Below are 57,671 nucleotides of genomic sequence, written 5' to 3'. Positions count from 1 at the left end.
AACATCTACACGCGGATCGGCAACCCCACCACCGGTGTGGTCGAGCAGCGCATCGCGGCCCTCGAAGGCGGGGTGGCCGCGCTGTTCCTGTCGTCGGGTCAGGCCGCGGAGACCTTCGCGATCCTGAACCTGGCCGGCGCCGGCGATCACATCGTGTCCAGCCCGCGCCTGTATGGCGGCACCTATAACCTGTTCCACTATTCGCTGGCCAAGCTCGGCATCGAGGTCAGCTTCGTCGAGGATCCCGACGATCTGGACTCCTGGCAGGCAGCCGTCCGGCCCAACACCAAGGCCTTTTTCGCCGAGACCATCTCCAACCCGCAGATCGACATCCTGGACACCCCGGGGGTCGCCGAGGTTGCGCACCGCAACGGCGTACCGCTGATCGTCGACAACACCATCGCCACGCCCTACCTCATCCAGCCGTTCACCCAGGGCGCCGACATCGTGGTGCACTCGGCCACCAAGTACCTGGGCGGACACGGGGCCGCGATCGCGGGTGTGATCGTCGACGGCGGCACCTTCGACTGGACGCAGGGCCGCTTCCCCGGATTCACCACCCCCGATCCCAGTTACCACGGCGTGGTGTTTGCCGAACTGGGTCCACCGGCGTTCGCGCTCAAGGCTCGCGTGCAGCTGCTGCGCGATCTGGGTTCGGCGGCCTCGCCGTTCAACGCCTTCCTGGTGGCGCAGGGTCTGGAGACGCTGAGCCTGCGGATCGAGCGGCACGTCGCCAACGCTCAACGCGTAGCCCAGTTCCTGGAAGCCCGCGACGAGGTGCTGTCGGTCAACTACGCGGGGCTGCCCAGTTCACCGTGGTACGAGCGGGCAAAGAAGCTGGCGCCCAAGGGCACCGGCGCTGTCCTGTCCTTCGAGCTGGCCGGTGGTATCGAGGCCGGCAAGGCGTTCGTCAACGCGCTGAAACTGCACAGCCACGTCGCCAACATCGGTGACGTGCGCTCGCTGGTGATCCACCCGGCATCCACCACCCATGCTCAGCTGAGCCCGGCCGAGCAGCTGGCCACCGGCGTCAGCCCAGGGTTGGTGCGGTTGGCCGTCGGGATCGAGGGCATTGACGACATCCTCGCCGACCTCGAGCTCGGCTTTGCCGCGGCCCGAAGATTCAGCGAGTTCAGCGGCCAGTCGCACACCGTGGCAGCCTTCTGAGGGGCTCTGACGTGACGATCTCCGACGTGCCCACCCAGACGCTGCCCGCCGAAGGTGAGATCGGTCTGGTCGACATCGGCCCGCTGCGCCTGGAAAGCGGTGCGGTGATCCACGACGTCTGCATCGCCGTACAGCGTTGGGGCACGTTGTCGCCCAACCGCGACAACGTTGTGGTGGTGCTGCACGCCCTCACCGGTGATTCACACATCACCGGACCCGCCGGGCCGGGGCACCCCACCCCCGGTTGGTGGGACGGGGTGGCCGGGCCGGGCGCGCCGATCGACACCGACCGCTGGTGCGCGGTGGCCACCAATGTGCTGGGCGGTTGCCGCGGCTCCACCGGGCCCAGTTCGCTTGCGCGCGACGGGAAACCCTGGGGCTCAAGGTTTCCGACGATCACGGTACGCGACCAGGTGGAGGCCGATATGGCCGCGCTGGCCGCGTTGGGCATCACCCAGGTGGCCGCGGTGGTCGGTGGATCCATGGGCGGGGCTCGTGCGCTGGAATGGATTGTCGGCCACCCCGACCGGGTGCGCTCGGCGCTGCTGCTGGCCGTCGGCGCGCGCGCCACCGCGGACCAGATCGGCACGCAGACAACCCAGATCGAGGCCATCAAGGCCGACCCGAATTGGCAGGGCGGCGACTACCACGACACGGGCCGCAAGCCCGAGGCGGGGCTGAAGATCGCCCGGCGCTTTGCCCACCTGACCTACCGCGGCGAGACCGAACTCGACAACCGGTTTGCCAACCGCGGTCAAGACGGCGAAGACCCCGCCGACGGCGGACGCTACGCGGTGCAGAGCTACCTGGAACACCAGGGGGACAAGCTGTTGTCCCGATTCGACGCCGGTAGCTATGTGGTGTTGACCGAGACCCTCAACAGTCACGACGTCGGTCGTGGACGCGGCGGGGTCGCCGCGGCACTGCGCGGGTGTCCGGTGCCCGTCGTGGTCGGTGGTATCACCTCCGACCGCCTCTATCCGCTGCGCTTGCAACAAGAACTGGCCGAGTTGCTGCCCGGCTGCGCCGGGCTGCGCGTTGTCGAGTCCGTCTGCGGGCACGACGGCTTCCTGATCGAAATGGAGGCTGTCGGCGAATTGATCCGTCAGACACTGTATTTGGCTGATCATCAAGCCGACTATCGGGGCGTGCGTCCATGGTGACCCGGTCCAGCCAGGACCCATCGCTGTCATTCGGTTCGGCAGCAGCCGCTTACGAACGGGGCCGCCCCTCTTATCCACCGGAAGCCATCGACTGGCTGCTGCCGACCGGTGCCCGCAAAGTCCTTGACCTGGGTGCCGGTACCGGCAAACTGACCACCCGGCTGGTCGAGCGCGGTCTGGACGTGGTGGCCGTAGACCCGATTCCCGAGATGCTCGAGGTGCTGCGTGCCTCGCTGCCGGAAACGCTGGCGCTGCTGGGCACGGCGGAAGAGATTCCGTTGGACGACAACAGCGTCGACGCCGTGCTGGTGGCTCAGGCCTGGCATTGGGTGGATCCCGCGCGCGCCATCCCCGAGGTCGCGCGGGTGCTGCGGCCGGGCGGCCGGTTGGGTTTGGTGTGGAACACCCGCGACGAGCGGCTGGGCTGGGTCCGCGAGCTGGGCGACATCGTCGGGCGGGACGGCGACCCGGCGCGTGACAAGGCGACGTTGCCCGAACCGTTCACCGACGTGGAACGTTTTCAGGTCGAGTGGACCAATTACCTTACGCCGCAAGCACTGATCGATTTGGTGGCGTCTCGCACCTACTGCATCACCTCACCGGCGAAAGTCCGCACCAAGACACTCGGCCAGGTGCGTCAGTTGCTGGCCACTCATCCGGCCCTGGCGAATTCGGCCGGTTTGGCGCTGCCGTACGTTACGGTGTGTGTACGGGCAACGCTGTCCTGAGGATCGGGTGGCGTTGCGGCGCTTGTGAATAGCAACGCCGGGAGCGGCAAAGCTAGCGCGACGGCTGGTGAGCCGAGCCAACCTCACGCGAAAGCGTAAGACTAGCAATCGATCTCGGCATTCAGATCGAATTCGGCCAAGGTGTGCGACACCAGCTCCCGCAGCTCATCTGTGGTATTCGAGCGACCGACAATATACGCAGAGACTCCGATACGCATCTTCCCGCGGCTGCGCCCCGAACTCAGCAGCATTCGTCCGCCCGTGCCCTCGAGTTCGTTTCTGGTGATATTGGGCTCGATCTGTCGCATGTACGACGAGTCGGCATCGGTGCCGTCGGGACGGTTGGCGGCCGGGGGCAGGTCACCGACATTGGAGCACGTGACGGGAAGGCCGGGACCACCCGCCGCCATCCCGAGGAGCCTCCTGGCCACCCACGTCGGTGTCACCGCTGCCAGCGGGAGCGGTGCCAGTAACTCGTTGTCGGAATCCTCCATCGCTTCGAGGACGGCTCGGGTGATCTTGGCGTGCATTTCCCCGAGGTTCCTCGCCGCGTGCTCCGGGTCGACGGCCACGTCGACAGCGGTCAGCGCATTGCCGCGGGTATCGCCTTCGGTCCGAAGCGACACCACGAATCGTAGGGTGACCGTTCCGTCGTCCTGAACCCGTCCGGCCCGCACCGCGAGCCTGCAGGCAACCCCGCCTACAAGCGAGTTACTGTTCGCGCCAAGCCTTTTCGCACAAGCATCCCATTCCGCCAGATCGATGCATGCGGTCACGGCGGGAACCTCCACCGTCTGGTCGCCGCCGGGCGTCCTCCGGGAAGGCGGTGCCGCTTTGATTGATGACCGGAACTCCTCGCGATCCCGCCGAAGCCTTCGCACCACGCCACCCACAGCGTGCACTACGTCGGGCAGTTCCTCGACGGTTTGCCGGAGATCCGCTCGCAACGCCCGCCTGAGGGTGCGCGATCCCGCGGGCAGATAACCCAGATCTCGCGTCCTGCCCTCGGCCGCGTCGACTATCGCCTGGCCGAAAGCGATCGCGTCGACCACCGCATGCGAGGCCACCAGACTTATCGCCGTCCCGCCGTCCTCGAGCGGTAACACGCCGAGATGCCAGGCCGGCCCCCACTCCGGATCGATGGGTAGGCGCGCCCGCTCGTCGACCCACGCGCCCAGATCGGCGCGCCGCCGCGGCGTCGCGGCGAAGTCAATCTCCGCCGGCGCCGGCGCCAACACCCAGTGATCACGGGCGAACGGCACCGGCGATCGTTCGATCCTGCGGCCCAACAGCCCGCGTCCGAGATTGCGGTGAAAACGCCGCAACCCGTCAACGTCGACGGCGCGGTCGTAGATCCATGTCACCTGCAGCAGCGACACGTGTCCCGCCCGCAGCCCGAGGAACGCCGCTTGATCCAGGTAGGCGAGCCGATTGTCCACCGTCTCGGCGCCACCCGCGGCGACCTCCGCCGCCGGACCCGCGGGCGCAGCGGTGACGCTGAGCAAACCGGCGAGGTGGGCGGCGAGCATCGCGGGGCTGGGGTGGTCGAAGGTGACGGTGGCCGGCAAGGCTACTCCGGTTTGGGCCGACAGGGTGTTGCGCAGTTCGAGCGCACTGAGCGAGTCGATGCCGAGGTCCTTGAAGGGCTGTTCGGGATCCATTGCTGCCGGGTCCGGGTGGGCCAGCACGGCCGCGGTGGCGGTGATGACCAGGTTGGCCAGCATGTCGTGCTGTCGCTCGGGGGCCAGCCCGGCCAGCCGCGCAGCCAGCGCGCGGGAGTCGGCCGCGGCGGCCTGAGGCCGGGCGGTGATCAGCGCGGCCAGGATCGGAGGCAGGCTGTTTTCCCGGGCCAACGCCGCCAGCGCCCGGGTGCTGAGCGGGGCCGGGATCAGATTGGGGTGCTGCTGGGCAAGGGCGGCATCGAACAGGGCCAAACCCTGGCCGGCGGTGATCGGGACCATCCCGCTGCGGGTCAGACGGGTGAGATCACGCGACTCGAGGTTGCCGGTCATCCCGGAGGAGGGCTGCCAATACCCCCACGCCAGACTGGTAGCCGCCGGGCGGTCGAGGGCCAGGGCGTCGAGGACGGCGTTGGCGGCCGCGTAGTTGGCTTGCCCCGGGGCGCCCAGGACAGCGGCGGCCGAGGAGAACAACACGAACGCGGCCAGCTCGGTGTTGGCGGTGAGTTGGTGCAGGTACCAGGCACTGTCGGCTTTGGCGGCCAGCACGTTGTCGAGCTGTTGTGGGGTGAGCTGGCTGGTCACCGCATCATCGAGCACTCCGGCGGCGTGGATGACCGCGGTCAATGGGTGCTCGGCGGGAATCGAGCCGATCAGGGCGGCCAGCTCGGTCGGGTTGGCACAGTCGCAGGCGCTGATCGTGACATCGGCACCTAAATTCTGAAGGCGCTCGGCAAGCTCGACCGCTTCGGGCGTTCTGGCGCCGCGCCGCGAGGTCAACAACAGCCGTCGCACACCGTAGCCGGTGATCAGGTGTTCGGCGAACAGCCCGCCGAGCATGCCGGTGCCCCCGGTGATCAGCACCGTGCCCTGCGGATCGAGCACCGCGGGCGGGGTGAGCACGATTTTGCCGGTGTGGCGGGCCTGGCTCATGTCGCGGAATGCCTGGGGGGCGCGCAGCAGCCCGTAGCGCGTCACCGGCAGGGGCGCGATCACCCCGGTGCTGATCAACTCGCGCACCCCGGCCCAGGCGCGTTGCAGCTGTTCGGGGGTGGCGGCGCTGAGGTCGTAGACGTGATAGCTCAGGTCCGGATGAGTCTGTGCGACGTCGGTGGCTGCCCGGATGTCGGTCTTGCCGATCTCGACAAAGCGCCCGCCCGGGGCCACCAGGCGCAGCGACGCGTCCACGAATTCGCCGCGAAGACTGTTCAACACCACGTCCATGCCGCGCCCCCCACCGGCTGCGGCGAAGGTGTCACCGAAGTCCAGGGTGCGCGAGGAGGCGATGTGATCCTCGGGTATGCCCAGCCCGCGCAGGATGTGGTGCTTGGCGGGATGAGCGGTGGCGAACACCTCGGCACCCAGGTGCGCTGCGATGCGGATGGCGGCCTGGCCGACCCCGCCGGCAGCGGAGTGGATGAGCACCCGCTGTCGGGCCGACAGCTGCGCGATGTCGATCAAAACGCTGTACGCGGTGATATACGCGGCCGGAACCGAAGCCGCTTGCGGGTAGGACCATCCCGGCGGGACGGCCACGACGCTGCGGTGATCGGTGGTGGCGGCGGGGGCGAACGCGTTGTTGGGGAACAGCCCCATCACCGCATCCCCCGGCGCGAAATCCGTGACGTCGGCCGCCGTGTCGATGACCACACCGGCCGCTTCCGCGCCAAGGCCTTCATCGCTGATCGCCGCCAGGGCGACCACCACGTCATGGAAATTCAGGCCGGCGGCGCGGATCTGCACCCGGATCTGACCCGGGCCCAACGCCGTCGGCGCCGGGGTGGGAACCAGGGTCAGGTTCGCCAAATCCCCGCGACCGGTGGTGATCAGCTGCCAGTGCGGTGTCGGCGGCGGGGTCAACGCCCGCGCCGGGGTCAGCCGGGGAATATGAGCGATACCGTCACGCAACGCCAGTTGCGGCTCACCGCTGGTGCCGGCGAAGGTGGCCAGCAGGTGCAGCGCGGTGTCGGCACTGGTGGCGGCGTGGTCGGTATCGACCAGCCGGATCCGGCCCGGATACTCGTTTTGGGCGCTGTGCAGCAGCGCCCACACCGCGGCCTGCGCCAGATCCGGCGCCCGGTCATGGGGGCTGATCGCCACCGCGCGAGCCGTCAGAACCACCAACACCGTGCCGGACGTGTCCGGGCGGGCCAGCCACGCCTGCACGCCGGCCAGCACCCGTCGGGTCAGCACATGAATGCTCGATACGGCATCACCGTCATGGCCGGGACGTTCCGGCAGCGCCAACGACCACAACACCACCGGCGGGCATGGCCGCACAGCATCCAAATCGGGGCGTACCGGGCCGTTGCGCAGGCTGGTCGACAGCGCATCGAGATCTTCGGCGACCACCACCCACTGCGGCAGCTCGGCCGCTGCGGCAGCATCGGTGGACAGGGGCGGCCAGGCCAGCTCCCACAAACCCTGAACGGACGGCGCCGCCGTCGTGGCTGGTGTAAGAGTCGCCGTGTCGGGCAGGACCCGCACCACGACCGTGTCGATGCTGATTACCGGCGCGCCGGCGGGATCGCTGGCCTGCAGGGTGAAGGTGTCGACGCCGGTGCGGCTCAGCCACACCTGAAGCCGGGTGGCCGCGGTTGCATACAGGGTGACCCCGCTGAACACGAACGGCAGGCGCACCGCCGCCGGCTCGGCGTCCGCCCCGACGCCCAGGGCGGCGGCTATGGGCTGCAGCGCGGCATCCAGCAAAGCCGGGTGGATCCCGTAACCGGTGATATCGGTCCCGGCAGGCAGGGCCACCTCCGCGTAGATGTGGTCGGGGTCGGCCGGCTCGTGGCCGATCCCGCGTACCGAGCAGAACGGCGGATCGTAGTGCAGGCCGCATTCGGCCAGTTGCTGATAGAAACCGTCAACATCGATAGCCGTCATCGGTAATGCCGGGATGGGTGGTTCACCGGCAGCGGTTTGCTCGGAGCCGAGGATTCCGCTGGCGTGCAACACCCAGCCCGCCTCGGCCCGATGGTCGCTGCCGGTGCGGGAATGGACGGTGAACGAGCGTCGCCCGCCCCCGTCGGGGCCGGCCACGCTGATCTGGATATCGGTCGGGGTGTGTTCGGCGAGCACGAGAGGGGTGTGCAATATCAACTCGTCAATGACTGGACACCCCACGTAATCCCCGACCCCCAACAAGACGTCGACAAACCCGGTCCCGGGCAACACCACCACGTCACCCACCCGATGGGCAGCAAGCCAGCCCTGCGAACCGACAGCCAACCGACCGGTGGCCACAACCTCGTCCCGATCGGCCAATGTGGTGATCGCCCCGAGTAACGGATGCTGCGGTTGATCCAGCCCCAGGCCGGCAGCATCGGTGCTGGATCGTGGGGTCAGCCAATACCGATGGTGTTGGAAGGGATACGTCGGCAGCTCCACCGTGCGGGCGTGGGGATACACCACCGACCAGTCCGGGCTACGACCATGAACCTGCAGCCGGGCCAGCGTGGTGGTCAAGGCGTCCAGGTCGGGGCGCTCGCGATGCAGGGTGGGAAGGACCGCCGAGCCAGAACGCCCGGCAGTGCCGGCCAGGGTGTCGGCGATCGCCGGGGCCAGCACCGGGTGCGGTGATACTTCTACAAACACCTGCTCAGCAGCGGCCAGCAGATGTCGGATGCTGTCGTAAAACCGGACCGGTTGACGCAAATTGGCATACCAATAGTCGGCGGTCATGGTGGTGGTGTCCAGCGGCTGGTCCGACATGACGCCGTGCACGGTGGAATACAGGGCGATCCGCCCGGGTTTCGGGGTCAGCCCAGCCAGCTCCTCAAGTAGGCGCTCGCGCAACGGTTCGACCTGACCGCAGTGTGAGGCGTAATCGACTGGGATGGAACGGATCTGGACGTTGTCTCCCTCGCAAGCCGCGACGAACCGCGCCATCGCGGCGGGACCACCGCTGATGATGGTCTGGGTGGGTCCGTTGACCGCAACGACCGCCAATGCATCACCGTAAGGCCCCAGCCGCGCAGCCACGTCGTCAGCGGCCAGCAACACCGATGCCATCGCACCAGCCCCGGCCAGATCCGCGAGGGCCGAGCTGCGCAGCGCCACGATTTTGGCGGCCTGCTCAAGGGTGAACACCCCGGCGACATGGGCGGCCGCAATCTCGCCTTGAGAGTGTCCGATCACCGCGTCCGGTTCGATCCCGTAGCTGATCAAAGTGCGGGCCAACGACACCATGACCGCGAACAACACCGGCTGGACCACATCGACGCGATCCAGGGAGGGGGCGCCTGGCTCACCACGAAGCACCGCACGCACCGACCAGCCCGTGCAGGCACCCAGGGCCTGATCACACTCGTCGAGCGCGGCGGAAAACGCGTGGTGCCGGCCGTAGAGCTCGGCGGCCATACCGGGGTACTGGCCGCCCTGGCCGGGGAACACGAACACGGTTTTGGCCGCCGACGTCGCGCGTTGGTGGTGTTGGATCAGGTGGGGATGTGGTTGATCGGCGGCTAACGCTTCGAGTGCCGCCAGCAGCTCGGTCCGGGGATCGGGGCTGTCGGCCGGCACCGTCAGGACGGCCCGGTGCGGGTGGTGGCTGCGGGTGCTGGCCAGGCTGTAGGCCACGTCGGCGAGGTCCAGGTCGGGACGGCGGACCAGCAGTTGGTGTAGCCGGTCGGCCTGCGCGCACAACGCGACGCGGGTGCGCGCCGAAACCGGCCACATTGGCAATACGGGCAGCCCGAACTCAACGCCGTCATCGGTGCGCCCGGCTGAGGGTCGGGTGTCAGCCGGGATGGGGGCTTGCCGCAGGATGAGATGCGCGTTGGTGCCGCTGATCCCGAACGAGGACACGGCCGCGGTGCGGGGATGATCGGTGACCGGCCAGGGCACCGGTCGGGTGAGTAGCCGGACGGTGCCGGCCGACCAGTCGATGTGCGGGCTGGGGCGATCGACGTTGCGGGTCGGCGGCAGGCTGTCGTGGTTGAGGGCGGCGATCATCTTGATCATTCCGGCGACACCGGCGGCGGCCTGGGTGTGACCGATGTTGGATTTGATCGATCCCAACCACAGCGGGTGCTCCGGCCCACGCGCGGCACCGTAGGTGGCGATCAGGGCGCCGGCCTCGATCGGGTCGCCCAGTGTGGTGCCGGTTCCGTGGGCCTCGACGACGTCGACCTCGTCGAGCCCGATACCGGCATTGGCGACGGCTTGGGTGATGACGCGCTGCTGAGCGGGCCCGTTGGGGGCGGTCAACCCGTTGGAGGCACCGTCTTGGTTGATCGCCGATCCCGCGACGACCGCCAGCACCGGGTGGTTGTTGCGATGTGCGTCGCTGAGCCGTTCCAGCACCAGTACCGCGGCCCCTTCGCCCCAGCCGGTACCGTCGGCAGCGGCCGCAAATGCTTTACAACGCCCGTCGGCAGCTAACCCGCGTTGCCGGGAGAACTCGGTGAACACTGCCGGCGTGGTCATCACGGTGACGCCACCGGCCAGGGCCAAACTGCATTCCCCGTTCCGCAGCGACTGAGCCGCCAGATGCGCGGCCACCAGCGACGACGAACAAGCCGTGTCAACGGTGATAGCCGGGCCCTGTAAACCCAACGCATAAGCGACCCGCCCGGAGGCCACACTGGTGGACGTCCCAGTCATGGCGTATCCCTCCGCGCCATCAGAACCGTTCCCGCCATACTGCTGGGACCAGGCTCCGACGAACACCCCGGTCTCCGAACCGACCAACGCGGCCGGGTCAATTCGGCTGGTTTCCAACGCTTCCCAGCACACTTCCAGCAGCAGCCGCTGCTGGGGATCCATGGTCTGGGCTTCCCGCGCCGAGATCCCGAAAAACTCGGCGTCAAACCCGCTCGCATCGGCCAGAAACGCCCCGGCACGCGTGTAGGTCTTGCCCACCGCATCAGGGTCGGGGTCAAACAAGTCCGCCAGGTCCCAGCCGCGGTCGGTCGGAAACTCCCCCACGGCCTCGGCGCCGCCGGCCACCAGATCCCACAGTGCCGCCGCCGAATCCGCGCCCCCGGGGAACCGGCAGGCCATCCCCACGACTGCTACCGGTTCGTTCGTCGCCACCTGTGGCTGCACCGGCGCAGCCACCACAACCGACCCGCTCAGAAGCTGGCCCAGGTGGGTAGCCAACTCGGCCGGGGTGGGGTAGTCGAAGGCCAGGGTGGGTGGCAATGCCAGCCCGGTGACCGTCTTGAGGCGGTCAAGCAATTCGGTGGCTTTCACCGAGTCAAACCCCAGGTCCTGAAATGTGCACTCGGGGTCGATGTCCTCTGGGCTGGGATAGCCCAGCACCGTTGCCGCCTGCTCGCACACCATCCCGAACAGCAGGTCGTGTTGCTGCTGGCGCAGCGTACGTAGGCGTTGTGCCAACGTCACGTCGGCCCCGGCGCTGGCAGCGGTGTCAGCAATATCTGGGTCCACGCGCTTTTCTCGCCGACGGCTCTGCCCGTCCAGCCGGGTGAACTCATCGCGCAGGTACAGCTGTAGGCAGTCCCGTCGCCGGACCTTGCCGCTTGTGGTCAGCGGAATCGAATGAGGTGGAACCAGAACGAGATCCGCCACACTCAGGCCCTGCGACTTCGAAATCTTGGAGGTGATTTCCCGCCTGACGACACTCATCAGCCGCATCGCCTCGTCGGAGTCGCCGCGCGTCTTGAATTCGACTATCGTGACCAGCTTTTCGACGCCGTCGTCGTCGGGAACCGCGATCGCCACACAGCGGCCTCCGGTGATCTCCTGGATCGTCGCCTCGATGTCGTCGGGAGAGTGGTTGCGGCCGTACACGATCAGCAGATCCTTGATACGGCCGATGATGAACAACTCGCCTTCGGAGACGACGCCCAGATCACCGGTCCTCAGCCAAGGCCCTGCGGGCGTTCCGGCCGACGGTGCGACCAGGGTTGCACCGAAGGTCCGTTCCGTCTCTTGCGGTTTCTGCCAATAGCCCGTCGAGACGTTGTCACCATGTACCCAGATCTCACCGACGGCGCCCTCCGGACACTCGATACCGGTCTCTGAGTCGACGATGCGCACCATCGGCGAGCGCGGCATGCCGTAGCTGACCAGCGGTGTGCCGTCTCCGCCGGCGCACCGCTGCGCGCGGCCGGCGGTCAGTTCCTCGGTTTTGAAATTGACAGCCAGCGGTGGTTGATCGCTTTCGCGGGTCGCCACGTACACCGTGGCTTCCGCCAGCCCATACGAGGGCCGCAACACCTTGGGGTCGAGGTTGAACGCGGCGAATCGTTTGGCGAAGCGCCGCAGCGTCGCGGGTTGTACGCGTTCGGCACCACTGACAATGTTGCGCACGTCCCCGAGGTCGAGCCCGGCCATGTCGTCATCTGATGTTTTTGCCGCCGCCAATTCGAATGCAATGTTGGGCCCGCCGGTGAATACGGAGCTGTTACTTGCCGTCAATTGCATCCACCGCGCCGGTCGTTGCAAAAACGACCCCGGGCTGGTCAGCACTCCCGCAAAGCCGCCCAGAATCGGGATCGCAATTCCCAGGACCAAACCCATGTCGTGAAAGAACGGCAGCCACGACACGACGGTGGTGTCCGGCGGAGCGACCTCGCCGCGGTCCCGATACAAGCTGGACAGAATTTGCTCGACGTTGACGTGAATGTTCTTGTGCGAGATCTCAACTCCCGCCGGCGTACGGGTAGACCCCGAGGTGTACTGCAAATAGGCGATGTCTGGTCTAGGCGAGGCTTCGTCAGCGGGTCCGCTCGGGGAGTCCAAGTCCAGCAGATCAACCTCGATCAGCGACGGCGCGCCGCGGTCGCGGGCTTCGGACCTGACGCATTCGGCGATGGTGCCGGCGACAGCCGACGTCGTCAGAATCGTCGACGGCGACGCGTCGCCCAGGACGGCACTGACCCGCTCATCGCTGGCGCCACCCAGCGGCATCGACAACGGAACCGCGATCTGACCGGCCTGCAGTGCGCCCAGAAACGCCAGGACATACTCCAGTCCTTGCGGTGCCAGTATCACCGCGCGGTCACCGGTTGACCCGCGGGCGCGGAGCTGTTGTGCAACGTTGCGCGTCCGCCGGTACAGCTGCGACCACGTCAGACTTTGCGCAACGCCCGCCCGGTCCTGCTCGTAGTCGACAAACGTGAACGCTGTCTCGTCAGGCCGCAGACTGGCACGTTCCTGCAGCACGGCGGGAATCGAGTTCTCACGCACAGCTAAACGATAGGGGACGAGTAGACAGGCCGTCCGGAGAACCGACGCAGCCCAGAACAAGCCACTTTCGGACGTAATCGGGTGCCGCGCCGTCGCCGAACGCGCCGCGGCCTGGATCGCCGGGGTGCTCGACAACAGTGTCCACGCGTTGGGCCGGCGCGGTGTCCACGCACTGCAGTCGGGCAGCGTTTGGGCCGAAGTGTCGCGCCGGCGCGGTGTCGGGTTCCAGGGCGCTGGCGTGACCGCGGCCAGTTGACGGCACCTGTTGTGTCCGATGTCGCCGGAATGCCAAGACCGAAGCCGGAAAATCGGCACGCAGCTGACCAGCCAAGCGGGTCACAGTGGCCACACCAGCATCACCGAGGTGTTCTGTATATGAGCCACCACCTGCGCGTGCGTCTGGTGTGCAGGCGCCCACCCCCGACCCTGGCCGCGACCACCAACGTAACCCCGGTCGGGCTGAAGTCACAGTGACACGGCCGATTTGACGAATGACAGTTAGAAGCTGAGACCGGAGTACATCAATCGGTTCGGGTCGTATCGCTGCCGGATCTCGGTGAGCCGCGACAGGTTCGACCCGAAGTATCGCGACGGCGTGGTGTTGGGTTCCAGGTAGTTGACGTACGCTCCGACCGAAAACTGTTGCACCGCTTGATGTGCGGCGCTTAGCCACTTGTTGGCGACGGCGGCTTGCCCGCTGTTGGGCGTCTCGACGTACCATTGCGCGACGGCGGATTGCCGGCGCCACGGAAATGCCGAGCCACTCGGATCGATATCGCCGACCGCGCCGCTGAGCGTGTCCACGATCACCGACGCACGTCCCGAGGCCGGCGGCCACTTGCCCAGCGCTGCGACAATGGACTGTGCCGCAGCCGAATTCACCGTGCCGATGACGTCGGACCCGGCCACGAAGGCCCGCGGTGAACTCGTCGAGCTGCCGCCGGCCAGATACATCACCAGGTCCATATGACTCAGCGTCTTGTGCTCGACCCCGGTGGGCTGGACACCGACCGCGGAGGTGATCGCGTTGGCCACCGCGGGGCCGGATCCCGCCGGGCACGTTGCCAGCACATGGCAATTGGCCTGCGACGCGCTGACCGACATGTCGACCAGGCCCCAGGTGTTGCGGTCGGCTGCCGCCAGCCAGGTCTGCCAGCCGGTCAGCACCTGGGCCGCCGACGACGGGGCGAAGTCGACGCGCACCACGTCGGCATCCGCGGTGGGGAAGGTCGCAAACGTCATCGACGTCGTCACCCCGAAGTTGCCGCCCCCGCCGCCCCGCAACGCCCAGAACAGGTCGGGATGATCGTCGGCGGATGCGGTGACCGTTTCCCCGCTGGGCAACACCACCGTCGCTGACCTGAGCGCATCACAGGTCAGGCCGGCGTGGCGGGAATCGGCGCCCATTCCACCGCCGAGTGTCAGCCCGCCCACGCCGACGGTCGGGCAGCTGCCGGTGGGAATCGCGCGGCCGGCGCCGGCCAGCGCCTGCTGCACCGCATACAGATCGGTCGCGGCCGGCATCGTGACGTTTCCGGTGGCACTGTCGAAATTCACGCCGCCGGTCAGGCCGCGCAGATCGATCACCATGGCGCCGGCCGCGGCCGAGGCGCCGATGTAGGAATGCCCGCCGCCGCGCGGGGCGATCTTGAGCTTGTTGGCGGCCGCGAACGCGACCGCCTTCTCGACGTCGGCCTGCGAGGTGACCGTGACCACTGCCGCCGGGTTCGAGCCGTTGTAGAGCGCGTTGAAAACCTGCTTGCCCGACGTGAACGAGCCCCCGCTGTCCGGCAGCAGCACCCGGCCACCGATCGAGGAGGCCAGACCGGTCCAACCGCTGGACGGATCCGCAGCCGCCCGCACGTGCCCGAATACCGCCGATGTCGCCAACGCTCCCACCGCGCCGCGAAGGAACGCTTGCCGAGAAATCATGGGCCGCATTGTCAATCAGCGCGGCGGCGAAACCGGTGAGGTGCGACGTGTCGTGGCACAGTGTGACGCGATCGTGTCGTTGAGCCCGTGCTGACAGTAGAAGGCAAACCTTTACGCGGTCGTGTTCGAAACGTGACGGCCGTGCACCAAGGTTCGTAGGGAAACCTGAGTGTGCCCGAACGGCCTGGTGCGCTCCGATACGAATGGGGAGCAGACATGAAAACATGGCGCCATCAGCCACTCACGACTCGCCTGCTGGCGGGGTCCGCGGTGCTTCTCACCGCGGCCGCGGCATTGGCGGCACCGGCTGAGGCCGGCACGATCGACGACGCCTTCATCAACGCGCTCAACCAGGCCGGCGTCAACTACGGCGACCCGGCAAGTGCCGTGGATTTGGGCCATTCCGTGTGCTCGACACTGGCCCGACCGGGCGGGACGTTCAACTCGGCGGCAGCGACCGTCGTCGCCACGGGCACCGGCATGCCCAAGCCGATGGCACAAATTTTCACCAGCATCGCCATCTCGACGTATTGCCCGCAGGCGATGACCGACGTGGCGACCGGCAACCTGCCGGGTTTGCCGCAGATACCGGGGATTCCCGGGTTGTAGGTTTCAGCCGGTGCCCAGCGGGTCGATCGTTGACGCGATATAGACCATCGCGGCCCCCACCAGCGCCATGGTGATGAAGTCTGTTCCCTTGCTGCGCACCGCCAGCAGGCCGGCCAGCTCGTCGGACAACACCAGCCGCAGTGCGGCCGCCACGCCCACACCGATCCCGATCAGCAGCGCACCACGGCGCCAAAAGTTCGCCCCCACCAGCACGAACGCCACCACGAAAATCAGCCCTACGAGCAGGATCGGCCACTGCGCGCGAAACGTGTGCGCCAGGACGGCCCGCGCCGTCATCGTTGCTCGGCCAGCTCGACGACGTTGGTCAGCAGGAACGCCCGGGTCAGCGGCCCCACGCCACCCGGGTTCGGCGACACGTGACCGGCGACCTCCCAGACATCGGGGTGTACATCGCCGACCAGTCCGTCGTCGGTGCGGCTGACTCCGACGTCGACGACCGCGGCGCCGGGGCGCACCATGTCCGCGGTCAGCAGGTGCGGCACCCCGACGGCCGCGACGATGATGTCGGCCTGCCTGGTCAACGCCGACAGGTCGCGGGTTCCGGTGTGGCACAACGTCACCGTCGCGTTCTCGGAGCGGCGGGTGAGCAGCAGGCCCAGCGGGCGGCCGACCGTCACGCCGCGGCCGATGACCACCACGTGCGCCCCGGCCAGCTCGACGTCGTAGCGCCGCAGCAGGTGCACGATGCCGCGCGGGGTGCAGGGCAGCGCCGCCGGGGTGTTGAGCACCAGCCGGCCGAGGTTGGTGGGATGCAGCCCGTCGGCGTCCTTGCCCGGGTCGACGCGCTCCAGCGCCGCGTTCTCGTCCAGATGTTTGGGCAGCGGCAGCTGCACGATGTAGCCGGTGCAGCCGGGGTTGGCGTTCAGTTCGTCGATGGTCTCGTTGAGCGTGGCGGTGCTGATGTCGGCGGGCAGGTCGCGGCGAATCGAGGTGATACCGACCTTGGCGCAGTCGGCGTGCTTACCCCGCACGTAGGCCTGCGAGCCGGGGTCGTCACCGACCAGGATGGTGCCCAAACCGGGCGGGCGGCCCGACGCGGACCCGGACGAAGTCAGAACCGCCACCCGCCGCTTCAAGTCCACAAAGATCTCGTCGCGGGTGGCTTTGCCGTCCAGCGTGATTGCGCCCACGGCAGACAGTGTGGCACGTCCGCCGCGTACGCTCCTGACATGGCCGATGCCCCCGACGTGTTCAGCCCGGCCAAGCTGGGCCCACTGACGCTGCGCAACCGCGTCATCAAGGCCGCGACCTTCGAGGCGCGCACGCCCGATGCGTTGGTGACCGACGATCTGATCGAGTACCACCGGCTGCCGGCGGCGGGCGGGGTCGGTATGACGACGGTCGCGTATTGCGCGGTCTCCCCCGGCGGCCGCACCAGTGGCGACGGGATGTGGATGCGCCCGGAGGTGGTGCCGGGGCTGCGCCGGCTCGCCGAGGCCGTGCACGCCGAGGGCGCGGCGGTCAGTGCCCAGATCGGCCACGCCGGGCCGGTGGCCGACGCACGGTCCAACAAGGCGACCGCGCTGGCGCCCGTGCGGTTCTTCAACCCGATCGCCATGCGGTTCGCCAAGAAGGCGACCCGCGACGACATCGACGACGTGCTGGCCGCGCACGCCAACGCAGCTCGCCTGGCCGTCGACGCCGGCTTCGACGCCGTCGAAATCCATTTAGGCCACAACTATCTGGCGAGCTCGTTTCTGTCGCCACTGATCAACCGGCGCGACGACGAGTTCGGCGGGTCACTGGAGAACCGGGCCAAGGTCGCACGCGGATTGGTACTGGCCGTTCGCCGCGCCGTCGGACAACAGATCGCGGTGACCGCCAAGCTGAACATGGCCGACGGCATCCGCGGCGGCATCACGACCGAGGAAGCGCTGACCACGGCGAAGTGGCTGCAGGACGACGGCGGGCTGGACGCGCTGGAACTCACCGCCGGCAGTTCGCTGGTCAACCCCATGTACCTGTTCCGCGGCGACGCGCCCGTCAAGGAATTCGCCGGCGCCTTCAAGCCGCCGCTGCGCTGGGGCATCCGAATGACCGGCCATAAGTTTCTTCGCGAGTACCCCTACCGCGACGCCTATCTGTTGCGCGATGCGCGGCTGTTTCGCGCCGAGTTGTCGATGCCGCTGATCTTGCTGGGCGGAATCACCAACCGGGAGACCATGGACCTGGCGATGGCCGAGGGATTCGACTTCGTTGCCATGGCCCGGGCGCTGCTGGCCGAGCCCGACTTGGTCAATCGGATCGCCACCGACGGGCAGCGGGCCCGTTCGGCGTGCACGCATTGCAATCTGTGCATGCCCACCATCTACAGCCGCACCCGATGTGTCGTGACCGGCGCGCCCGACCGCTGACGATGCACCCGTGTCGAAAACACCGCTGCCCCGCGCCGAGGTTGCCTCGGCTTTAGGCCGGACCCAAGGCGCCGACTTCGATGGACGGCAACCGGTCATCCGCGGCCGCGACCGCGAACAGGGTGGCGGCGCTGTAAAAGGCTTCTTCGCTCATCAGGCCGCGACGGGCCAGTTCGATGCGGTCCACCTCGGTCCCCCATCGCTTGGCGAAAAGGACCTTGAGCTGCTTCGGATCGGGTCTGTGCACGTTCAAACGCGGCTTGGAGCGGGCAAGTTCATCGCGCCGGGCCAACGCTTGGGCCGCGACGCTGCGCCAGTGCGGCAGGCGCGGGTCCGCGCGTAACAGGTCGAGAAAGTGCTCGATGGCAGGAAGCGACCGGGTGACAAACAGGGTGCGGGTAACGAGCAACGCTGAGACGGCGATCGGGTCGGCGCACAGCGTGTCGTTTTCTTCGTCGGTCAGCCACTGCGATCGAACCGACGCCGGAAAGCCGGACTCGTCGGCAAGTCCGATGGCTACGGCGTAGCGGTGGGCGACGATCTCCAACGCGCGTTGCTGGGTGTCGGCAGTGACCTGCGAGACGGCGCGGGATGCATGCTGGCGAACGTCGCCGTGATCACCCGGGTGGGTGATGATCCAGTACCAGGAGGCGACTTGCTCGAGAGCGGGAAGGTGGGCCCAGCGGTCGGTGGCGCAGATGCTCAGCAGGGATAGGACATCGGTGTCGCGGACCTCGATGGTGGTGCCCGTGCCGGTGTCGGAAGTGGTGGTGACCGGCGCGGGGGGCGCCCAGCGTTGTTTCCAGCGAACGGACCATACCGTTGGCGGTGGGCCCGGGCGGGTGGCCACGCCGCCCTGGCCGTCGGCGATGTTGCGGAGCGCCACCAAAGCGTCGGCGTGTTTGATATCGACCCGTGATGCCGTCAATTTCTTTGCTAGGCAATGTATTTCGGGATGATCCACGGCGTCCAGCAGCCGGTTCCAGGTGCGCATGGTGAACGATGTGCGGCGGGCCTTTTCGACCAGATCAGTCGCCAATTGTGCTGACAGCAAACCGGTCTCGACGCCGCGTGCCAGCGTTTGGCGGATGTTGACCAACGCGTCGACGAAGACAGGATAGCCATCTTCGGGCTCGCCGTGGACCATGGCGACCTCGTCGTCGGCTTCCAAATATCCGTTGCGATAGTTGTCGAATACCCAGCCGTAGCCTTCCATTCCGAAGGGATGCAGTTCGGCGGCGCGCAGCGCGCCCATGCTGGACGAGCCGACGACACGAACGCCGTCCTGGATCAAGGTCAACAGTTCTTTGTGCCGCACCGGGGGGTGCTGGAAGAACAACCCGTCGACAATCAACAGCGTGTCGCCGGGCTGCAGCCCGTACCGCAGGGCGTCGCCGAACGAAATCGGCGCTACCACCTCGGCATTGGGCAGCACCGCATGGATATCGGCGGCACCGATGGTGGGCCCCGCGGTCACCACGATCCGGCCGGCGGCCCTCATGCCAACTCCTGCAAGGGGGTGCGCATCGGAGAACCGTGTGCGGCCGTCAGGCCGGGCGCGATGACCTTCACCACCGGAACACAGCTGCCGGCAAGATCGCACACGACCGCCAGCGGCTCGGTGCCCGACCGGGCCGCCACCGCCGTTGCGGCCGAAGCCAACAGGTCACTCAGCGAATCGGCGTCGGGGACGTGCCATGATGTGGGTTCGGCGGTAGGCAGGTGCCGCATGGTTGGCCGCAACGGGCCGTAGGCATGCACTCGGGCGAATCGGTGGTACAACGCCGGCGACAGATCTTCACGTGCTCCGCTGATAGCCGTCAGCCGCGATTGCGCGGCTTCGGTGATCGCCCGGGACAACGCCACGTTGGGATCGTGGTGCAACCCGAAGCCGCTGAACGGCACCCCCAGCATGGGCGAACAGATCTCGGCGGTAAAGCACGGGAAACCGTCCCACGTGTCGGTCCGCGCTACCTTCAGTTCGCTCCCGGCCCGGTAAATCATGTCGACCAATTCGGCGCAGCCGGAGCCGGCAACATCGTCGACAGGCACCTCGAACAGGGTGCTTCCGGGTTCGCCGGCGGCCATGGCGTGGCGCTCCATGACCTCGTAGAGGCCATGCAGGCTGGCCTCCCAGTAGCTGTTGCCCGACGCCAACCCCGTGGTGTCCATCGAGAACATCGGCGGATCCCAGCGGTTGTCGACCGCCGCGCTCACCAGAACCGCCTCCCACGGCACCCAGGTTTGGCGGCCGGTCAACAGCGTCGTCGCGGTCATCCAGTCGAGCTTGGCACCGGGATGGTAGATGCTTCGGGCCGACAGGAGCAGGTGGGCGGGATCGTAGGTCAGTGCCGCCGCGATGTCCGTGGTGCTCATGGAAAACAGGTCGGGCGTGACGTTTTCAGCGTGCCAGGTTTCCAGCGATTCCATGACCGCAGAAACCTGGGCGGCGCGGTAGGTCGCGGCCTTGCCCTGACTGACCGACAGTGTGACTGAGGCGGGCCGCACTGCCTGAACGGTGGGAATGCCGAGATCATCGAGCCAGGTGAGGTCGGCGACCCGGGTGATGCCCGCCAATTCCAGCATCGGTTGCACGGCCCGCCAGGTCTGTTCGGGAGAAATGATGCGGTAGGTCCCGTCCCGATGGGCGATGGCGGTGGCAGCGCCATGGCCCAGCACCCGGGTCGGCCACTGCGACCAATCCGGGCCCACGGACACGGCGGTGGCCGCAGCGCATGATTCACACATGGACTCGCGTCCTCCGGTTGCGGGGATTGCACAGATGTGCGGTTGCTGTCGGCGGCTGATGCAGCCCTACCTGACGCGGGAAAACAGTGGAGACCGCTGGTGGGGGTTCATTGCCTGACAAACCCCCGCCAGCGCCGCCTCCACAGTTCTCTTCAGTTCGCTTCAGTTCTCTTCAGTCGATGCTCTCCGCGTTGAACCAGTAGCAAACGTAGTGGAGCCGGTACGTTGCTTCGTCTTCGACAAACAAGAGTTCATGGGCCATGTGATCACCTCCTTCCGTGCGGACCAGCGGTTGCCAGCCGCGTGTCGCGTTAGGGCTTCACTCGACTGGGCCGTTACTTAACATGCGCAATTGTAACGATAGACAATAGTAGCTGATAGCTATCGATGCGGGCCCCCCTGGCGAGCAGACGCATAAGCCGCCGCGCCCTCGGCGTGTCGGGGGCTTATGTGTCTGCTCGCCGCGCGGGACGCGGTGGCTCGCGCACGTACGCCGGCAGCCGGGCTGCACTGCCGCGCGTGCACCTCGCCACGCGAGTGCTGCGCCGTGGAGCAGCATCAACCTTGGCCTTAGATACAGTTGGATCGATGCACCAACCTGCTCCGCCAGCGCTGACCGTTCGCTACGACGGGTCGGAACGCACGTTCGCCGCCGGCCATGACGTGGTCATCGGACGCGACTTGCGCGCCGACATGCGCATCACGCATCCGCTGATTTCGCGCGCCCATCTGTTGCTGCGGTTCGATCAGGGCCACTGGCTGGCTATCGACAACAATTCGCTGAACGGGACCTTCTGCAACGGCCGACGGGTACCGATGGTCGACATCCACGACGGCCAGAGCGTCAACATCGGAAATCCCGACGGGCCATTGCTGACCTTTGAGGTCGGCCGGCACCTGGGGATGGCCGGGCGGCCGCCGCAAACCGAGTCGATGCGACTGGGCGCGCAGTCGTCGCCGTGGCCGCCGCCGGCGACGCAGGCTGCTGGTCACCCGGGACCGCCGCCGTCGGCACGCCAGTCGAACTGGACCGCCCCGCCGTCGGCGCGACCGCATCCCGGCCCGCCGCCGCCGAAATCGGGACAACCGATGTACCCCAGCAGCTCGGCGTCCCGGCAGTCCGGGATTGCACCCGGGCCGCCGCCGCGACAGCCTTCGAATTATGCACCGGCCGGGCCGCACCTGGTGCCGTCCACGCAGATGCAGCCCAGTGCCGCCAAGCCGCCCGAGGTGGCGAACCTGGCGACGAAGATGATCCATGCGCTGTTGCCGCGGACCGGGTCCAACGAAATGCCGGCGGGATCGGTCACCATCGGCCGCGCCACCGATAACGACGTCGTCATTCAGGACGTCCTGGCATCGCGTCACCACGCATTCCTGACCATGACACCGCTGGGCACCGAAATCCGCGACGCGCACAGCGTCAACGGGACATTCGTCAACGGGGTCAGGGTCGGGTCGGCGATCTTGAGCGACGGCGACATCGTCACCATCGGCAACGTCGACCTGGTATTCACCGGGGGCACGCTGGTTCGCCGCACCGAGGCGGCCACCCGCACGGGCGGCCTGGAAGTGAAATCGGTCTGCTTCAAAGCCGATGGAAAGCAACTGCTCGACCAGATCTCGCTGACCGCCCGCCCCGGCACATTGACCGCCATCATCGGCGGCTCCGGCGCCGGTAAGACCACACTGTCGCGGCTGATCGCGGGTTACACCAGCCCCAGCTCGGGAACGGTGACCTTCGAGGGCCACAACATCCACACCGAGTACGCGTCCATGCGCAGCCGGATCGGGATGGTCCCCCAAGACGACGTCGTGCACCGCCAGCTCACCGTCAACCAGGCCCTCGGGTACGCCGCCGAACTGCGGCTGCCACCCGATACCAGCAAGGCCGACCGCGACCAAGTGGTCGCCCAGGTCCTCGAGGAACTCGAGCTGACCAAACACGCCGACACACGGGTGGACAAACTGTCCGGCGGACAACGCAAGCGAGCCTCGGTGGCGTTGGAGCTGCTCACCGGGCCGTCGCTGCTGATTCTCGACGAGCCGACGACGGGTCTGGACCCGGCGCTGGACCGGCAGGTGATGATGATGCTGCGGCAACTCGCCGACGCCGGCCGCGTCGTGCTGGTGGTCACCCACTCCGTGTCCTACCTGGACGTGTGCGATCAGCTGCTGCTGGTGGCTCCGGGCGGCAAGACGGCGTTTTTGGGCCCGCCCGACCAGATCGGTCAGGCCATGGGAACCACCAACTGGGCCGACATTTTCACCAAGGTGGGCGCCGACCCCGACGAGGCCAACCGCCGCTTCCTGGCCGACAACCAGGCCCAGCCGGCGTTTCCGTCCCAGGCCAGCCCCGCCGCCGACCTGGGCGAACCGGTGCACACCGACGTGTTTCGTCAGTTCTCCACCATTGCCCGCCGCCAGGTTCGCCTGGTCGTTTCCGACCGTGGCTACACGGTGTTCCTGGCGTTGCTACCGTTCCTCATCGGTGTGCTAAGCCTCACCGTTCGCGGCAAAACCGGATTCGGAATGTCGGATCCGCTGGGCAACAATCCCGCCCAGCCCGACCAGATTCTGGTCATGCTCAATGTCGGGGCGGTGTTCATGGGGACGGCGCTGACGATCCGTGACCTCATCGGTGAGCGTCCCATCTTCCGGCGCGAGCAGGCGGTCGGCCTGTCCACCGCGGCCTACATGGCCGCCAAGATCGTGGTGTTCTCCGCGTTCGCAATCGCACAGGCGGCAATCGCCACCACCATCTGCGTGATCGGCTGGGGCAAGCCGCTTTCCGACGCGGTGCTGCTGGGAGACGTCAGGTTCGAACTGTTCGTCACCGTGGCCGCGACCTGTGTGGCCTCGGCGATGCTGGGCATGGCACTGTCGGCGCTGGCACAGTCGCAGGACCAGATCATGCCGATGCTGGTGTTCTCAATCATGTCTCAGCTGGTGTTCTCCGGGGGCATGATCTGGGTGACCGACCGGATCCTGCTCGACCAGTTGTCTTGGGCCACGCCCGCCCGCTGGGGCTACGCGGCGTCGGCGTCGACGATCGACACCCATCGGCTGGTACCCGGCCCAACCGACCCGAAAGACCAGCACTGGGACCACAAAGCGAGCGCGTGGCTATTCGACATGGCCATGCTCGGGGTGGTGTCGATTGCCTATACCGCCATCGTGTGGTGGAGGATCCGGCTCCGACGGCGCTGACGCGGTCGCAACTCTTAGGGTGAAGCAATGACCCGAGCTCAGCGGCCCGTGCTGACAGTTCGGTCGGACCGCTCACAACGTAGTTTCGCGCCGGGCGCTGACGCGATCGTCGGCAGCGATCTGCGTGCCGACCTGCGGGTCGCACACCCGCTGGTGGCGCAGGCGCACGTGGTGGTGCGCTTCGAGCAGGGCAACTGGATCGCCATCGACAATTCGCGGACCGGGATGTTCGTCGACGGCCGCCGGGTGCCGCTGGTGGACATCCGAGACGGTCTGGTGGTCAACCTCGGCAGGCCCGACGGGCCACGCATCAGCTTCGAGGTCGGACATCACCGGGGCATCATCGGCCTGCTGCCGCAGACCGGCTCCCCGCCGCCCGGGGGTGCGCCCGGCGGCACCGAGCAGCAGCGTCGGCCGCCCGCGCAGCCACCGGGAGCCGCGCCGCCGGCACCCGGCCCACCCGGCTACCCCGAAGCCCGGCGCACCACGGTCATACCGGTTTCCCCGCCCCCCGCACAGCGGGGACGCGACACCACGACGCGCAACATCCTGGGCGCCAACTCCCAGCCCGCGCCGCCACGCGGGGACATCGCCTGGATCGGCCGGGCGCTCGACAACGACGTCGTCGTCGCCGACGTGCTGGCATCACGCCACCACGCTTTCTTGACCCCCACCCCGGTGGGCACCGAGATCAACGACGCGCACAGCATCAACGGCACGTTCGTCAACGGGATCCGGGTCGGCTCGGCGATCCTTCGCGAGGGCGACGTGGTCACTATCGGCAACGTCGACCTGGCGTTCACCGGTGACACCCTGGTCCCCCGCACCGAAGCCGCGGCCCCCACCGGCGGCCTCGAGGTCAACGCGGTCAGCTACCGCGTCGACAGCACCGCGCTGCTCGACAACGTGTCGCTGACCGCGCGGCCCGGCACGCTGACCGCCGTCATCGGCGGCTCCGGCGCCGGCAAGACCACACTGTCGCGGCTGATCGCCGGCTACGCCAGCCCCAGCTCGGGCACAGTGACCTTCGAGGGCCACAACATCCACACCGAATACGCATCGTTGCGCAGCCGGATCGGGATGGTCCCCCAAGACGACGTCGTGCACCGGCAACTGACCATCAACCAGGCGCTCGGCTATGCCGCCGAGCTGCGGCTGCCACCCGACACCGGCAAGCAAGACCGCGCGCACGTGGTCGCCGGCGTGCTCGAGGAGCTGCGGCTCACCGAGCACGCCGACACCCGCGTCGACAAGCTGTCCGGCGGTCAGCGCAAACGCGCCTCGGTGGCCCTGGAACTGCTCACCGGCCCGTCGCTGCTGATTCTCGACGAGCCGACGTCGGGCCTGGACCCGGCGCTGGACCTGCAGGTCATGACGATGCTGCGGCAACTCGCCGACGCCGGCCGCGTCGTGCTCGTGGTCACCCACTCGCTGACCTACCTCGACGTCTGTGATCAGGTGCTGCTCATGGCGCCCGGGGGCAAAACCGCTTTCCTGGGGCCGCCCGACCAGATCGGGCAGGCGATGGGCACCACCAACTGGGCCCAGATCTTCGCGAAGGTCGGCGCCGATCCCGACGAGGCCAACCGCCGCTTTCTGGCCCGCCACCAGCCCCCCGCACCGGCACAGACCGAGACGCCCACCGACCTGGGCGCACCGGCGCACACCAGCGTCCGCCGCCAGTTCTCCACCATCGCGCGCCGACAGGTTCGGCTGGTCGTCGCCGACCGGGCCTACTTCACATTCCTGTCGGCCCTGCCGTTCGTCCTGGGTGCGCTGTCCCTGACGGTTCCGGGTGACACCGGGTTCGGCATGGCCCAGCCGACCAGCCAGACGCCCGACGAGGCCGCGCAGATTCTGACGCTGCTGTCCATCGCCGCCGTCTTCATGGGCACCGCACTGACCATCCGCGATCTCATCGGCGAGCGCGCCATCTTCCGTCGCGAGCAGGCCGTGGGGTTGTCGACGAGGGCATACCTCGGCGCCAAGATCACGGTGTACTGCATGTTCGCCGTCACTCAAGCGGCGATCACGACCGGGGTCGTGCTGTTGGGCAAGGGCGTACCGACCCAGAAGGCGGTGCTGCTCGGCAACCCCAGCTTCGAGTTGTTCACCACGGTCGCCGCCACCTGCGTGGCCTCGGCGATTCTGGGCCTGCTGCTGTCATCCGTCGCCCGGTCCAGTGAGCAGATTATGCCGCTGCTGGTGGTATCGCTGATGCTGCAGCTGGTGCTCGCCGGTGGCCTGGTCCCGGTGACCGATCGGATCTTCCTGGACCAGTTGTCGTGGGCGGTGCCCGCGCGGTGGGGTTACGCGGCGTCGGCGGCAACGGTCAACCTGCGCGAGCTGGTGCCCGGCTCCTACAGTCCCGAGGACAGCCACTGGACGCACTCGCGCCCGGCGTGGCTGTTCGACATGGCGATGCTCGCGACGCTGTCGGTGGCCTATGCCGGCCTGGTGTGGTGGCGCATCCGGCTCAGACGCCATTGACGCGGGCCGAAGCCCGTCCAGGTTTCGGAGCGGGTGTCAGCGGCTACAGCTAATTTCGATGAACACGGTGGCGCCGCCCGTGCTGACAGTGTCGGGGCTCGGGCCGCAACGTACTTTCGCCGCAGGTCACGACATCATCGTCGGCAGCGACCTGCGTGCCGACATGCGCGTCACCCACCCCTCGGTCTCCCGGGCCCACCTGCTGCTGCGCTTCGACCATGGCAGGTGGATGGCGATCGACAACGGGTCACATGAGGGCACCTTCGTCGACAACCGGCGGGTACACGCCGTCGAAATTCGGCCCGGCCAGAAGATCAACATCGGCAGCCCCGACGGACCATGCCTGACCTTCGAGGTCGGACGGCATGAGGCGCCGGCCGGACGGCCGCCGCGAACGACGCCGATACCGGCCGCGCAGCGCCACCCGCATCCGGCTGCGCGACCGGTTCCGCCGCCACCGCCGGGCCCGATACCGTCGATGGAGCCCGCCCACCCCGCACGCCCGACCACGCTGGGCAAGCCCCATCCCGGGCCCTACCCGCCACCCACCCAGATGCGGCCATACCTGGCGCCGGACCCTGCGCCGCCGCGCCCGCCCAGCCACCCGCCTGCTCCTCTGCGCGACCCGTCAAACCTGGCGACGAAGGTGATCCGTTCACTGTGGCCCGAATCCGGCCGAAACCGCCGGCTGGCGGGTGCAGTGACCATTGGCCGAGCGCAGGACAACGACGTCGTCGTCCCCGACGTCTTGGCGTCACGACGGCACGCCTTTCTGGTCCAGACGGCGCTCGGCACCGAAATCCGCGACGCGCGCAGTGTCAACGGAACGTACGTCAACGGGGTGCGGATCGGGTCGGCGGTGCTCAGCGAAGGCTACGTGGTCACCATCGGCAATGTCGACATGGTGTTCTCCGCCGGCACGCTGACCCGCCAGGTCGATGCCGGGACGCCAGCCGGCGGCCTGGAGGTCAACCGGGTGCAGTTCGAGATCGACGGCAAGCAGCTGCTCGACAACATCTCGCTGACTGCCCGTCCGGGCACCCTGACCGCCATCATCGGCGGGTCGGGAGCGGGCAAGACCACGCTGGCCAGGCTGATCGCCGGCTACACCCGCCCCAGCGCCGGCTCGATCACCTTCGAGGGACACGACATCCACGCCGAATACCCGACCCTGCGCAGCAGGATCGGGATGGTTCCGCAAGACGACGTCGTGCACCGCCAGCTGACGGTGAACCAGGCGCTGGGCTATGCCGCCGAGCTGCGCCTGCCACCGGACACCAGCAGCACCGACCGGGCCAAGGTCGTGGCCCAGGTGCTCGAGGAGCTCGAGCTGACCGAGCACGGCGATACCCGGGTCGACAAGTTGTCCGGCGGGCAACGAAAGCGCGCGTCGGTGGCGCTGGAACTGCTCACCGGGCCGTCGCTGCTGATTCTCGACGAACCGACCACCGGCCTGGACCCGGCGCTGGATTCCCAGGTCATGATGATGCTGCGCAAGCTCGCCGACGCGGGTCGCACCGTGGTGGTGGTCACCCATTCGGTGTCCTACCTGGACCTGTGCGACCAGTTGCTGTTGCTGGCGCCCGGGGGCAAGACCGCCTACTTCGGCCCGCCCGAGCAGGTGGGCTCGGTGATGGGCACCAGCAACTGGGCCCACATCTTCGTCAAGGTGGGCGCCGATCCCGACGAGGCCAAGCGCCGGTTCCTGGCGCAGCGGGGGTCGGAGCCGAAGCTCTCGGCGCGGGCCGAGCCCGGAGACCTGGGCGAGCCGGTGCGCGTCGACGTGTGGCGCCAGTTCTCGACGGTCGCGCGCCGGCAGGTCCGGCTGGTGGTCTCGGATCGGTGGTACACCGTGTTTCTGGCCGCGCTGCCGTTCCTGCTGGGGCTGCTCACCTTGACGGTGCCGGGCCACAGCGGTTTCGGCGTGGCCGACCCGAACGGTAAGACGCCCGCCGAGCCGGCGCAGATACTCGTTCTGCTGTGCGTCGGGGCCGTGTTCATGGGCACCGCGCTGACCATCCGCGACTTGGTCGGCGAGCGGCCCATCTTCCACCGCGAGCAAGCGTTCGGCTTGTCCACACAGGCATACCTGCTGGCCAAGATCGCGGTGTTCTCGATGTTCGCCACCGCCCAGGCGGCGATCGTGACCACCATCGCGGTGATCGGCAAGGGCGCCCCGACCCGTGGCGCCGTGCTGCTGGGCAACCCGACACTCGAGCTGTTTGTCGCCGTCGCCGCCACCTGCTTCGCCTCGGCGATCGTCGGCATGGGCATGTCCGCGCTGGCCCGCTCCAGCGAGCAGATCCTGCCGCTGCTGGTGGTGGCGATCATGGCGCAGCTGGTGTTCTCCAGCGGCATCATTCCGGTCACCAACCGCGTGGTGCTCGACCAGCTGTCCTGGCTCACGCCGGCGCGGTGGGGCTTCGCGGCGTCGGCCTCGACGGTCGACCTCAACACCGTGCAACCAAGCCCGTTCAGCCCGAAGGACAGCCACTGGCATCACACCACCGGAGCCTGGCTGCTCGACATGGCGATGCTGGGCCTGTTGTCTACGGTCTACGCCGGCTTCGTGTTGTGGCGGATCAGGCTCAAGCGCTAAGCCCTCACGCGTCCAACCGCAAGCCGTGGGCCAGCGCGAACGACAGGGCCTGCGGCACGTCGATGCGCGCACCGGCGAGCGACGCGGTGCGCCACAACGACGGGTCGACGGTGGCCCCGCGCAGATCGGCCTGCTCCAGCCGGGTACCCGTGGTCCGGGCACCGCTCAGGTCGGCGCCGCGCAGCACGGCCTTGCGCAGGTCGGTCTCCACCAGGCTGGTCTCGCGCAGCCGGCAGCCGCTCAGGTCGGCACCGCGCAGGTCGTTGCCCCCCAGCACCGCGAGGGTGAAATCGACCTCGTCGAACGTCAGCGGCCGCAGCCGGCAACTCACGAACACCGAACCCAGCAGGCTACATTGCTGAAAGGTACTGTGCCACAACGTTGTTCGCTCAAAGGTGCAATTGCGAAACGCCGATCCGCAGTGCTGCGATTCGGCCAGGTTGACGCCGCTGAAGTCGCATCCGCTGAACACGACGCGCTCGGTGCGCAATCGGCTGAGATCCTGGTCTCGGAAGTCCTCGCCGGTGAATTCGCGGTCGATCCAGGTCGGCACGCGGTCAGCTCAGACTCGCCAGCGCGTACTCGCTGACCGCGATCAGCGCGTCGGTGGCAGACCTGCGGCTGCGGGCGTCGATGCTGATCACCGGGATGTGCGCGGGCAGCGTCAGCGCCTGGCGCACCTCGGCGGCCGGATACCTTGGTGCACCGTCGAATTCGTTGACCGCGACCAGGAACGGCAGGTTGCGGTGCTCGAAGAAGTCGACCGCGCCGAAGCTGTCCTCCAGGCGGCGGCAGTCGACCAGGACGATCGCGCCGATGGCGCCGCGCACCAGGTCGTCCCACATGAACCAGAACCGGCGCTGGCCGGGTGTGCCGAACAGGTAGAGCACCAGATCCTCGCCCAGGGTGATGCGGCCGAAGTCCATCGCCACCGTGGTGGTCTGCTTGTCCGGGGTGGCTTCGAGCATGTCGACGCCCACCGAGGCATCGGTGACCATCGCTTCGGTGCGCAACGGCATGATCTCCGACACCGCGCCGACGAACGTGGTCTTGCCGGCGCCGAATCCGCCCGCGATGACGATCTTCGTGGAGGCATGGGCCGCGGTACCCCGCCCCGGGTGCACCTCAGAGTGCTTGGAGCCCACGCAGCGTCCTTCCTATGAGTTCGCGGCGCTCATCGCTGGTCGAGCGGTCGGTCATCGTCCGATGCACCCGAAGGTAGTCGGAGCTGACCAGATCACCCACCAGGACGCGCGCGACGCCGACCGGCAAATCCAGCCGGGCAGCGATTTCGGCCACCGACGGGCTCGACGGGCTGTCGGCGCATAACCGGATGATCTTGCCTCGCATGTCGTGCGGCGGCCAGCGGTGAGCCGAGCCCGCCGGCAGCGCCTGCACCGGCGCTTCCAGTGGCAGGTCTATGTCGGTGCCGGTGCGGCCGGCCGTCAGGGTGTACGGGCGGACCAGGTTCGCCCCCGGCCGGGCTAGCGGCGGGTCGCGTCTGTCCATTGCGGCTCGGGTTGGGCCCGGCGGGAGGACTGCACGACGCTGCCGACCCGCTCGACCAGGATGGCCATTTCGTAGCCGATCTGCCCGATGTCGCATCCGGTGACCGCCAACGTCGCCAGGTGCGAGCCGTCGCCAACCCGCATCAGCAGCAGGAAGCCGTTCTGCATCTCGACCACCGACTGCAACACCTGACCACCCTCGAACAGCTGGGCGGCCCCGGTGGCCAGGCTGGCCAGGCCGGAAGCGACGGCCGCCAGTTGGTCGGCGCGTTCCCGGGGTAGATACTCGCTGGCGGCCAGCGGTAGACCGTCGACGGACACCAGCAGGGCATGCGCCACGCCGGGCACCTCGCGGGCGAATTTCGACACCAGCCAGTCCAGCGGGCTGTCCAACGAACGGGTGTTCATTGCTGATCGGCTTCCTGACTGGTCGTGCGGGCGTGCGCCCGGCCGGTGTGCACGCCACCGAAGTGGCTGCCGATGGAGGCTCGAACCGCATCGGGGTCACGCACCGTGGCCGCAGCCGGCGGTTGCCGGTCGGGATGCGGTCCGCCGCCGGGCCCGGGTTCGGCGGCGCCGGGGACCAGCCGGGCGCCGGGGGTGCGCACCGGCAGGCCGTGGTCGGTGCGCGATTCCACCGGCTTGTCCTGGGCCTCGGCAGCGGCCGACCAGCCGCGATCCCACACCGACCGCCAATCCAGATCGGGGCTTGCGGCCAGCTCGCGCGGGTCACCCAACATTTCCGACAGCATCCGCTGGTAGATCACGTCGTCATCAACGGGACCGGCGGGAGCCGACGGCTTGGGCGGCGGATCGGCGGGCCGCGCACCGGCGGCGGTCGAGCGCGGCGCGAAAAACGCGGAGGTATCCGACGCGGTGGCCGGCTTCGGGGGCGGTGTCTGAGCCGGGGTCTGCCGGGCCTCCTGCCGGGCGTCGTGCCGGGTCTCCCACCAGGGCGTTTTCAGTTCGCGCCGGGCCGGTGGCTGCTGGCCGGCGGGCTGGGCGGGAATGTCGGTGATGCCGCTGGAGCCCGGCTTGCGGCGCGGCAGCAAGGTCACCGGCGGCACCGGCTTATCGGCACCGTTTTGGTACGACGACGTCGCGGCCGGGTCCGGCGCCGGTTCGGGCGTGGGCGGCTTGATCACGAACGGCCGCGGCGTGGGCGCGGGCGCACCGGCCTGGCCCGCCGGCGCTTCGCCAGCCAGCACGGCAACGGGCAGGTAGACCTCGGCGGTGGTGCCATTACCGGCTTCACCGGTCGACGGGCCGCGCAAGCCCACCCGGATGCCATGGCGGGCCGCCAGTCGGCCGACCACGAAAAGACCCATGTGGCGCGCGTTGTCGGGGGTCACCTCGCCGCCGGCCTGCAGCCGCATATTGGCGATGCGCCGATCGGAGTCGGTCATGCCCAGGCCGCTGTCGGCGATGCGCAGCAGCGCCCCACCCGCGCTGCCTCGAACCGCCGAAACCCGAACGGAGGTGTTGGGCGGCGAATAGCTCAGCGCGTTGTCGATCAGCTCGGCGAGCAGGTGGATGACACTGCCGGCGGCCGCGCCGAGCACCTTACAGTCGGCCACGCCGCCGACGGCGACACGGCGGTAATCCTCGACTTCCGAGACGGCGGCGCTGACCACCGTCGGCAACGGAACCGGTTCGCGCCGGTCCCGGGAAATCTCCGCACCCGCCAGAACCAGCAGGTTGGCGCTGTTGCGGCGCAGCCGCGCGGCCAGGTGATCCAGCCGGAACAGGCTGTCGAGCCGGTCGGGGTCCTGCTCGTTGCGCTCGAGCCGGTCGATCAGCGACAGCTGCTGGTCAACCAGGGAACGGCTGCGCCGGGACATGGTTTCGAACATGTCGTTGACCAGCAGCCGCAGTCGCGCCTCGTCGCCGGCCAACAGTAGAGCCTGGGTGTGCAGCTCGTCGACCGCATGGGCGACCTGGCCGATTTCTTCGGTGGTGTAGACGGCCAGCGGCTCCGGCTGCGGCTCGGCGCCGGCTCGCACCCGGGTGATTTCGCCCTCGAGGTCGGTGTGGGCGACTTTCAGCGCGCCGTCGCGCAGTACCCGCAGCGGCCGGACCAGCGCTCGCGCCACGAGCAACACGATGACCAGTGCGATCGTGATGGCGGCCAGCACCAGCACGGCGTCGCGGATGGCGGCGTCGCGCCGCGCGGTGGCCTGCGCCTGGACCGAATTCGTCACCGACGCGGTGGCGTCCTTGATGACCTGTTCGGCGATCCCGTCGGTGATCTTGATCGAACGCAGCAGTTCGGGATTGTCGACGAGCTCGCTGGCCGGGTCGGACATGATCGCCATCCGGGTGAGCAGCTGCTGCTGCAGATTCTTGGCGTCCGGTGAGCCGACGCCGAGCACTTCGCTCATCCCGAACAGCGTCGACGGTTCGGTGCCGGCCAGGGTGATCATCGAGGTGCGCAGTTGCGGCTCGGGCAGATCGGCGCCGCGGGTCACCAGGATCTCCTGCATCGTCATCTGCCCGCGTGCTCCGACGGCGCGGCTCAGACCCTGAACCTGGGCCCGGATCTGCTCACTGTCGACCCGCACGGACGCGTTGATCGCGTCCTCGGCCGTCAACAGCAGCGGCGCATAGGTGGTGATCCGCTCCCGCAGACCGATGCTGTTGTCCAGCACCTTGTCCAGCAACGCCTGGCCGCCGTTGAGCAGGGTGTTCACCCCGGACCGGACGTCGGGGATCACGTCGGTGTCGGCCAGGCGGGTCTGCAGCTCGTACTTGCGGGCCGCGAAGTTCTTCTTGGCTCCCTCGACGTCGCGCCCGGTGGAACTCGCCAGCACCGCCACGTCCAGTGCCGACATGTACTTGCTGATCGCCGGAATCACGTTGGCCCGGGCAGCAACTAGGCGCAGATTGCCGGAATTGGCCATCGCGGCGTCGACCCGCAATAGCCCGAACACCGTCGCCAGCACCAGCGGTACCACGGCGATCGCGACGACTTTCCAGCCAACCGGCCAGTTGCTCAGCGACCAGGCCGCGGGGCGGTGCCTCGCGGGCCGTGGTTGGGCGCCGCGCACCTCGGGTGGAACCGCCGCGACCGGGGTGGTCGGGCGGGCGAACATGGTCACGTTATTGCGGCCGGGGAACCGGCCGCACCCCTGATTCGTCGCGCTCGCAGAGACCAGAGACTCATCAAACTTCCTGCCTTGTTCCGCCCGCCCCGGCAGCTGAGAGCCAACGCAAACGCCTGGCAATCCGACGAGTATGACAGGCTCCCCTGTGAACAAAGCCGAGGCCTCCACAATTGTTACTGAGCAGATAACGTCCGCCGCAACACACCGGGCGCCGGCAGTAGTCCGAAATGCGAAGACTGCGTGGGCGGTGGCGATCCGGCATACGAAGCTGTTTTCCACCTTCCTCACGAATTATGTTGTGTTGCAACGGATTAGCGCGCACCCAGAGCGTCTCGTGCAGCGTTGAGCACGTCGGCGGCGGCGTTTGTCGGGCTGGTCGGCTGATGGGATAGTCCTGCATTGGGGGTGCTGCACGGGTGCCGGTTGGGAGGGGTGAGGATTCATGCGCTGCGGCGAGGGTGCCGACTCGCGCCTCGGCGACGACTCGAGACGGCCCGAGACGGCGTTGTCGCCTGAGCGACAGCACATGTACACGGTGCTCAGCGAGGTCGACGAGTTGCAACGCCGGGGCGAAACGGATTTCGAATCGGCGCTGCGCGACATCAACGCGATCACGGTGGCTTCGGTCCCCGGCGCTCAGTACCTCGGCGTTACCGTCGTCGACACCTCCGGGACCATCCAGACGTTGGCCGCCACGCACCGCTACCCGGCCGTGCTCGACGACGTCCAGCGCGATGTCCGCCAGGGCCCGTGTCTGTCGGCGGCCTGGGAGCAGCACACCATCCGCGTCGACGACCTGACGACCGATGGGCGCTGGCCGCGCTATCGCACCGCGGCGCTGGAGCGCACCCCGGTGCGCTCGATCATGTCGTTCCGGCTCTTCGGCAACGACAAGGCACTGGCCGCCCTGAACTTCTACGCGGAGTCCATCCAGGCCTTCGACGACGAATCCGTCGAGCTGGGACTGGTCTTTGCCGCACACACCACCGTGGTCTGGAACCTGATCCGCCGCCAACAGCAATTCCGCAGCGCGTTGGCCAACCGCGACCTGATCGGCCAGGCCAAGGGCATCCTCATGGAACGGTTCGACATCAACGCAGTCGCCGCCTTCGAATTGCTGCGCCGGCTGTCCCAGGAGTCCAACACCAAAATCGTCGAGATCGCCGAAAAGCTGATCGAGCTCAAGCACCGCTAGGACGGCAACCCGGCTCCGAGCCGGTTCCCCGCGCGGCGTCAACCCCGCAAGGTCGCATGGGGCGAGCGGCCGTAGTTCTCTCGGTAGTAAATGGCGAACCTGCCGATGTGGGCAAAGCCCCATCGATTGGCGATCTGCTTGACCGTGGCGCTCCCCCGGGACGAATTCAACAGCTCGCGGTGAGCCCGGTCCAGCCGGACTCGGCGAAGATACTGCATCGGCGTGCAGTCCAGGCGCTGGCGGAACATGTACTGCAGGGCGCGCGGGGTCACGTAGACGTGGGCAGCGATGTCCGCCAACGCGACGTCGTGGTGAGCGTTTTCCTCGATGAAGGCCATGGCCCGGCGCAGCAGCACCGGCCGGGCCGAATCGCGCCGGTCGGTCGGGGTGGGATCGAGCAACGCGCTGTGGGGGAAAGCGTTGAGGGTGGCGACGGCCAGGTGCGCCGCGGCGGTGTCGATCACCAGCGGCGCCGACGCGGCGCTCGGATCAGCGAGAATGTGGTCCCGCAGATAGTCGATCATGGCGCTGAGCCTGTTGCCGGCCGCGACCGACACCGGTCGATGGCCGGTCAAGCGAACCGGCTCGTGGGCCCGGTCCGGGCCGCTGGCTGCCACGCGATCCAGCAACATGGGGTCAAACCCGGTCAGCTGGTAGCCGGCGTGGCGGACCCGCCCGGAATGGGGCAGCTCCGGCGGGCCGATCACGGCGAGCTCACCGGGGGCCAACATGTGCTGCGGTTCGCCGATGAAGTTCTCCTCGATCCGGCCACTGCGGACCCGGCAGAGCAGGATCTTCCCCAGCGGGTTTGCGTCGTAGCCCATGTCGTAACTGAACGACAGTTCATCGACGCTGAGCGAGCCCAGGCAACGACGTTGGATACGGGCTCGGCACCGGCGACCCTCGCCGCTGATACGCATCTTGGTGTAGGTGCGGACGAGGAAATCTTCGGTCTCAGCGAGATCGCTGCTGTCGAAATCGACATCGCACAGCGCCGGTTCGCTGGCCGGTTCGCGGGCCGGTGGCCTGGACCGGGCCGCCGGCCCCGTCGAAATCGAGATCTCGCACCGCACTCTTCGCCCTTTCGCCGCAACCGTCCCGTCGCCGTTACGGCGGCATCGCCGCCCGCGCGGTCCTGGCCCCGAATTCCCGGTGTGGCGCGGGCCGCCCGTCCGGTCCACGCAGCGCCTTACTCAACCGTACCGGCGTTGGTCACCTGGGTGCGCTTCGTCGCAATGTGGCGCGACGCGTGCGCTGAGAAGATGGCGTGGTGTTCAAGCTGATGTTTGTTTCCCCACGTATTGCGCCCAATACCGGAAACGCCATCCGCACCGCTGCCGCCACCGGGTGCGAACTGCATCTGGTGGAACCGCTGGGGTTCGACCTGTCCGAGCCCAAGCTGCGGCGGGCCGGCCTGGACTACCACGACCTGGCGTCGGTCACCGTCCATGCCTCGCTGACAGCAGCGTGGGACGCGGTGTTGCCGGCGCGAGTGTTCGCGTTCACCGCCCAGGCCACGACACCGTTTTCCGACGTCCGTTATTGCGCGGGGGACGTGCTGATGTTCGGACCGGAACCCACCGGGCTGGACGCGGCGACCCTGGCCGACGGGCACGTCAGCGAGCAGGTGCGCATTCCCATGCTGGCGGGCCGGCGTTCGCTGAACCTGTCCAACGCAGCCGCGGTGGCCGTGTATGAGGCCTGGCGGCAGCACGACTATTCCGGAGCAATCTAGGGCCTGGCTGCCTGGGAGTCAGGTGTCCGTCGGCTGTGAATCTGCTGCGGTTCGGATCCGAACGCCAACTCACCCCGCCGGCGCTGCCATACGTTACGAGAATCGCGGAATCGCGGATTCGCGGTGATAGCCCGAAAAGACAGCGATGTCTTACCTCGTGGCAGTCCCCGAAGCGGTCGGCGCTGCAGCGACGAAAGTTGCCGGCTTCGGCGCGTCCCTCAGCAACGCGAATGCATCGGCAGCGGTTGCCACCACCGGGTTGCTGGCCACCGGTGGCGACGAGGTGTCGGCGGCGATAGCGTCGCTGTTTTCCGCGCACGGGCAGGCCTACCAAGAGGTGGCCGCGCAGATGACGGCGTTTCACGACCGCTTCGTGCAGGCATTGACCGCCGGTGCCGGCGCTTATGCCCACGCCGAGGCGGCCAACGCCTCCCCGCTGCAGCCCTGCAGCAAGACGTGCTCGGCGCGATCAACGCCCCCACCCAGGCCTTGTTGGGGCGTCCGTTGATCGGCGACGGCGCGGCCGGTACCGCGTCCAACCCCAACGGACAAGACGGCGGACTGCTGTTCGGCAACGGCGGTGCCGGCTACTCCCAACCGGCCGGTTCCGGCCTGGCCGGCGGCAACGGCGGCAGCGCCGGGCTGATCGGCAATGGCGGCATCGGCGGGGCCGGCGGCGCCGGTGCGGCCGGCGGCGCGGGCGGTCACGGCGGCTGGCTGACCGGCAACGGCGGCAACGGCGGCGTCGGCGGCAACGCGGTGCTCGCCGGCGGCAGCGGCGCCGACGGGGGGCCGGCGGCGCCGGCGGCAACGGCGGGCAGGGCGGTAATGGGGGCGACGGTGGTCATGGTGGCACCGGCGGTCGCGGCGGGTTGCTCAGCGGTCAGCTGGGCACCGCGGGCATCGGCGGTGGCGGCGGCGCTGGCGGCGGCGGCACCCACGGCACTGCCGGAAACGGCGGCGCAGGCGCTCTCGGTACCGGATGTCTCCGGCTTCGACGGCAAAGCCGGCCAGGGCGGCGATGCCTTCAACGGCAGCCCCGGCAACAACGGCAACCCGGGCTGATCCGCACCTGGATTACCAGCTGTTCCAGTGCGTCAGGCTTTCGGCGGGCAGCCGCTTGGCCGGGCGGAAGTCGGTGCCTTTGGTGTAGGCGATCGGGAACAGCCCACCCTGGCTGTACTGGTCGTAGGGAATACCGAGCACATCGGCCACCTGCTGCTCACCGTCGTCCAGCAGGTGCAACGTCGTCCAGCAGGAACCCAGTCCGCGGGACCGCAGCGCCAGGCAGAAGCTCCACACGGCCGGGAACAGCGAGGCCCAGAACGACACGCCGCCCAGCGGCGTCTGGTCTTGCCGGCCCTGGATGCACGGGATCATCAGCACCGGCGCTTCGTGCATGTGCTCGGCGAGATAGGTCGCGGAATTTCTGACCTTGCCCATCCGCTCACCGCGGGTGTCGCCCTCGGGGTACTCGGGTGCGGGTGCGCTGAGGTATTCCCGGGCATTGGCCAGGTAGACGTCGGCGATCGCTTTCTTGGTGGCGGCGTCCTCGACGAACACCCACTGCCAGCCCTGGGAATTGGAACCGGTGGGCGCCTGCAGCGCCAGTTCGAGGCATTCCATCAGCACGTCGCGGGGTACCGGCTGGTCGAAGTCGAGGCGTTTGCGGACCGAGCGGGTTGTGGTCAGGACTTCGTCGACGGTCAGATTCAGGGCCATATGGGGAGGCTACCGGTGTCCCCATGCAGGACCCCCCTTGTGGGCCGAAAGTGAACTGCACGACGCAATCTCGGCATGTCCCGTCGCCGATTTCACGGTCGGCGCGAGGGTTCAGCGGAAGTCGCGGGACCTCGAGCCCACCGCCAGGCTGATGAGGCCCAGCCGCTCGGCCACGACGGTGATTGCGCCGCTGGCGTTTTGGACCTGGCCGCGGATCAGCAGCGCCGGCGCCGTGTTCGCCAGCTTGCGGTGCCGGGCCCATACCCCCGGTGTGCAGAGCACGTTGACCATCCCGGTCTCGTCTTCGAGGTTGATGAAGGTCACCCCTTGGGCCGTTCCGGGCCGCTGACGATGGGTCACCGCACCGGCGATCAGCACCCGGTCGCCGTCGGGCACCGATCCCAGCGCGTCGGCGGGGAGCACCCCCATCGCGTCCAGCTCGGCCCGCAGGAACTGCGTCGGATAGCTGTCCGGGGAGATGCCGGTGGCCCACACGTCGGCGGCGGCCAGCTCCAGCTCGCTCATTCCCGGCAACGCCGGGATGTGCGACCCATCAGCACCGTGGGCACCCACCCCGGGCAGCCGGTCCGGCCGCTGAGTGGCGGCGGCCCCGGCCGCCCACAGTGCCTCCCGCCGCGACATCCCGAAGCAGCCCAGCGCCCCGGCCGTCGCCAGCGCTTCGGTCTGCGGCACGGAAAGCTGCACCCGCGATGTCAGGTCCAGCAGCGAGGCGAAGGAGCCGTTGGCTTTTCGCTCGTCGACCAGCTTCTCGGCGAGGTCGTCACCGATATGGCGGACGGCACCCAGCCCAAGGCGGACCTCCATACCCGCGTTCTCCAGAGTCGCGTGCGCCAGGCTGGCGTTGACGCACGCGCCGTGCACCACCACACCGTGCCGGCGCGCGTCGGCCACCAGCGACTGGGGTGAATAGAAACCCATCGGCTGGGCGCGCAGCAGCGCCGCGCAGAACGCCGCCGGGTGGTGCAGCTTGAACCACGACGAGTAGAACACCAGCGACGCGAAGCTCAGCGCGTGGCTTTCCGGGAAGCCGAAATTGGCGAACGCCTCCAGCTTTTCGTAGATCCGGTCGATCACCTCATCGGGGGTGCCGTGCAGTACACGCATGCCGTCGTAGAACCGCCCGCGCAGCCGCTGCATGCGTTCGGTGGAGCGCTTGGACCCCATGGCACGACGCAGCTGGTCGGCCTCGGCGGCGGTAAATCCGGCGCAGTCGACCGCCAGCTGCATCAACTGCTCTTGAAAAAGCGGCACCCCCAATGTCTTCCGCAATGCCGGCGCCATCGACGGATGTTCGTAGACGACCGGGTCGATGCCGTTGCGCCGCCGGATGTAGGGATGCACCGACCCTCCCTGGATGGGTCCGGGACGGATCAGCGCGACCTCGACCACCAGGTCGTAGAACACCCGCGGCCGCAGCCTGGGCAAGGTGGCCATCTGCGCACGCGACTCCACCTGGAACACGCCGACGGAATCGGCGCGGGCCAACATTTCGTACACCGCCGGTTCGGAGAGGTCTAGCTTGGCCAGGTCCACCTCGAGGCCCTTGTGTTCGGCCACCAGGTCTATGGCGTAGTGCAGTGCCGAGAGCATGCCCAGCCCGAGCAGGTCGAACTTCACCAAACCGATGGCCGCACAGTCGTCTTTGTCCCACTGCAGGACGCTGCGGTTTTCCATGCGCGCCCACTCCACCGGGCACACGTCGGCGATCGGACGATCACAGATCACCATGCCGCCGGAGTGAATGCCCATATGCCGCGGCAGATTCCGGATCTGGGTGGCCAGGTCGACCACCTGCTCGGGGATGCCGTCCACCTCAGCGGCCTGCCCGTTCCAGTGGCTGATCTGCTTGCTCCACGCATCCTGCTGGCCCTGCGAGAAACCCAGCGCGCGAGCCATGTCGCGCACCGCACTGCGTCCCCGGTAGGTGATGACATTGGCGACCTGGGCGGCGTAGTCGCGGCCGTATTTGCCGTAGACGTACTGGATGACCTTTTCCCGCTGATCCGACTCGATGTCGATGTCGATGTCGGGCGGGCCGTCGCGGGCCGGCGACAAGAAGCGCTCGAACAACAACTCGTTGGCCACCGGGTCGACGGCCGTGACGCCGAGGGCATAACAGACCGCGGAGTTGGCCGCCGACCCCCTGCCCTGGCACAGGATGTTGTTCCTTCGGCAAAACTGGGTGATGTCGTGTACCACCAGGAAGTAGCCCGGAAACCTCAGCTGGGCAATGACTTTCAGCTCATGCTCGATTTGGGCGTAAGCCCGTGGCGCACCGTCGGGCGGTCCGTAGCGGTGGCGGGCGCCCGCCATGACCAACTGCCGCAGCCAGCTGTCCTCGGTGTGCCCGTCGGGTACGTCGAACGGCGGCAGCTGAGGTGCGATGAGCGCCAGCTCGAACGCGCACTGCTCGCCCAGCTCGGCGGCGGCGGTCACCGCCTCGGGGCGCCAGGCGAACATCCGGGCCATCTCGTCGCCGGACCGCAGATGCGAGCCACCCAGCGGCGCCAGCCACCCGGCGGCGGAATCCAGGGACTGTCGAGCGCGGATCGCACCCATCGCCATGGCCAGCCGGCTGCGTGACGGGCGCGCGAAATGGGCTCCGGTGGTGGCGACGACCCCGACGCCGAAGCGTGGCGCCAGCCCGGCCAGCGTCGCGTTGCGTTCGTCATCGAGCGGGTGACCATGGTGGGTCAACTCGATGCTGACCCGGTACGCACCGAACCGATCCACCAAGTCGGCCAGCGCCCGCTGCGCCGCGTCCGAGCCGCCTTGGCAAAATGCCTGGCGCACATGGCCTTTCCGGCATCCCGTCAGGATGTGCCAGTGCCCGTCGGCGGCCTCGGTCAGCGCGTCGAAGTCGTAGCGCGGCTTACCTTTCTCACCGCCGGCCAGATGGGCTGCGGCCAGTTGCCGGGACAGCCGCCGGTAACCCTCGGGGCCGCGGGCCAGGACCAGCAGGTGCGGGCCGGGCGGGTCCGGCTGCTCGGTGCGAGCCTCCGATCCCAGCGACAGCTCCGCGCCGAACACGGTACGCATATCGAGTTCGGCAGCCGCTTCGGCGAAGCGAACCGCCCCGTACAGGCCGTTGTGATCGGTGAGCGCCAGTGCGCGCAGATCCAGCCGGGCGGCTTCTTCGACCAGTTCCTCCGGCGTACCGGCCCCGTCGAGGAAGCTGTACGCCGAATGCGCATGCAGCTCGGCATACGCGACCGACGAACGGACCCGAACATTCTCTGGCGGCTGGTACGTCCCGCGCTGACGCGACCAGGGGCCCTCCAATCCGACATCGTCGGCCGGCTCGGCCGCAACCGCCGCACCGGCGTGGCGCGGCTTGCCGTCCAGCACCCGCTCCATCTCCGCCCAGCTCGGCGGCCCGTTGCCCCAGCCCATGCCCCGCAGTGTATCGAACGTCTGTTCGATTGTCGAGTCATTCTGCCGCCCCCATTCGCCGCCGTAAACCCTTCGTTAACTCGAAAAACGCGTTCTTAACCCGGCAGGCCTATCGCACCCGAGCGCTCACGACGGATACTGGACGGATTCACAAGAGGCGGTGGGGAACCCGGCATGGCACAACTGACCACATTGGACACCGGCTTGCTCAAGGCTGGGGATTCGCAGTGGCACACGAGCCTGGCGACCGGTGCGGTGGCGGTCGTCAACGGCGTCGTGCCTGACTTTGATCTACTCAAAGACGTTCTGGCCCAGCGGCTTCGATCAATGCCACGATACGCGCAGGTGCTCCGGGCCGAGTGGGTCGAACATCCGCAATTCGATCCGGCCCAGCACATGCAACGGATGGCGCTCCCCAGCCCGGGCGACGACAATGAACTGTTCCGGGCGATCGCTCACGCCTTGACCCGTCCCCTCGACGTGGACCGCCCGCTGTGGGAATGCTGGATCATCGAAGGCCTCAACGACAATCGCTGGGCGATCCTGCTCAAAATCCACCCGTGCATCGCGGACGGCATCTCGGCTGCGCAGCTTCTCACCGGCCTCTGCGACGATGCCGACAGCGACACCTTCGCCAATCGCGGTGCCGTGACGCCGCTTCCGGCACCGCACGCCGGCGCCCGCAGCCGGACCGATGCGCTGTGGCGAACTGCCGCCGCCGTCACCACAACGGTGTTCCAGGCGGCCGCCCGCGCTGTGACCTGGCCGGTGGCGCGCACGTCGTTGACCGGACCGCTGATCACGATGCGGCGTTATCACACGGTGCGAGTTCCGCTCGCCGACGTCGACAGGGTGTGCCGCAAGTTCGGGGTCACCGCCGACGACGTCGCACTCACGGCCATCAGTGAGGGCGTTCGGACCCTGCTACTCAATCGCGGCAACCAACCGCGTCCGGCCTCATTGCGAGTTCTCGACAAGACCGACCGGCAGATCGCAACCCAACTGCCGCATCTGCCCGTCGAGCAGGAAGACCTGATCGAGCGACTGCGCACGGTACACGCCCAATTGCACCTGGGCCACCAGAGCGACCGCGACAACCCCGCTGGGCTTTCGCAATTCGCGCCTTTTTCACTGTGCGCCAAGGCGATTCAAGCGTTGACCCGGCTGTCGCCGCGCAGCGTGGTGACCCTGGCAACCGACATGACCGGGCCGCGCCACCGGCTACGGCTGATGAGTCAAACGTTGGACCGGCTGCTGCCGATCCCACCGACCGCCCAGGAGTTGAGCACCGGGGTCGCGGTGCTGAGCTACGGCGACGAGCTGGTATTCGGCATCACCGCCGACTACGACGCCGCACCCGATATGGCGCGACTTGCCGCCGGTATCGAGCTGGGGATGGCGCGTCTGGTGGCACTCAGCCAAGACTCCGTTCTGCTGTTCTCCAGGGACCGCCGCAGGCGTGCGGCCGGCACCCGGACCGGCGGTGCTCGCGGCCGCTCGTCCGCGTCCCCGGTGCGCCGCTGAGCCTGATCCGCCGGCATTGACCACCGTGAGAAGGTGGGATGATGTCGGTCACCATCGACCCGCGCCGCCACGATGCGGTGCTATTCGACTCTTCTTTCGACTCGTCAGCTGACTCCGCCGAGCCGCTGATCGGGCAGCTACGCGAGGCCCGGGTCGGTACCGGGGCTTTTTCGTCCAGCGGTGATTGCCGAAACGCCCTCAGCGACGCGGCCGATCGGCTGGCGGTGCGGCCCGGCAGGTGCGTCGTCGTCGCCGTCGACCCGGCCGGCGCCACGGCGGCGCGCGAGAGCGGGTTCGCACTGGTGATCGGGGTCGACCGGAACGGACACGGTGACGCGCTGCGTGGCTGCGGCGCCGACGCCGTCGTCACCGACCTGAAGGATGTGCGGGTGCGCACCGGCGACCGCCGCATGTCCGAACTTCCGGACGCACTGCAGGCACCTGGCCTCACCGCCCACCGGCCCGCGGTGTTCTTCGACTTCGACGGCACCCTGTCCGACATCGTCAATGATCCCGACGCGGCTCGGCCCGTCGCCGGTGCGGCCGAGGCGCTCATCCAGCTGGCCGCGCAGTGCCCCGTCGCGGTGCTCAGCGGCCGCGACCTCGCCGACGTGACCGCGCGGCTGGGCGTACCCGGGATCTGGTATGCCGGCAGCCATGGTTTCGAGCTGACCGCACCCGACGGAACACACCACCAGAACGAGGCAGCCGCCGCGGCCATACCGGTGCTGGAGCAGGCGGCGGCACAGCTGCGCGAGCGGCTGGGGTCGATTCCCGGTGTTGTGGTGGAGCACAAGAGGTTTGGCGTAGCCGTGCATTACCGCAACGCGGCACGCGACCGCGTCGGCGACGTCGCCGCGGCGGTGCGCACCGCCGGCCAACGCGATGCGCTGCGGGTGACGACCGGCCGCGAGGTGATCGAGTTGCGCCCGGACATCGACTGGGACAAGGGAAGAACGCTGCGCTGGGTGATCGACCACCTGCGTTCAGGCAATGCGCCCCTGGTGCCGATCTACCTGGGTGACGACATCACCGACGAGGACGCGTTCGACGCCGTCCGGCCCGACGGCGTGCCGATCGTGGTGCGGCACACCGAAGATGGCGACCGGGCCACGGCGGCGCTGTTCGCGCTGGACAGTCCGGCGCGAGTCGCCGAGTTCACCGCGTGGTTGGCCCGTCAGCTTACTGACGCTCGCGTGAATTAACTCGCAGTACTGGCATCCGGCAATTCAAGCCGAGCCATAGAAACCAACACGCGCCCTGAGGGATTGGCGTTGGGCTCGCACCGGTCGAGCGGAGGACTCCATGTCGTATGTGTTCGCAACCCCGGAGATTATCGCCACAGCCGCAACAGACTTGGCCGGAATCAGGTCGTCGATCGAATCCGCGACCGTGGCGGCATCGGCGCCGACGGTGCAGGTGCAAGCGGCCGCCGCCGACGAGATATCGACGGCGATCGCAGCGCTATTCGGCCGGCACGCCCTCGCATACCGGGAGGCCTACATGCAGGCGAGGGCGTTTCACGAGCGCTTTGTGCAGGCACTGGCCTTTGGTGCCAGCCAGTACGCCAGCGCCGTGGCAGCCAATGTTGAGCAGACTTCTGCTGGACGCCATCGACGGGCCCACCCAATTCCTGCTGGGACGCCCGCTGATCGGAAACGGCGCCGATGGCACAACGACCAGCCCCAACGGCGGGGCCGGTGGGCTGTTGTTCGGCAACGGCGGCAACGGCTTTTCCGCCACCACCGGCGGCGCACCCGGTGGTAACGGCGGGTCTGCCGGGTTGATCGGCAACGGCGGGGCCGGCGGCAACGGCGGGGTCGGCGCCAACCCCGGAACCGGCGGGATTGGCGCCGCCGGCGGCAACGGCGGGACGTTGTTCGGCGTACCGGGGACCACGGCGCCGACGGAACCTAAACGTAACCCGGCAATTGCGGGCGGTAATCCGCGGCGGTGGCGTCGCAGTGACGCCGTCGCCGTGAACTCGCCGCCCCAATAAGTGCGCCCCGCGTCAATCTATGGCACCGTCGCACGTCCAGTGCTAACAACTGAGTGCTAACACCGCGTGCAACGGATGTCATAAGGAGGACCCCCGATCGGCAAACTTGGCTTCCGGAGCGTTGTGATGCTCGGGATCAACTCGATAATCGGTGCCGGCATCTTCCTGACCCCGGGTACGGTGATCAAGCTCGCGGGACCATGGGCGCCCGTCGCCTACATCCTGGCGGGTCTTTTCGCGGGCATCATGGCACTGGTCTTTGCCGGCGCGGCCAGATACGTCAAGACCAATGGCGCATCATATGCCTATACGACAGCCGCTTTCGGGCAGAAAATCGGTATCTATGTCGGCGTGACCCATGCGATCGTCGCATCCATCGCCTGGGGCGTGCTGGCGTCGCTGTTCGTCTCGACATTGTTGAAAGTGACTTTCCCAGAGAAGAATTGGGCTGACGACAGCGAGCTGCTGAGCGTGAAGACGTTGACGTTCCTCGGGTTCATCGTCGTGCTGTTGGTCATCAATATTTTCGGGAACCGGGCGATCAAATGGGCAAACGGGATCTCGACGGTAGGCAAGGTTTCGGGGCTTTCCGTCTTTATCGTCGGCGGCCTGTGGCTCATCGTCACCCATCACCCGAGCGATTACGGAACGGCAAGTGCACCAGGCGTTTACCAACCGGCCCCCTATGCGTTGTTCGGTGGGATTCAGCTTGCGCACGGTGCCGTTTCGGGATTGATCCTTGCCACCATCGCGGCGTTGTATGCTTTCACCGGTTTCGAATCGATCGCCAACGCCGCCGAGGAGATGCACGAGCCGGAGCGGACGCTGCCGAAAGCCATTCCGCTCGCGATCCTCGGAGTCGGCGCCGTCTACGTGCTTGCTGTCGCAGTGGCGATGCTGCTGGGATCGGACAAGGTTGTCGAATCCAACGCCACGGTGCGACTGGCGGCGGCCATCGACGACGGTCCGTTGCGCACGACCGTCGTTCTCGGCGCCTTGGTTTCGATGTTCGGCATCAACGTAGCCGCCTCGTTTGGTGCGCCGCGCGTGTGGACAGCGCTGTCGGACACCCGGATCCTGCCGGCACGATTATCGACGCAGAATCGATTCGGCGTCCCGATGATCGCATTCGCGATCACGGCATCGTTGGCCTTGGCTTTCCCACTGGCACTTCGCTTTGACAGCGTGAACCTGATCGGGCTTGCGGTGATCGCGCGGTTCATCCAGTTCATCATCGTCCCGATCGCTCTGGTCGCACTGGCCCGGGACACCGCCGACGACCGGGCGACGACGAAGCGAAACTCGTTGACCGACAAAGTGTTACCGATGGCTGCCGTTACCGTCTCGGTGGCATTGGCGGTGTCGTTCGACTACCGGACCATCTTCGCCACACCGCAGGGTGGCGCCAACTATTTCTCGATCGCGTTGATTGTGATCACGTTCTTGGTAGTGCCGGCGATCGCCTATCTGCACTACCACCGAACCGTTGACCGATAAGGTCGCGACCGCGCGATCACGTCCATGTCGAGCGCGTGCGTCGTCGGGCCCTCACAGCTTGAGAACGCGACCCGCGATGAGCAAGTGCACCTCGTCGCAGACGTTTGCCACACGTTGGTTGATGGTGCCCAGCAAATCACGGAATAACATCCCCGAACGATGGGCGGGTACCACACCTAAGCCGACCTCATTCGTCACCACGATCGCATCGGTCAGTGCGGTCAGTGCCGCGCACAACGTGTCCAGTCGCTGCTCGACCGCAGCATAGGCCTCAGCGGACGTGGCGTTCCACAATGCCTCGCCATCCATGAGGGCGGTTAGCCAAGTGCCCAGGCAGTCCACCAGGACGGGACACCGCGTGTTGGACAAAGCCGTTGCGACGTCCGCGGTTTCGATCGTCAGCCAGGTCGGTGGGCGACGAGCGCGGTGCAGCGCGACCCGGGAATCCCAGTCCGGGTCGCTGCCATCGGCGTGGCGGCCCGGAGTGATGCAGACAGCCTCTACGGCATTGGCCAACAAGGCTTCGGCGTGCGTGGACTTTCCCGAGCGGACTCCACCGGTGACCAGTATCCGCATCGCGTCATCGTAAGCACCTCGTTCGTGCGCAACCGGTGGCCGCCCGGGCGGCTGGTGTGCTGCTGGACTTGGTAGCCGACCGCGCGTCCGGCGCCCCTCGGTGGCTGCACCATTACGCGGTCTTCGGGAGCCTCGCAACAACGACGGTCACGCTGTCCCGCCGTGGCACGACAGTGTCGTTCACTCCGAAGGTGAGTCGTGGGGTAGCGCCTGGTCGAAGCCCCACGTGCCCGGCAATATTGGCGCGCGTGGGCTGCTCGGGAATGTTTCGGTGGATAGCGTGATCAATCCTGCGGCCGGTCTGGAACCGGCCGGTTGCGTGGTCCCGGCGAACCCCAGGGTTCCTGCTCCCTGGTCTGGTGCCGCCAGGGTCGTCGGCCCGCTCGGGTCGTGCTCGGCCGCCACGGTGATGGGCTCCAGATCCAGGTATTCATAACCGCGGCCGAGCTGTTTGACTTTCACCCGTCGACGCCACTGCCGTCGAGGTTTTTCCTGAGGTGTCGCCGCGACCGCTGGGGCCTCGGCACCCTCGGGTTGTGGTGCCGCCTTTCGGGAGCGGGTGCCCGTGGGCCTCTTGGCATCCGCGCTCAGGCCACCGACCAGGTAGCCGAAGTTGTCCATCCCGACACCCAGCCCCGTGTTGCTCACCGGCGGCGCTGCGGCAGCCGGCGGCGGCGGTCCGGGCGGGGGCGCCTGGACGCTCGCCTCCACGGGCGGCTGAATCGGGGTCGTGGTGGAGGTCGGGGCGCTGGCGCCAAGTGCCGCAAGGGGCGGCACGGTCGGTGTGACGGGCGGGGGCGCTGGCGGCACGGCCGCCACTGCCACCAGCCCTTTGACACCGATCGGTGCCAGCACAGCGCCGGCAGCCATGGGTACCAATGGGGCAGTCAGCAGCGGCACCACGACGCTGAGTAGCACCGCAGTCTGCTCCAACAGCGTCTTAAGCAGCGCAATCGTGTCGGTGATGATCGTGCCGATGGCTTCGACACCGGTGAACAAAATAGTGAACCCGATCGTCACCGGGTTACCGGTAGCGAAGGCCGCGGCGAGATCTGCCCCGATAAAGGTGAAGGTTTGCGACAACAGTGCCACGTACGTGCCGATATCCATCGGGTAGCCAAGTGCGAACGCGATGTTCAGCGGGCTCAGATAGGTAAGCGGGTTGCCAAGAATGACCAGGTAAGGGTCGATCCCGGCAAACATCGTCTGGAAGAACGGCAGGTTCGCCAGCCAATCGACAAACGGTTGTACGACGTTGTTGTAGAAGTCGGTATACATCTGCCACAACCATTGCTGGAACTGGCGCAGCGGGTCCGAACTCGATATTCCGGCCTCGGCGGCCCTAACCAGCTCCGCGTCCGTTTTCATGATCGGCGGCGCCGGCGGGGACTGCGGTGAGGCGACAACAGCCGCAGTCGAGACCGCGTGATAGGTGCCCATTACGACGGCGGCCTGTACCCACATCCGCACGTAGTCGGCCTCGTTGAGCGCGATCGAGATCGTGTTGATGCCAAAGAAATTCGTCGCCGTCAATACTGCGTGCGCGGCATGGTTGGCGGCCAACTCAGCCAAAGTTGGCATCGCGGCCACGGCGGCGGTGTATGCGGTAGCCGCGGTTTGTTGGTGAGCGGCCAATGCGGCGCTGTCGGCGCTGGCCTGCGTGAGCCAAGCAAGATAAGGAGCATGGGCGGCCGCGTATTCCGCGCCGCTTGGGCCTTCCCAGCTATCCGCCTGCGCCCCGGCCACCAGCGCGGCCAGCTCGTCGGCCGTCTCGGCGTAGGCATTGCTCAACGACTCCCATGCGGCCGCCGACGCCAGCAACGGGCCCGGGCCGGGGCCGCTGCTCAGCAGCGCCGAATGCACCTCCGGGGGTGCGGCCATCCAGATGGGGGCGCTCATCAACAGCCGCCCGCGGGTGGATGCACCGACCGGCTGGTCGGCACGTGCACAGCAGGGCCGCGGTCCGCCTCACCGACGGTGAGCGGGCGGCGGCGTCGGCTCCTCGACGCCCCCGCCTGCCGCGACCTCATGGCATAGGTCATGACGGTTCGCTCTCTCCGGGGTACACCGCCCCAGGTTCGCAGGGCACGATGACGCGAGTCTCCTGGCTCTCGGATCGCCGCTCGCCTCGCCTTCCAGCACGTGGCCGTGGCCGATGAGGGTCGCTCCCCGATTACAGTGGCGGGACCGCGCCGGCTTCGCACCGGCTTCCTGCATTCGTCATCGCCTTACCCGCAACATCATCGCACCCGGACAACACCGTCGCCATCCCGACCTGTCACCTGGGTTTGCCGGTGAGGGGCTACGGAAGCGCGGCGAGAGTGCGCACTACATCCGGTGACGACGAAGATGCCCCCCGGATTTCCCTTGGTGTCGACGACGTATCGGGACCGCCACGTCTTCCATGGCGCCGCCCTGCAGCCATGCGAGCTGACGCCCGAGCAGAACTCCGAGCTGACGCCCGAGCAGAACTCCTAGGCCACGTACTCCACCGCGCCGTCGTCGAGCACCACCCGCGACTCGGAGCCATCCGCACCAGACGCCTCGGTGCGATACACCGCGCGGCCCGGCTCGGTGCGCCAGATCAGCGTGGTCAGCGTCTCGCCGGGGAACACCGGCGAGGTGAACCGCGCCGCGATCGACGTGATGTTGGCGGCCACGCCGCCGCCGAGTTCGGCGACCAGCGCGCGTCCGGACACGCCGTAGGTGCACAGCCCGTGCAGGATCGGCTTGGGAAAGCCGGCCAGCTCCTTGGCGAACCAGGGGTCGCTGTGCAACGGGTTGCGGTCGCCGGAGAGCCGGTAGATCAGCGCTTGATCCTCACGCGTGGGCAGGGCGACCCGGGCGTCGGGCTCGCGGTCGGGGAATTCCGGGGCGGGAGGCCGCTGACCCGGCTCCCCCCCGAAGCCGCCCTCGCCGCGGATCACCAGGGTGGTCAGCGTTTCGGCGACCAGCGCGCCGCTGTCCGGGTCGCTGCCGCGCCCGCGCAACATGATGATGGCGTTCTTGCCTTCGCCTTTGTCCTGGATGTCGGCGACTTCGGAGACCACCGACAACTTTCCGGCCGGCGGCAGCGGCGCATGCAGCCGCACGGTTTGCGAGCCGTGTAACAGCCTGGCCCAGTTGAACTTTCCCACCTTGCCGGCCGCCCCGAACGCCGGACAGCAGATCACCGCATAGGTCGGCAGCACCTGCTGGGCAAGGCCGTGGCTGTTCTCCGTCGTGAACGACAGGTCCTCGGTCCCGGCACCCACCCCGAGCGCATACAGCAACGTTTCACGGTCGGTCCAGTCGAACAACATCGGCTCGGTCACCGCACCGACGGCGCCGGGGTCAATGGCCATGCGAGTCTCCTCTCGATTCCAAATCGAAGCTTTTTCTGCAGTCAACCATCGCAAACCCTTCCCAGCGACGGCATCGGCAGGGCAGGCTATCGCCATGGCCAAGCGCACCATGATCTGGAAGATGACCTGGAGAACCGCCAACGTCCTAGCTGTGCTCGCCTCGGTCATGATCATCGGCGCCTGCGGCGGCGGCGGCACGCAGGCCCGCAACATCACCGTGACCTTCATCCGCAACGCCCAATCGCAGGCCAACGCCGACGGAGTGATCAACACCGAGGTGCCCGGCACCGGGCTCACCGCTGACGGTAAGGGGCAAGCCCAGCAGCTCGCCCATCAAGTCGCGCACAACGAATTCGACAGCATCTACTCCTCGCCGATGGCCGAAGCCCAGCAGACCGCCGCACCGTTGGCAAACGAACTGGGCAAGCAAGTCGAGATCATTACCGATCTGCAGTCCATCAATGCCGGCTGGTACAACGGCGAACCCGAATCAAGGGCCAACTCGACGTATCTGCTGGCGCCTATGGGTTGGCTCAATGGCGATGCCACGAACTGCATCCCGGGGTCGATCACCGGCGACCAATTCAACAGCCAGTTCAGCAGCGCCGTCCGCAAGATCTACGACAGCGGCCACAACAAGCCGGTGGTGTTCTCCCAGGGCACGGCGATCATGGTGTGGACGCTGATGAACGTGAAGAACCCCAAGCTCAACCTGTTGAACAATCATCCACTGCCCAACATCGGTCGTGTCGTCGTCACCGGCAACCCGATCGACGGCTGGAAGCTGGTGGACTGGGACGGCATCCGCAACTTCACCTGACCGGTTGACGGGTGCGGCCACCAGCCGCCACGATGGGCTGCATGCGATATGTCGTTACCGGCGGTACCGGGTTTATTGGTCGCCGTGTCGTCTCTCGGCTGCTCGATACCCGGCCCGACGCGCAGGTGTGGGTGCTGGTCCGCCGTCAGTCGCTGGGACGTTTCGAACGCCTGGCGGCCGAATGGGGTGAGCGAGCCAAACCGCTGGTCGGCGAGCTGCGGAAGCTCGCGCTGAGCGATGAGACGCTCGACGAGCTGGGCCAGGTGGACCATGTCGTGCACTGTGCGGCGATCAACCACAGCACCGACATCACCGCGGGCGAGGCCGAGCAGCGCGCCGCCAACGTGGCGGGCACCCGGGCCGTCATCGAATTGGCACGACGGCTGGACGCCAGCTTCCACCACCTGTCGTCGATCGCGGTGGCCGGCGACTTCAACGGCGAGTACACCGAGGACGACTTCGACGTCGGCCAACAGCTGCCGACGCCATATCACCGAACGAAATTCGAAGCCGAGCAGCTGGTGCGCTCGGCACCCGGACTGCGCTACCGCATCTACCGCCCGGCGGTGGTGGTGGGCGATTCGCGCACCGGCGAGATGGACAAGGTCGACGGGCCGTACTACTTATTCGGGGTGCTGGCCAAGGTGGCGGTACTGCCCACGTTGACCCCGATCATGCTTCCCGACACCGGGCGCACCAACATCGTCCCGGTCGACTATGTCGTCGACGCGCTGGTGGCACTCATGCACGCCGACGGTCGCGACGGGCAGACCTTCCACCTCACCGCTCCGAAAACCATTGGTCTGCGGGGCATTTACCGCGGCGTTGCCCCGGCGGCCGGGCTGCCGCCGCTGCGCGGGTCGTTGCCCCGTTCGGTGGCCGCCCCGGTGCTCAACGCGAGCGGGCGGGCCAAGGTGCTGCGCAACATGGCCGCCGCCCAGCTCGGCATCCCCGCCGAAATCTTCGACCTGGTCGACCTCAAGCCCACCTTCGCCTCGGACGAAACCCGGAAGGCGTTGCGCAGCAACGGGATCGAAGTTCCCGAGTTCGCCGACTACGCACCCCGGCTGTGGCGGTACTGGGCGCAGCACCTCGATCCCGATCGCGCCCGCCGCGACGACCCCCGCGGGCCGCTGCACGGCCGCCACGTCATCATCACCGGCGCCTCCAGCGGTATCGGGCGGGCGTCGGCCGTCGCCGTCGCGCAGCGCGGCGCAACGGTATTCGCGCTGGCCCGCAACGCCGACGCACTGGACCGGCTGGTCGCCGAGATCCGCGCGAGCGGCGGGCGGGCGCACGCCTTCACCTGCGATGTCACCGACTCGACGTCGGTGGAGCACACCGTCAAAGACATCCTGGGCCGCTTCGGCCATGTCGACTATCTGGTGAACAACGCCGGCCGGTCGATCCGCCGCTCGGTGGTCAACTCCACCGATCGGTTGCACGACTACGAACGGGTCATGGCGGTCAACTACTTCGGCGCGGTGCGGATGGTGCTGGCGCTGCTGCCCCATTGGCGCGAACGCCGGTTCGGTCACGTGGTCAACGTCTCCAGCGCCGGGGTTCAGGCCCGCAACCCGAAGTACAGCTCGTATCTGCCCAGCAAGGCGGCGCTGGACGCGTTCGCCGACGTGGTCGCCTCCGAGACGCTGTCGGACCACATCACCTTCACCAACATCCACATGCCGCTGGTGGCCACGCCGATGATCACCCCGTCGCAGCGGCTCAACCCGGTGCGGGCGATCAGCGCCGAGCATGCGGCGGCCATGGTGGTGCGTGGTCTGGTGGAGAAGCCGGCGCGGATCGACACCCCGCTGGGCACGCTGGCCGAGGCCGGCAACTACTTCGCGCCCAAGGTTTCGCGGCGCATTCTGCACCAGCTGTACCTGGGCTATCCCGATTCGGCTGCCGCGCGCGGGTTGCCGTCGGCCCCGGCGACGCCCCCGAGACGTAAGCCGAAGCGCCCGGTGCGTGCCGTCATCGTCGGCATCCGGACACCCCGGCCGGTCCGGCAGCTGGCGCGGTTGGTGCCCGGCCTGCATTGGTAGGCCCACGGTTTAAGGGGCGCCGGATCGCGGTATTCGACCGCGGTGACTCCGATTTCCGGCGACAACCGGACGGACGCCGACCCGGTAGCCGCCGCGGCCACGCTGCTCACCGCGACCGGCGTCGCCGTCATGTCGGCGCTCGACCTGACACGCAGCCTCGGCGTGGGCCGGGAAGCGTGGACCCGATTCGCCCGGCATTGGAACGATTTGGCGCCGGATCCCTATGCAGCGGAACTGGGTGTCCAGCGACTGCGGCGATACGGCAACTATGTGTGGTGTGGCGCGGCATGGCGCGTGCTGCCCAACCGCGCGTTCGCGCAGCCGGACAACTCCAACCCGCTCTACATCGGCAAGAACCGTGACTTCGAGCCGTTGACGGATGCGTTCGCCGAAGATCCGCTGTTGCAGTCCTTGATGGGCGTGCTTGCCCAGGCGGCTGCGGCCCTGGACGACGCGGCCGAATGGGATGTCAAGGTGCATCCGTTCCGCGTCCAGTCGGTGGCCGGCAGCGACGGGCGGCCGGCGCCCGAGGGCTTGCACCGCGACGGCGTCACCCTGGTCAGTTCGCTGCTGGTCGGTCGGCGCAATGCCCTCGGCGGCCAGAGTTCGGTGTGCGACGTGGACGGCCGCCCGTTGCTGACCGCGACGTTGGACGAGCCGGGTACATTGCTGCTCGGCGACGACCGCCGTACCCTGCACGACGTGTCGCCGATCCGGCCGATCGACAATTCTGAGCCGGCGCAACGTGACGTCCTGGTGATCACCTTCGCATCGCGCTGAAACGCCGGGATGGCTGCCTTAATGTCTAGACGGTGAAGCCCGTTTTCGTCGACGTCGACACCGGCGTCGACGACGCATTGGCATTGCTGTACCTGCTGGCCAGCTCCGAGGCGGATCTGGTGGGCATCGCATCGACAGGCGGAAACGTTGCGGTACAACAGGTTTGCGAAAACAACCTGGGCCTGCTCGAGTTGTGCCGAGTCACCGGCATACCGGTGTCCAAGGGTGCCGGCGCCACCCTGACCGGCCCGATGCGAGACCCCTCGAGATCCCACGGACCCAGGGGTCTGGGGTATGCCGAATTGCCGCCCGCGGACGCCCGGGTCACCGGCTACGATTCCGCGACAGCCTGGGTGCGCGCGGCCCACGCCTTTCCCGGTGAACTGATCGGTGTGGCGACCGGCCCATTGACCAATCTGGCGACGGCGTTGCGCGCCGAGCCCGCGCTGCCGGCGTTGCTGCGCCGACTGGTGGTCATGGGCGGCTGCTACGACGGAACTGCGGCGGCGGAATGGAATATCAGCGTTGACCCCGAGGCGGCGGCCGAGGTGCTCGCCACCTGCTCCGAAAGCCCTGAGCCGCAATGCATTCCGATTCTGTGCGGCCTGGACCTGACCCGCAAGGTCGCGATGACGCCCCAGCACCTCGCCCGACTGGCCGAAGCCGCGGGTGCGGCGACCACGACGATGAGTGCCCACGACCCACGCGGGACCAGGTCGACGGCGTCCAATCCGCTGATCCGGCTGGTCGAAGATGCGATGCGCTTCTACATGGAGGCCCATTACGACAATGGACAGGAATATCTGGCGCATCTGCATGATCCACTGGCCGCGGCGGCCGCCCTGGATCCGGCGCTCGTCGCGATCCGCCCCGCCACCGTCGACGTCGAGCTGACCGGAACCCGCGGCAGGACCGCGACCGACTGGACGGGACGCCGAAAACCCAATGCGCTGATCGGCATCGGTGTCGACGCGGCGGTGTTCTTCGACCGGTTCATCGCGCGGGTTGGAACGTTCGCGCGCCGGGTAGCCGAAGGCGTATGAGACTTCGCCGCATCGAACTGCTGCGTGGGGGCTGGGGCGCCGTGCTGCTCACCGCTCCCACCATGGTGCTGAACCGGATCCACGGGGTGCACGTCGACCGCAACGCGCTGGTCGTCACTCGGGTGCTGGGGGCGCGTCATCTGGTCCAGGCGCTGCTGTCCGGCCCGAACCCGGGGCCGGCGGCGCTGGCGGCCGGCGTCCTGGTGGATACCGTGCACTCGATAACCGCATTCGGGCTGGCCATGGTGGACCGGCGCCGAGCCCGCGGCGGCGTCGCCGACGGGCTCGTGGCCGCGACCTGGGCGGGGCTGGGCTGGCATCACCTGCACAGCGCGCGGGGCACGCGCCCAGCGTGACGTCAGTGCGAGTTTCGCGCCGGATTTTCGCGCTGACGTCACGCTCGGCGACCCGAACCATCACGCGACCCGGTATTGCTCGAGGTCGGCGTGCTTGACGGTGAGCCCGTGCCCCGGCGCGCTGCGATCCGGACGCAGCAGGCCGCCCGGTTCGGGATCGACGGTGCCGTCGAACGCCAGCCCCTCGATGCGTACATGGTCGTGGAAGTACTCCAAATGGCGCAGGTGCCAGACGGCGACGCCGACCTGGCCGCTGATCTGCGGGGCGCAGTGCAGTGAGAGGTCGATGCCGCGCGCGTCGCACAGGGCGGCAACCTTGAGCACCCCGGTGATGCCCAGGGCGCGGGTGACGTCGGCCTGCAGGCAGTCGACCGCGCCCGCGGCCAGCATCTGGTGGAAATACGGCAGGTGGTAGCCGTATTCGCCGGCGGCGACGTCCATGCCGGCCGGGCCGTGCTCGCACAGCTGGTGCAGGCCGTCGAGATCGTCGGAGCTGACCGGCTCTTCGAACCAACGCACGTCGTACTCGGCGAAGCGCTGTGCCCACAGCAGCGCTTGTTTGCGGTGGTAGGCGCCGTTGGCGTCGACGAACAGCTCGACGTCGTCGCCGATGGCCGACCGGGCCGCCGCCACCCGGCCCAGGTCGGCATCCGGGTCGCTACCCACTTTCATCTTGACCCGCGGAATGCCGGCCTCGACCCAGCCGCACAGCTGCGCGCGCAAGGTGTCGTTGTCGTAGGAGGTGAACCCACCGCTGCCGTAGACCGGGGTGGCGTCGTGCCCGGCACCGAGCGCGATCACCAGCGGCTCGTCGAGCAGCCGCGCCCGTAGGTCCCACAGCGCGATGTCGACCGCCGAGATCGCGCAGGCCACCACACCGGGCTTGCTCAGGTTGCGGACGGCGTGCTGCATTTGCGCCCATCGGGCCGGCGGCTGCAATGCATCCGCGCCGGTCAGGACGTCGGCGAGGTTGGCGCCCACCACCGTCGCCACCGCGGTGCCACCGTAGGTGTAACCGGTCCCCACCTGCCCGCCGGCCCGCACACTCACCAGGACGAAGGTGGTCGAGTCCCAGGCCAGGGTGCCGTCGGACTCCGGGGCGTCGGTGGGAATGGTGTAGGCCGAGGCTTCGACGGATTCGACAGGGATCGGTTCACCCGCGTGCAATGTCATGCCCGGGTGACTACCCGCAACCCAAACGGGGTATGCCGCTTCGCGTGGACGACAGACCACCGGTGGCCGAGCTGCTGTCGCCGCATGTGTTGCGCGAATACGCGTTGCTCGCCGACGGTGAACGCGGAATCGTCATCGGGCCGCGCGGCGACTGCTGCTGGATGTGCCTGCCGCGCTGGGACAGCCCGGCGGTGTTCGGCTCGCTGCTGGGCGGCAACGGCGTGTACGCCGTCTCGCCGGATCATCCGCGGTTCGTGTGGGGCGGACGCTACGAGCAGGGGTCGATGATTTGGCGGTCGCGTTGGGTGACCACCGACGGGCTCGTCGAGTGCCGGGAGGCGCTGGCCTTCCCCGGGGACCCGCACACCGCGGTGGTGCTGCGCCGCATCAGCGCTCTCGACGTACCGGCCCGGATGCGGATCGCGCTCGACGTGCGAGCGGATTTTGGCACCGCGCCGATGTCGCAGTTGCGCTGCCGCGACGGGGTGTGGACCGGACGGTCGGGACCGCACCGGTTCCGCTGGACCGGGGCCGGCGATGCCACCCGCAGCGGCGACGGCCCGCTGCAGGCGGTGATCGAGGTGGTTCCGGGACGCGACCACGACCTGGTCCTGGAACTGTGCGATCAGGAACTGCCCACCGCCGCCGCGCGGCCCAACGACGCCTGGCGTGACACCGAAAATGCTTGGGCAGCAGCGGTTCCCACCATATCGGGGTCACTGGCCGACGCCGACGCGCAAACCGCCTACGCGGTACTGCGCGGGCTGACCAGCAGCGGCGGGGGCATGGTGGCCGCCGCCACCATGTCGCTGCCCGAACGGGCCGAGCAGGGCCGCAACTACGACTACCGCTACTGCTGGATCCGCGACCAGTGCTACGCCGGACAAGCTGTCGCCGCCGCCGGAGCCCACCCGTTGATCGACGACGCCGTCGGGTTCGTCAGCGAACGCGTCCTGGCCGACGGTGCCAG

The 57,671-nt window shown here is 67.9% G+C and carries 38 protein-coding genes, 2 pseudogenes and 1 riboswitch (2 of these 41 only partly in view); of the genes and pseudogenes, 22 read left to right on the top strand and 18 right to left on the bottom strand.

Annotated elements, in window-relative coordinates; genetic code table 11:
- The 3 genes in view from EET10_RS05830 to EET10_RS05820 are tightly spaced (at most 11 nt apart) and all read left to right on the top strand, a layout consistent with a single transcriptional unit that may run on beyond the window.
- Positions 1-1,167, top strand: partial view of a bifunctional o-acetylhomoserine/o-acetylserine sulfhydrylase gene (locus EET10_RS05830; RefSeq protein ID WP_051490164.1) — the 3' portion only. Its footprint begins 192 nt before the window's first position; 1,167 of the gene's 1,359 nt are visible here — the last part of the coding sequence; the start codon falls outside the window, past its left edge; its stop codon occupies positions 1,165-1,167.
- Between the two features lie 11 nt (positions 1,168-1,178).
- Positions 1,179-2,330 (top strand): homoserine O-acetyltransferase MetX, encoded by a 1,152-nt coding sequence (metX, locus tag EET10_RS05825; protein WP_063467581.1) that lies wholly within the window; start codon positions 1,179-1,181, stop codon positions 2,328-2,330.
- Entirely contained in the window at positions 2,327-3,058 is a 732-nt protein-coding gene (locus EET10_RS05820) for a class I SAM-dependent methyltransferase (RefSeq protein WP_036399367.1), read from the top strand. Before metX ends, EET10_RS05820 begins: the two co-directional genes overlap by 4 nt.
- A 101-nt stretch (positions 3,059-3,159) precedes the next feature.
- Here EET10_RS05820 and EET10_RS05815 read toward each other — a convergent pair whose 3' ends face one another.
- Entirely contained in the window at positions 3,160-12,900 is a 9,741-nt protein-coding gene (locus EET10_RS05815; RefSeq protein ID WP_122501962.1) for a type I polyketide synthase, read from the bottom strand.
- Positions 12,901-13,398: 498 nt separating this feature from the next.
- Complete coding sequence (locus EET10_RS05810; protein WP_036398220.1) at positions 13,399-14,841, bottom strand: FAD-binding oxidoreductase; 1,443 nt, start codon at positions 14,839-14,841, stop codon at positions 13,399-13,401.
- 207 nt (positions 14,842-15,048) lie between these two features.
- Here EET10_RS05810 and EET10_RS05805 point away from each other — a divergent pair, with 207 nt between their 5' ends.
- On the top strand, positions 15,049-15,441 hold the full coding sequence (locus tag EET10_RS05805; protein WP_036398222.1) for a DUF732 domain-containing protein: 393 nt from the start codon (positions 15,049-15,051) through the stop codon (positions 15,439-15,441).
- A gap of 3 nt (positions 15,442-15,444) precedes the next feature.
- Here EET10_RS05805 and EET10_RS05800 read toward each other — a convergent pair whose 3' ends face one another.
- Positions 15,445-15,738, bottom strand: a complete 294-nt coding sequence (locus tag EET10_RS05800) for a DUF3017 domain-containing protein (protein WP_063467583.1) — start codon at positions 15,736-15,738, stop codon at positions 15,445-15,447.
- Complete coding sequence (locus EET10_RS05795) at positions 15,735-16,592, bottom strand: bifunctional methylenetetrahydrofolate dehydrogenase/methenyltetrahydrofolate cyclohydrolase (RefSeq protein ID WP_063467584.1); 858 nt, start codon at positions 16,590-16,592, stop codon at positions 15,735-15,737. The genes EET10_RS05800 and EET10_RS05795 overlap by 4 nt, the downstream gene beginning before the upstream one ends.
- Positions 16,593-16,631: 39 nt before the next feature.
- Between EET10_RS05795 and EET10_RS05790 the strand changes: the two genes are divergently transcribed.
- Positions 16,632-17,816: an NADH:flavin oxidoreductase gene (locus EET10_RS05790; protein WP_063467585.1), complete on the top strand. Its 1,185-nt coding sequence runs from the start codon at positions 16,632-16,634 to the stop codon at positions 17,814-17,816.
- A 52-nt stretch (positions 17,817-17,868) separates the two neighbouring features.
- Here the strand turns inward: EET10_RS05790 and EET10_RS05785 are convergent, their stop codons facing one another.
- Both EET10_RS05785 and EET10_RS05780 read right to left on the bottom strand, forming a co-directional pair.
- Positions 17,869-19,317, bottom strand: coding sequence for a TfuA-like protein (locus EET10_RS05785; RefSeq protein WP_122501961.1), 1,449 nt, complete (start codon positions 19,315-19,317; stop codon positions 17,869-17,871).
- Positions 19,314-20,564: a YcaO-like family protein gene (locus tag EET10_RS05780; RefSeq protein WP_051490166.1), complete on the bottom strand. Its 1,251-nt coding sequence runs from the start codon at positions 20,562-20,564 to the stop codon at positions 19,314-19,316. The genes EET10_RS05785 and EET10_RS05780 overlap by 4 nt, the downstream gene beginning before the upstream one ends.
- 588 nt (positions 20,565-21,152) lie before the next feature.
- Between EET10_RS05780 and EET10_RS05775 the strand changes: the two genes are divergently transcribed.
- Genes EET10_RS05775 through EET10_RS05765 form a run of 3 tightly spaced genes read left to right on the top strand, consistent with a single transcriptional unit; the run spans position 21,153 to position 28,863 of the window.
- Entirely contained in the window at positions 21,153-23,774 is a 2,622-nt protein-coding gene (locus EET10_RS05775; protein WP_036398228.1) for an ATP-binding cassette domain-containing protein, read from the top strand.
- A 27-nt stretch (positions 23,775-23,801) separates the two neighbouring features.
- Complete coding sequence (locus EET10_RS05770; protein ID WP_122501960.1) at positions 23,802-26,264, top strand: ATP-binding cassette domain-containing protein; 2,463 nt, start codon at positions 23,802-23,804, stop codon at positions 26,262-26,264.
- Between the two features lie 58 nt (positions 26,265-26,322).
- Complete coding sequence (locus EET10_RS05765; RefSeq protein ID WP_099318651.1) at positions 26,323-28,863, top strand: ATP-binding cassette domain-containing protein; 2,541 nt, start codon at positions 26,323-26,325, stop codon at positions 28,861-28,863.
- Between the two features lie 4 nt (positions 28,864-28,867).
- Here the strand turns inward: EET10_RS05765 and EET10_RS05760 are convergent, their stop codons facing one another.
- From EET10_RS05760 to EET10_RS05740, 5 genes are read right to left on the bottom strand one after another with little or no spacing between them, the layout of a single operon-like run.
- Positions 28,868-29,416, bottom strand: coding sequence for a pentapeptide repeat-containing protein (locus EET10_RS05760; protein WP_036398230.1), 549 nt, complete (start codon positions 29,414-29,416; stop codon positions 28,868-28,870).
- A 4-nt stretch (positions 29,417-29,420) separates the two neighbouring features.
- The gene (locus tag EET10_RS05755; protein WP_036398232.1) at positions 29,421-30,008 is read right to left on the bottom strand and encodes a GTP-binding protein; all 588 of its coding nucleotides are present in this window, start codon (positions 30,006-30,008) and stop codon (positions 29,421-29,423) included.
- A complete protein-coding gene (locus EET10_RS05750; protein WP_036398234.1) occupies positions 29,989-30,372 on the bottom strand; it encodes a DUF742 domain-containing protein in 384 nt (127 codons plus the stop codon). The genes EET10_RS05755 and EET10_RS05750 overlap by 20 nt, the downstream gene beginning before the upstream one ends.
- Positions 30,348-30,779: a serine protease inhibitor gene (locus EET10_RS05745; RefSeq protein WP_036398236.1), complete on the bottom strand. Its 432-nt coding sequence runs from the start codon at positions 30,777-30,779 to the stop codon at positions 30,348-30,350. Before EET10_RS05745 ends, EET10_RS05750 begins: the two co-directional genes overlap by 25 nt.
- On the bottom strand, positions 30,776-33,469 hold the full coding sequence (locus EET10_RS05740) for an ATP-binding protein (RefSeq protein ID WP_099188045.1): 2,694 nt from the start codon (positions 33,467-33,469) through the stop codon (positions 30,776-30,778). The genes EET10_RS05745 and EET10_RS05740 overlap by 4 nt, the downstream gene beginning before the upstream one ends.
- A 532-nt stretch (positions 33,470-34,001) precedes the next feature.
- Between EET10_RS05740 and EET10_RS05735 the strand changes: the two genes are divergently transcribed.
- The gene (locus EET10_RS05735; protein ID WP_063467725.1) at positions 34,002-34,670 is read left to right on the top strand and encodes a GAF and ANTAR domain-containing protein; all 669 of its coding nucleotides are present in this window, start codon (positions 34,002-34,004) and stop codon (positions 34,668-34,670) included.
- 38 nt (positions 34,671-34,708) lie between these two features.
- Here the strand turns inward: EET10_RS05735 and EET10_RS05730 are convergent, their stop codons facing one another.
- Positions 34,709-35,743: a helix-turn-helix transcriptional regulator gene (locus tag EET10_RS05730; RefSeq protein WP_246013605.1), complete on the bottom strand. Its 1,035-nt coding sequence runs from the start codon at positions 35,741-35,743 to the stop codon at positions 34,709-34,711.
- Positions 35,744-35,940: 197 nt separating this feature from the next.
- Here EET10_RS05730 and EET10_RS05725 point away from each other — a divergent pair, with 197 nt between their 5' ends.
- The gene (locus EET10_RS05725) at positions 35,941-36,405 is read left to right on the top strand and encodes a tRNA (cytidine(34)-2'-O)-methyltransferase (RefSeq protein ID WP_036399381.1); all 465 of its coding nucleotides are present in this window, start codon (positions 35,941-35,943) and stop codon (positions 36,403-36,405) included.
- A gap of 145 nt (positions 36,406-36,550) precedes the next feature.
- A pseudogene (locus EET10_RS31570) lies at positions 36,551-37,467 on the top strand (PE family protein); the annotation flags it as partial.
- Between the two features lie 15 nt (positions 37,468-37,482).
- On the opposite strand, the gene EET10_RS05715 reads toward EET10_RS31570, so the two are convergent.
- Positions 37,483-38,127, bottom strand: a complete 645-nt coding sequence (locus EET10_RS05715; RefSeq protein ID WP_063467728.1) for a nitroreductase family protein — start codon at positions 38,125-38,127, stop codon at positions 37,483-37,485.
- 111 nt (positions 38,128-38,238) lie between these two features.
- Positions 38,239-41,541 (bottom strand): error-prone DNA polymerase, encoded by a 3,303-nt coding sequence (locus tag EET10_RS05710; protein WP_099188043.1) that lies wholly within the window; start codon positions 41,539-41,541, stop codon positions 38,239-38,241.
- 174 nt (positions 41,542-41,715) lie between these two features.
- Here EET10_RS05710 and EET10_RS05705 point away from each other — a divergent pair, with 174 nt between their 5' ends.
- From EET10_RS05705 to EET10_RS05690, 4 genes and pseudogenes are all read left to right on the top strand, one after another.
- Positions 41,716-43,065: a wax ester/triacylglycerol synthase domain-containing protein gene (locus EET10_RS05705; protein ID WP_036398238.1), complete on the top strand. Its 1,350-nt coding sequence runs from the start codon at positions 41,716-41,718 to the stop codon at positions 43,063-43,065.
- Between the two features lie 41 nt (positions 43,066-43,106).
- Complete coding sequence (gene otsB / locus EET10_RS05700) at positions 43,107-44,270, top strand: trehalose-phosphatase (protein WP_036399383.1); 1,164 nt, start codon at positions 43,107-43,109, stop codon at positions 44,268-44,270.
- 100 nt (positions 44,271-44,370) lie between these two features.
- Positions 44,371-45,007 (top strand): annotated as a pseudogene (locus EET10_RS05695) (PE family protein); the annotation flags it as partial.
- Positions 45,008-45,160: 153 nt separating this feature from the next.
- Positions 45,161-46,561 carry an APC family permease gene (locus tag EET10_RS05690; RefSeq protein ID WP_036398242.1) on the top strand — a complete coding sequence of 467 codons (1,401 nt, stop codon included), beginning with the start codon at positions 45,161-45,163 and terminating at the stop codon, positions 46,559-46,561.
- 51 nt (positions 46,562-46,612) lie between these two features.
- On the opposite strand, the gene EET10_RS05685 is transcribed toward EET10_RS05690, so the two are convergent.
- Positions 46,613-47,137, bottom strand: a complete 525-nt coding sequence (locus EET10_RS05685) for a bifunctional adenosylcobinamide kinase/adenosylcobinamide-phosphate guanylyltransferase (RefSeq protein WP_036398244.1) — start codon at positions 47,135-47,137, stop codon at positions 46,613-46,615.
- Positions 47,138-47,317: 180 nt separating this feature from the next.
- Positions 47,318-49,036, bottom strand: coding sequence for a PPE family protein (locus EET10_RS05680; protein WP_063467731.1), 1,719 nt, complete (start codon positions 49,034-49,036; stop codon positions 47,318-47,320).
- Positions 49,037-49,214: 178 nt separating this feature from the next.
- Positions 49,215-49,395, bottom strand: a riboswitch (cobalamin riboswitch).
- 79 nt (positions 49,396-49,474) lie between these two features.
- On the opposite strand from EET10_RS05680, the gene EET10_RS29475 reads away from it, so the two are divergent.
- Positions 49,475-49,615, top strand: a complete 141-nt coding sequence (locus tag EET10_RS29475; RefSeq protein ID WP_167480130.1) for a hypothetical protein — start codon at positions 49,475-49,477, stop codon at positions 49,613-49,615.
- On the opposite strand, the gene EET10_RS05675 is transcribed toward EET10_RS29475, so the two are convergent.
- Positions 49,612-50,481: a MaoC family dehydratase gene (locus tag EET10_RS05675; RefSeq protein ID WP_099188041.1), complete on the bottom strand. Its 870-nt coding sequence runs from the start codon at positions 50,479-50,481 to the stop codon at positions 49,612-49,614. The two genes, EET10_RS29475 and EET10_RS05675, sit on opposite strands and share 4 nt — an antisense overlap.
- Positions 50,482-50,575: 94 nt before the next feature.
- On the opposite strand from EET10_RS05675, the gene EET10_RS05670 reads away from it, so the two are divergent.
- From EET10_RS05670 to EET10_RS05650, 5 genes are all read left to right on the top strand, one after another.
- The gene (locus EET10_RS05670; RefSeq protein WP_036398246.1) at positions 50,576-51,301 is read left to right on the top strand and encodes a histidine phosphatase family protein; all 726 of its coding nucleotides are present in this window, start codon (positions 50,576-50,578) and stop codon (positions 51,299-51,301) included.
- A 41-nt stretch (positions 51,302-51,342) separates the two neighbouring features.
- Positions 51,343-53,349, top strand: a complete 2,007-nt coding sequence (locus EET10_RS05665; RefSeq protein WP_036399385.1) for an SDR family oxidoreductase — start codon at positions 51,343-51,345, stop codon at positions 53,347-53,349.
- 129 nt (positions 53,350-53,478) lie between these two features.
- Positions 53,479-54,129, top strand: coding sequence for a 2OG-Fe dioxygenase family protein (locus tag EET10_RS05660; RefSeq protein WP_081260683.1), 651 nt, complete (start codon positions 53,479-53,481; stop codon positions 54,127-54,129).
- A 32-nt stretch (positions 54,130-54,161) separates the two neighbouring features.
- Positions 54,162-55,172: a nucleoside hydrolase gene (locus tag EET10_RS05655; RefSeq protein ID WP_036398248.1), complete on the top strand. Its 1,011-nt coding sequence runs from the start codon at positions 54,162-54,164 to the stop codon at positions 55,170-55,172.
- Entirely contained in the window at positions 55,169-55,528 is a 360-nt protein-coding gene (locus EET10_RS05650) for a hypothetical protein (protein ID WP_174719676.1), read from the top strand. The genes EET10_RS05655 and EET10_RS05650 overlap by 4 nt, the downstream gene beginning before the upstream one ends.
- Positions 55,529-55,588: 60 nt before the next feature.
- Here EET10_RS05650 and EET10_RS05645 read toward each other — a convergent pair whose 3' ends face one another.
- Positions 55,589-56,701, bottom strand: a complete 1,113-nt coding sequence (locus tag EET10_RS05645) for an enolase C-terminal domain-like protein (RefSeq protein WP_036398250.1) — start codon at positions 56,699-56,701, stop codon at positions 55,589-55,591.
- 32 nt (positions 56,702-56,733) lie between these two features.
- Here EET10_RS05645 and EET10_RS05640 point away from each other — a divergent pair, with 32 nt between their 5' ends.
- Positions 56,734-57,671, top strand: partial view of a glycoside hydrolase family 15 protein gene (locus EET10_RS05640; protein WP_051490265.1) — the 5' portion only. 859 nt of this gene lie beyond the right edge of the window; only the first 938 of its 1,797 coding nucleotides appear in the window; its start codon is at positions 56,734-56,736; its stop codon lies beyond the right edge, outside the window.

The organism is Mycobacterium pseudokansasii, assembly GCF_900566075.1.
GTDB lineage: Bacteria > Actinomycetota > Actinomycetes > Mycobacteriales > Mycobacteriaceae > Mycobacterium > Mycobacterium pseudokansasii.
This window is presented reverse-complemented; position numbering and strand designations above follow the sequence as displayed.

What these genes read in the sequence shown, in the direction of transcription:
- EET10_RS05810 (WP_036398220.1), bottom strand. Translation starts at nt 14,841, where the DNA reads ATGCGGCCCATGATTTCTCGGCAAGCGTTCCTTCGCGGCGCGGTGGGA.
- EET10_RS05805 (WP_036398222.1), top strand. Translation starts at nt 15,049, where the DNA reads ATGAAAACATGGCGCCATCAGCCACTCACGACTCGCCTGCTGGCGGGG.
- EET10_RS05800 (WP_063467583.1), bottom strand. Translation starts at nt 15,738, where the DNA reads ATGACGGCGCGGGCCGTCCTGGCGCACACGTTTCGCGCGCAGTGGCCG.
- EET10_RS05790 (WP_063467585.1), top strand. Translation starts at nt 16,632, where the DNA reads ATGGCCGATGCCCCCGACGTGTTCAGCCCGGCCAAGCTGGGCCCACTG.
- EET10_RS05785 (WP_122501961.1), bottom strand. Translation starts at nt 19,317, where the DNA reads ATGAGGGCCGCCGGCCGGATCGTGGTGACCGCGGGGCCCACCATCGGT.
- EET10_RS05780 (WP_051490166.1), bottom strand. Translation starts at nt 20,564, where the DNA reads ATGTGTGAATCATGCGCTGCGGCCACCGCCGTGTCCGTGGGCCCGGAT.
- EET10_RS05775 (WP_036398228.1), top strand. Translation starts at nt 21,153, where the DNA reads ATGCACCAACCTGCTCCGCCAGCGCTGACCGTTCGCTACGACGGGTCG.
- EET10_RS05770 (WP_122501960.1), top strand. Translation starts at nt 23,802, where the DNA reads ATGACCCGAGCTCAGCGGCCCGTGCTGACAGTTCGGTCGGACCGCTCA.
- EET10_RS05765 (WP_099318651.1), top strand. Translation starts at nt 26,323, where the DNA reads ATGAACACGGTGGCGCCGCCCGTGCTGACAGTGTCGGGGCTCGGGCCG.
- EET10_RS05750 (WP_036398234.1), bottom strand. Translation starts at nt 30,372, where the DNA reads ATGGACAGACGCGACCCGCCGCTAGCCCGGCCGGGGGCGAACCTGGTC.
- EET10_RS05745 (WP_036398236.1), bottom strand. Translation starts at nt 30,779, where the DNA reads ATGAACACCCGTTCGTTGGACAGCCCGCTGGACTGGCTGGTGTCGAAA.
- EET10_RS05735 (WP_063467725.1), top strand. Translation starts at nt 34,002, where the DNA reads ATGTACACGGTGCTCAGCGAGGTCGACGAGTTGCAACGCCGGGGCGAA.
- EET10_RS05715 (WP_063467728.1), bottom strand. Translation starts at nt 38,127, where the DNA reads ATGGCCCTGAATCTGACCGTCGACGAAGTCCTGACCACAACCCGCTCG.
- EET10_RS05710 (WP_099188043.1), bottom strand. Translation starts at nt 41,541, where the DNA reads ATGGGCTGGGGCAACGGGCCGCCGAGCTGGGCGGAGATGGAGCGGGTG.
- EET10_RS05705 (WP_036398238.1), top strand. Translation starts at nt 41,716, where the DNA reads ATGGCACAACTGACCACATTGGACACCGGCTTGCTCAAGGCTGGGGAT.
- otsB (WP_036399383.1), top strand. Translation starts at nt 43,107, where the DNA reads ATGTCGGTCACCATCGACCCGCGCCGCCACGATGCGGTGCTATTCGAC.
- EET10_RS05685 (WP_036398244.1), bottom strand. Translation starts at nt 47,137, where the DNA reads ATGCGGATACTGGTCACCGGTGGAGTCCGCTCGGGAAAGTCCACGCAC.
- EET10_RS05680 (WP_063467731.1), bottom strand. Translation starts at nt 49,036, where the DNA reads ATGAGCGCCCCCATCTGGATGGCCGCACCCCCGGAGGTGCATTCGGCG.
- EET10_RS05675 (WP_099188041.1), bottom strand. Translation starts at nt 50,481, where the DNA reads ATGGCCATTGACCCCGGCGCCGTCGGTGCGGTGACCGAGCCGATGTTG.
- EET10_RS05670 (WP_036398246.1), top strand. Translation starts at nt 50,576, where the DNA reads ATGGCCAAGCGCACCATGATCTGGAAGATGACCTGGAGAACCGCCAAC.
- EET10_RS05665 (WP_036399385.1), top strand. Translation starts at nt 51,343, where the DNA reads ATGCGATATGTCGTTACCGGCGGTACCGGGTTTATTGGTCGCCGTGTC.
- EET10_RS05660 (WP_081260683.1), top strand. Translation starts at nt 53,479, where the DNA reads ATGTCGGCGCTCGACCTGACACGCAGCCTCGGCGTGGGCCGGGAAGCG.
- EET10_RS05650 (WP_174719676.1), top strand. Translation starts at nt 55,169, where the DNA reads ATGAGACTTCGCCGCATCGAACTGCTGCGTGGGGGCTGGGGCGCCGTG.
- EET10_RS05645 (WP_036398250.1), bottom strand. Translation starts at nt 56,701, where the DNA reads ATGACATTGCACGCGGGTGAACCGATCCCTGTCGAATCCGTCGAAGCC.